The organism is Vibrio sp. 10N.222.55.A1, from assembly GCF_041473835.1.
In the GTDB taxonomy this organism is placed as follows: domain Bacteria; phylum Pseudomonadota; class Gammaproteobacteria; order Enterobacterales; family Vibrionaceae; genus Vibrio; species Vibrio crassostreae_C.
Genome location: NZ_JBFRSX010000037.1, coordinates 58,630 through 106,481, shown reverse-complemented (window position 1 = coordinate 106,481; position 47,852 = coordinate 58,630). Strand labels below are relative to the sequence as shown.

At 44.3% G+C, this 47,852-nt stretch carries 35 protein-coding genes, 1 other RNA gene, 1 pseudogene and 1 riboswitch (1 of these 38 running past the window's edge); of the genes and pseudogenes, 19 read left to right on the top strand and 18 right to left on the bottom strand.

All coding sequences use genetic code 11. From position 1 onward, the window contains the following. The 3 genes from AB4493_RS13015 to smpB all read right to left on the bottom strand — a co-directional run. On the bottom strand, window positions 1-798 hold a 798-nt coding region (locus AB4493_RS13015), incomplete at its 3' end, for a DUF6538 domain-containing protein (protein ID WP_372155115.1). 84 nt (window positions 799-882) lie between these two features. Beyond that, window positions 883-1,249: a transfer-messenger RNA gene (ssrA, locus tag AB4493_RS13010) on the bottom strand. A 66-nt stretch (window positions 1,250-1,315) separates the two neighbouring features. Then, complete coding sequence (gene smpB / locus AB4493_RS13005) at window positions 1,316-1,801, bottom strand: SsrA-binding protein SmpB (RefSeq protein WP_004735156.1); 486 nt, start codon at window positions 1,799-1,801, stop codon at window positions 1,316-1,318. Window positions 1,802-1,920: 119 nt separating this feature from the next. On the opposite strand from smpB, the gene AB4493_RS13000 reads away from it, so the two are divergent. Continuing rightward, on the top strand, window positions 1,921-2,349 hold the full coding sequence (locus AB4493_RS13000) for an SRPBCC family protein (protein ID WP_017106599.1): 429 nt from the start codon (window positions 1,921-1,923) through the stop codon (window positions 2,347-2,349). A gap of 3 nt (window positions 2,350-2,352) precedes the next feature. Then, window positions 2,353-2,661 (top strand): RnfH family protein, encoded by a 309-nt coding sequence (locus AB4493_RS12995; RefSeq protein ID WP_016796754.1) that lies wholly within the window; start codon window positions 2,353-2,355, stop codon window positions 2,659-2,661. 171 nt (window positions 2,662-2,832) lie between these two features. Here AB4493_RS12995 and bamE read toward each other — a convergent pair whose 3' ends face one another. The 3 genes from bamE to nadK form a co-directional block, all read right to left on the bottom strand. Further along, complete coding sequence (gene bamE / locus AB4493_RS12990; RefSeq protein WP_010438918.1) at window positions 2,833-3,192, bottom strand: outer membrane protein assembly factor BamE; 360 nt, start codon at window positions 3,190-3,192, stop codon at window positions 2,833-2,835. Between the two features lie 167 nt (window positions 3,193-3,359). Continuing rightward, window positions 3,360-5,024 carry a DNA repair protein RecN gene (gene recN / locus AB4493_RS12985; protein ID WP_017059862.1) on the bottom strand — a complete coding sequence of 555 codons (1,665 nt, stop codon included), beginning with the start codon at window positions 5,022-5,024 and terminating at the stop codon, window positions 3,360-3,362. Between the two features lie 292 nt (window positions 5,025-5,316). Then, window positions 5,317-6,201, bottom strand: coding sequence for an NAD(+) kinase (nadK, locus tag AB4493_RS12980; RefSeq protein ID WP_017066747.1), 885 nt, complete (start codon window positions 6,199-6,201; stop codon window positions 5,317-5,319). A 143-nt stretch (window positions 6,202-6,344) separates the two neighbouring features. Here nadK and grpE point away from each other — a divergent pair, with 143 nt between their 5' ends. The 4 genes from grpE to dnaJ all read left to right on the top strand — a co-directional run bounded on the left by grpE (window position 6,345) and on the right by dnaJ (window position 12,409). After that, on the top strand, window positions 6,345-6,926 hold the full coding sequence (gene grpE, locus AB4493_RS12975; protein ID WP_017069543.1) for a nucleotide exchange factor GrpE: 582 nt from the start codon (window positions 6,345-6,347) through the stop codon (window positions 6,924-6,926). 388 nt (window positions 6,927-7,314) lie between these two features. Next, the gene (locus AB4493_RS12970; RefSeq protein ID WP_102333754.1) at window positions 7,315-8,589 is read left to right on the top strand and encodes a dicarboxylate/amino acid:cation symporter; all 1,275 of its coding nucleotides are present in this window, start codon (window positions 7,315-7,317) and stop codon (window positions 8,587-8,589) included. A gap of 473 nt (window positions 8,590-9,062) precedes the next feature. After that, complete coding sequence (gene dnaK, locus AB4493_RS12965) at window positions 9,063-10,976, top strand: molecular chaperone DnaK (RefSeq protein WP_017059868.1); 1,914 nt, start codon at window positions 9,063-9,065, stop codon at window positions 10,974-10,976. Between the two features lie 284 nt (window positions 10,977-11,260). Beyond that, window positions 11,261-12,409 carry a molecular chaperone DnaJ gene (gene dnaJ / locus AB4493_RS12960; RefSeq protein ID WP_017059869.1) on the top strand — a complete coding sequence of 383 codons (1,149 nt, stop codon included), beginning with the start codon at window positions 11,261-11,263 and terminating at the stop codon, window positions 12,407-12,409. Between the two features lie 129 nt (window positions 12,410-12,538). On the opposite strand, the gene AB4493_RS12955 is transcribed toward dnaJ, so the two are convergent. Next, complete coding sequence (locus tag AB4493_RS12955; RefSeq protein WP_010438935.1) at window positions 12,539-12,970, bottom strand: type IV pilin protein; 432 nt, start codon at window positions 12,968-12,970, stop codon at window positions 12,539-12,541. A gap of 102 nt (window positions 12,971-13,072) precedes the next feature. Here AB4493_RS12955 and AB4493_RS12950 point away from each other — a divergent pair, with 102 nt between their 5' ends. The 7 genes from AB4493_RS12950 to tadA all read left to right on the top strand — a co-directional run bounded on the left by AB4493_RS12950 (window position 13,073) and on the right by tadA (window position 19,874). After that, window positions 13,073-13,573: a GspH/FimT family pseudopilin gene (locus AB4493_RS12950; RefSeq protein WP_102402141.1), complete on the top strand. Its 501-nt coding sequence runs from the start codon at window positions 13,073-13,075 to the stop codon at window positions 13,571-13,573. After that, window positions 13,551-14,153 carry a PilW family protein gene (locus tag AB4493_RS12945; protein ID WP_372155113.1) on the top strand — a complete coding sequence of 201 codons (603 nt, stop codon included), beginning with the start codon at window positions 13,551-13,553 and terminating at the stop codon, window positions 14,151-14,153. The genes AB4493_RS12950 and AB4493_RS12945 overlap by 23 nt, the downstream gene beginning before the upstream one ends. After that, the gene (locus AB4493_RS12940; protein WP_010438941.1) at window positions 14,150-15,445 is read left to right on the top strand and encodes a hypothetical protein; all 1,296 of its coding nucleotides are present in this window, start codon (window positions 14,150-14,152) and stop codon (window positions 15,443-15,445) included. The genes AB4493_RS12945 and AB4493_RS12940 overlap by 4 nt, the downstream gene beginning before the upstream one ends. Continuing rightward, window positions 15,435-15,845 carry a prepilin-type N-terminal cleavage/methylation domain-containing protein gene (locus AB4493_RS12935; RefSeq protein WP_102385574.1) on the top strand — a complete coding sequence of 137 codons (411 nt, stop codon included), beginning with the start codon at window positions 15,435-15,437 and terminating at the stop codon, window positions 15,843-15,845. The genes AB4493_RS12940 and AB4493_RS12935 overlap by 11 nt, the downstream gene beginning before the upstream one ends. Before the next feature lie 271 nt (window positions 15,846-16,116). Next, on the top strand, window positions 16,117-17,679 hold the full coding sequence (locus AB4493_RS12930) for an AbgT family transporter (RefSeq protein ID WP_372155111.1): 1,563 nt from the start codon (window positions 16,117-16,119) through the stop codon (window positions 17,677-17,679). 214 nt (window positions 17,680-17,893) lie between these two features. Continuing rightward, window positions 17,894-19,183, top strand: a complete 1,290-nt coding sequence (locus tag AB4493_RS12925) for a hemolysin family protein (RefSeq protein WP_017059876.1) — start codon at window positions 17,894-17,896, stop codon at window positions 19,181-19,183. An 85-nt stretch (window positions 19,184-19,268) separates the two neighbouring features. Continuing rightward, window positions 19,269-19,874, top strand: a complete 606-nt coding sequence (gene tadA, locus AB4493_RS12920) for a tRNA adenosine(34) deaminase TadA (protein WP_372155109.1) — start codon at window positions 19,269-19,271, stop codon at window positions 19,872-19,874. A gap of 61 nt (window positions 19,875-19,935) precedes the next feature. On the opposite strand, the gene AB4493_RS12915 is transcribed toward tadA, so the two are convergent. Both AB4493_RS12915 and mltF read right to left on the bottom strand, forming a co-directional pair. Beyond that, on the bottom strand, window positions 19,936-20,067 hold the full coding sequence (locus AB4493_RS12915; RefSeq protein WP_017059878.1) for a hypothetical protein: 132 nt from the start codon (window positions 20,065-20,067) through the stop codon (window positions 19,936-19,938). Window positions 20,068-20,383: 316 nt separating this feature from the next. Further along, window positions 20,384-21,952 carry a membrane-bound lytic murein transglycosylase MltF gene (gene mltF / locus AB4493_RS12910; protein WP_136978965.1) on the bottom strand — a complete coding sequence of 523 codons (1,569 nt, stop codon included), beginning with the start codon at window positions 21,950-21,952 and terminating at the stop codon, window positions 20,384-20,386. Between the two features lie 329 nt (window positions 21,953-22,281). Between mltF and purL the strand changes: the two genes are divergently transcribed. Beyond that, window positions 22,282-26,205 carry a phosphoribosylformylglycinamidine synthase gene (gene purL, locus AB4493_RS12905; RefSeq protein WP_372155108.1) on the top strand — a complete coding sequence of 1,308 codons (3,924 nt, stop codon included), beginning with the start codon at window positions 22,282-22,284 and terminating at the stop codon, window positions 26,203-26,205. A gap of 372 nt (window positions 26,206-26,577) precedes the next feature. Here the strand turns inward: purL and AB4493_RS12900 are convergent, their stop codons facing one another. The 9 genes and pseudogenes from AB4493_RS12900 to AB4493_RS12860 all read right to left on the bottom strand — a co-directional run bounded on the left by AB4493_RS12900 (window position 26,578) and on the right by AB4493_RS12860 (window position 37,562). After that, window positions 26,578-29,682, bottom strand: coding sequence for an efflux RND transporter permease subunit (locus AB4493_RS12900; RefSeq protein WP_372155106.1), 3,105 nt, complete (start codon window positions 29,680-29,682; stop codon window positions 26,578-26,580). Then, complete coding sequence (locus tag AB4493_RS12895) at window positions 29,679-31,001, bottom strand: efflux RND transporter periplasmic adaptor subunit (protein WP_032545691.1); 1,323 nt, start codon at window positions 30,999-31,001, stop codon at window positions 29,679-29,681. Before AB4493_RS12895 ends, AB4493_RS12900 begins: the two co-directional genes overlap by 4 nt. Before the next feature lie 124 nt (window positions 31,002-31,125). Further along, the gene (locus AB4493_RS12890; RefSeq protein ID WP_017059884.1) at window positions 31,126-31,476 is read right to left on the bottom strand and encodes an EF-hand domain-containing protein; all 351 of its coding nucleotides are present in this window, start codon (window positions 31,474-31,476) and stop codon (window positions 31,126-31,128) included. A gap of 516 nt (window positions 31,477-31,992) precedes the next feature. Beyond that, window positions 31,993-33,024 (bottom strand): 2,3,4,5-tetrahydropyridine-2,6-dicarboxylate N-succinyltransferase, encoded by a 1,032-nt coding sequence (gene dapD, locus AB4493_RS12885; protein ID WP_017059885.1) that lies wholly within the window; start codon window positions 33,022-33,024, stop codon window positions 31,993-31,995. Between the two features lie 258 nt (window positions 33,025-33,282). Further along, window positions 33,283-33,915: pseudogene (locus tag AB4493_RS12880) on the bottom strand (MarC family protein). Window positions 33,916-34,143: 228 nt separating this feature from the next. Next, window positions 34,144-35,133 carry a GGGtGRT protein gene (locus AB4493_RS12875; protein WP_372155104.1) on the bottom strand — a complete coding sequence of 330 codons (990 nt, stop codon included), beginning with the start codon at window positions 35,131-35,133 and terminating at the stop codon, window positions 34,144-34,146. A 23-nt stretch (window positions 35,134-35,156) separates the two neighbouring features. Then, window positions 35,157-35,849 (bottom strand): iron-sulfur cluster assembly scaffold protein, encoded by a 693-nt coding sequence (locus tag AB4493_RS12870; protein ID WP_372118061.1) that lies wholly within the window; start codon window positions 35,847-35,849, stop codon window positions 35,157-35,159. Between the two features lie 194 nt (window positions 35,850-36,043). Beyond that, a riboswitch (Fluoride riboswitch) is annotated at window positions 36,044-36,128 on the bottom strand. A gap of 155 nt (window positions 36,129-36,283) precedes the next feature. After that, window positions 36,284-36,577 carry a YebG family protein gene (locus tag AB4493_RS12865; protein WP_008223840.1) on the bottom strand — a complete coding sequence of 98 codons (294 nt, stop codon included), beginning with the start codon at window positions 36,575-36,577 and terminating at the stop codon, window positions 36,284-36,286. Window positions 36,578-36,665: 88 nt separating this feature from the next. After that, window positions 36,666-37,562 carry a LysR family transcriptional regulator gene (locus AB4493_RS12860; RefSeq protein ID WP_017059889.1) on the bottom strand — a complete coding sequence of 299 codons (897 nt, stop codon included), beginning with the start codon at window positions 37,560-37,562 and terminating at the stop codon, window positions 36,666-36,668. A gap of 208 nt (window positions 37,563-37,770) precedes the next feature. On the opposite strand from AB4493_RS12860, the gene AB4493_RS12855 reads away from it, so the two are divergent. The 5 genes from AB4493_RS12855 to recB form a co-directional block, all read left to right on the top strand. After that, window positions 37,771-38,727, top strand: a complete 957-nt coding sequence (locus AB4493_RS12855) for a TDT family transporter (RefSeq protein WP_372155117.1) — start codon at window positions 37,771-37,773, stop codon at window positions 38,725-38,727. A gap of 125 nt (window positions 38,728-38,852) precedes the next feature. Continuing rightward, a complete protein-coding gene (locus tag AB4493_RS12850; RefSeq protein WP_102394078.1) occupies window positions 38,853-40,715 on the top strand; it encodes an MrcB family domain-containing protein in 1,863 nt (620 codons plus the stop codon). A 26-nt stretch (window positions 40,716-40,741) separates the two neighbouring features. Continuing rightward, complete coding sequence (locus AB4493_RS12845) at window positions 40,742-43,087, top strand: DUF2357 domain-containing protein (RefSeq protein ID WP_102394079.1); 2,346 nt, start codon at window positions 40,742-40,744, stop codon at window positions 43,085-43,087. A gap of 205 nt (window positions 43,088-43,292) precedes the next feature. Then, window positions 43,293-46,769, top strand: a complete 3,477-nt coding sequence (gene recC / locus AB4493_RS12840; RefSeq protein WP_372155103.1) for an exodeoxyribonuclease V subunit gamma — start codon at window positions 43,293-43,295, stop codon at window positions 46,767-46,769. A 409-nt stretch (window positions 46,770-47,178) separates the two neighbouring features. Beyond that, window positions 47,179-47,852, top strand: the beginning of a protein-coding gene (gene recB / locus AB4493_RS12835) for an exodeoxyribonuclease V subunit beta (RefSeq protein ID WP_372155101.1). It continues 3,001 nt past the right edge of the window; 674 of the gene's 3,675 nt are visible here — the first part of the coding sequence; the start codon lies at window positions 47,179-47,181; its stop codon lies off the right edge, out of view.

Genomic DNA, 47,852 nt, shown 5'->3' with positions numbered 1-47,852 from the left:
CCGCGATGAACCTTTTTTATTTGTTGCTTCTAGAGTTGACGGGGTAACTATGAGTTTTCGCTCAGTAATGTACTGCTCTAGGAGTTGTTTGAATGTAGTTTTTGGTGAGGGTGAAGTGTTTTGTGATTTTGTCGGTTCTATAGTTATCTGACTGGAAGGCTTTAGCCTTTCTTTTTGGTTGTTTTCTTCATCAAGTATCTTATCTAGTTGTGAAATTCGATCATGACAATCATCGATGTTCATTTTAAGAATCGATATTCTAGCTTGCTGAGCTATCAAGAATATATTGGTTAACGCTTGTTTTGTTTGAAGGATAAGTAAGCTTGATTTAGAAAAGTCATACTCTATCCGGTTCAATTCCGCAGCGACTTGTTGCTCTATAGTACGTGACGTATCAAATATATCTTCAGACAGACTTACTAAGGTATTCAGTTCTTTCGAGGAATAGCTGTTTTGCAGTTTAAGGGCTTTGATATCATTCATTAGAGATGCTAAACGCTCTCTTGCATGTAATGACATTGGCTCTAAGGCGTTGTTAATCTTCATTTTAACAACTCTAGCATTAGCTTCGATTAGCTGATTTGCTACCCTATCGTTAAATGGTTTGGTACTTCTATTCATAATCCTTTGCCGAATATCCATTTCGAGTTTAAGCGACAGTAATGTGGCTTCTTTTTTGTCTGATGTTCTAAGTGAACGTTTTATTTCAGTGCGATTGTCAAAAAGTGACCGATATAAAAAAGGCACTTGGTATCGAAAATACCAAGTGCCTGTTTTAGATAGAGTTAAGTATTTCATTTTAGTACCATAAGCTAGTACAAACTGATTAAAACTTAACCTTTTTAGATGTAATTCATTGTATTATAACAATAAATCAATAATTGGTGGAGCTGGCGGGAGTTGAACCCGCGTCCAAAAATCATTCATCATTGGTACTACATGCTTAGTCGATCTTTAATTTCACCAGCAACCTGCGAACCGACACGCTAGTTAAAGGCTAACCTGAATTATAATTCGCGCTTTTCCTCTCAGGTGGGAGAAGCCACGCTAGCTAGTTTGGGTTTGATCTCTTATTGGTCCCCGTCTTACGAGCGGAAGCTAGGGTAAGAGAGCTCTGAGCAGGTTATTAAGCTGCTAGTGCGTAGTTTTCGTCGTTTGCGACTATTTTTTTGCGGCTTTTAACGTGGCCAACCGCCCCACGGCATGCACCTCAGACTTCAAAATTCCTGTCGAATCCTAAATCAGCCCCAAGTGTTATTTGCATAGTACCAGAAAAGCTTACCCTGTCTAGCACTGTGCGTTTAAGTGCTTAAAATTAACGCAAATTACTCTTCATAATTCGTGCTTTATCTCTCGCCCAATCTTTTTCTTTCATATCAGTACGTTTATCGTGCAGCTTTTTACCTTTCGCTACGCCAACTTTAATCTTCGCCCAAGAGCGAGACCAGTAGAGTGCGGTTGCGACAAGCGTCATGCCTTCACGGTTAATACGACCGATAAGGTTGTCGAGTTCTTTTCTCGACATTAATAGTTTACGGATACGTGTTGGGTTCGCCACGATATGAGTACTCGCTTGAGTTAGCGGAGTAATCGTCATACCACTGATGAATGCTTCGCCATCTCGGATGTATACGTAGCTTTCTGCGATATTGGTTTTGCCTTCACGTAGGGATTTTACTTCCCAGCCTTGTAGCTCAAGCCCCGCTTCTATCTCATCATCGATGAAATATTCGTGGCGAGCTTTCTTATTAAGCGCAATGGTATTACTACCGGCTTTTGATTTTGATTTATTCTTTGCCATAATGGCCTCATTATACGGAATGCGCCCTAGATGGGGAATCCTTTTTATTTGCGCTCTGGCCCAATACAATTAAAATTGCAGTTTGTGTTAATGTAACGCTGTCTTTAACAGGAGTCTATATGCCAAAGGTTACTCGTTCAGCATTAGTGTCGTTTAGTGCCGACCAGATGTTCAGCTTGGTCAATGATGTTGCTCGTTACCATGAGTTTTTGCCAGGGTGTTCTGGTTCGCGTGTGATCGAATCTTCAGATTCAACTATGGTGGCTTCGGTTGATGTCTCTAAAGCTGGTATCAGCAAAACATTTACCACATCGAACCGTTTAGCGGATGGTGCTGAGATTTTGATGGAGCTGGTGGACGGCCCGTTCAAAAAGCTGCAGGGTGGTTGGTACTTTACTCCGCTCGACGAGCAAGCTTGTAAGGTTGAACTTAAGCTAGAGTTTGAATTTTCTAGTCGAATGATTGAAATGGCATTTGGCAAGATTTTCAATGAACTGACAAGCAATATGGTCAGTGCTTTTACTCAACGAGCGAAACAGGTTTACTAAGCCATGACTATTGAATCAGATATGATCCACGTAGAAGTTGTGTTTGCGCTTCCACATGAGCAGCGTGTATTTACCTTAGTGGTAAATAAGAACGCGACCGTTGAAGAGATTATTGCGCAGTCTGGTGTTTTAGAGTTGTATCCAGAAATCGACTTGGCGAAAAATAAAGTTGGCGTATACAGCCGCAACGTTAAGTTAGATGCAACCGTTCGAGATAAAGATCGTATCGAAATTTATCGAGCACTGTTAGCCGATCCAAAAGAAATTCGCCGTAAGCGTGCTGAACAAGCGAAAGCGGCGGCTAAATCGTAATACCAAACAAATTTGAATGATAAAGAAGCTCGCATTAGCGAGCTTTTTTTCATCTGTTTGTTAGACAATACAGTCTACAGTCTCATTTGTTAGCAGATATTAAAAAGCCTGCTCATATGAGCAGGCTTTTGCGATTCTTGCTTTTGACTGGAAAGCTTTGTTAGTTGAAAGCTAGCGAAGGCTTTCGAAGAATTCATCACTGGCTTCAAAATCACCATTGATCGTCACTAAGGTGCCCGTTGCATCAAAGTTAACAACAAGATTTTTTTGAATCGAGTCTTCATGGCCTTTTGTGTGGTGGTAAATGTAGTACCACGTATCTGGGTAGCCATTTTCGATAAGCATAGGTGAGCCCATAACGTAACGAACTTGTGTTTTTGTCATGCCAAACTTGAGCTGATCGACAGCTTCCTGTTCAACATAGTTACCCTGATTGATGTCAATTCGATAAACCAACTTCTCTAATAGAGAGCAACCGGTCAACATTGTTAGTGCAAGTGGAACTGCAACTAACCACTTTTTAATTCGCATAGTTTGAGATCTTTCTTCGCTAAAATACTGCCTGATAATAAACAAGCTCCAGCAAGAAGTAAAAAGCTCCTTGCGCTTTGAGCTTGTTATGACTGGCAATTTTGAATTAAGTTGCAAAATTGCCAAGAATTTTCGGTAAATTATCAGAAAGTTGCTGAATATGTAACCTATGCTGCGATTAATAACTCTTTTGCATTGGCAAGCGTCGATTCGGTAATCTGGCTGCCACCAAGCAGTCGAGCAAGCTCTGAAACGCGTTGTTGCTCATCAAGCGTGTGCATTTGAGTCTCGGTTTTACCTGATTTCGTGTTCTTCGCTACAAAAAGTTGTTGGTGACCGCAACCGGCAACTTGAGGTAAGTGAGTCACGCACATAACTTGTGTCGATTCGCCCAGCTTACGTAGCATTTTTCCGACAACCGCAGCGGTTGGTCCACTGATACCCACATCGACTTCATCGAAAATCAGGCTTGGTGTATCCACTTTTTGCGCTGTGATCACCTGAATCGCTAATGAGATTCGTGATAACTCACCACCAGAGGCCACTTTCGCAATCGGCTGCATCGGTTGGCCTGGGTTGGTCGAAACAATGAAGGTCACGTTATCCATACCCAATGGAGAAGGGTGTGTGTTGGTGTTGTTCACTTCAATGGCAAACTGCGCTTTTTCCATGCTCAGTTCGTGCATGCTTTGCGTGATCAGCTTGTTGAGCTCTTTTGCGTAACGAGTTCGAGATTTATGAAGCTTCTCTGATTTAGCAACGAACGATTGGTATTGGTTTTCCACCTCGTTTGCCAGTTCTTCTAATTTTTCATCAGAGCAATCAAGCGCTTCAACTTGTTGTAGTAAGTCTTGATGGTGCTTATACAGCTCTTCAGGTAACACGTGGTGTTTACGAGACATCGACATCACTTTAGAGAAACGCTCTTCAACGTAAGCCATACGACCTGGATCGACATCAATGCTGTCTAGGTAGGTTCTTAATTCGTTGTTGGTCTCTTCGATCTGAATAATGGCTTCAGAAAGCAAGTTCGGTAACTCGGCCAATCTTTCATCTAGCTCAGCTAACTGAATTAAGGAGTTATTGGCCGATTGCAGAATACCAAGCGCATTAACTTCTTCGCCTTCATAAATAAGCTCGATAGCTTGCTGACAGGTTGTGGCCAGTTCTCCGCTATTGGAGAGGCGCTTATGCTCTTGTTCGAGGTCTTCATATTCTTCCTCCCCAATAGACAGCTCATTTAACTCTTTGATTTGGTATTCAAGAAGTTGTTTTTGAGCTTGGTTTTGCTGGCTATTCTCACGTAACTCTTTTAAGTGGTTATCCGCTTGTCGCCATGCTTGGTAAGCATTACGTGTCGATTTCAATAGGTTCAAGTGGCCTGCGTATTGATCAAGCATGGCCATTTGATAATCGCTTTTCATCAACTGGTGATGCGCGTGTTGACCATGGATGTTGATCAACAGTTGTCCAAGTGATTTCAATTGCGAAAGAGGGACAGGGCTACCGTTGATGAATGCACGAGAACGACCTTCTTTTGAGATGGTTCTGCGCAGGATGCACTCACTGCCATCAAGCAATTCGTTGTCTTCTAACCAGCGGGTTGCATGCAGATTGTTCTCAAGTAAAAAAGCGGCACTGACTTCGGTTTTTTCTTCACCTTGTCGAACCATTCCTGCATCGGATCTTCCCCCAAGACATAAGCCTAAAGCATCGATAGCGATAGATTTACCCGCACCAGTTTCCCCGGTGATTGTTGTCATGCCTTTAGATAGTTCTAGCTGTAAAGACTTAACAATAGCGAAATTATTAACACTTAAATGAGCCAGCATTTTTATTTACCTGTATAACTGAACAATACTGTATATAAGTTCAGTATATACTGTTTCTTTATACAGTAAAGTCGACAGGTGAAAATTTTTTGCGACCGTTATCAGAATTGAGGTTGTTCGTAGATCACTGAAACCGCTATAGATTCCCAACTCAGTCGTTCCTCCCTCTTGGGAGTGGAGGTATAAGGAACTGCAGAGAAGCTAGAGCCGACGGGCTTTTACTGGCAATAAAAAGGCTGACGAATGTCGTCAGCCTTTCAAATTTTCGGTTACCACTGGAGCGTTTATTCTTTTAGAACAGCTTACTCGACCAACCTAGTTTGTTACGTAGAACATGGTAGTAGTTGTAGTCTTTAGGATGGATCAACTTAAGTACATTCGGGCTTTGGTAAATGTGGATCTCATCACCAGGAGAAACAGGCAGTGAGATTTGACCATCGCAGCTCACCTCCTGAGTTCCACGGTTATCAGGCGATACGATAAGCTTAATACGACGCTTGCCATCCACCACTAATGGGCGGCTTGAAAGGGTATGCGGGAACATTGGCACGAGTGAGATAGCATTTAGGCTTGATGACAGGATAGGGCCGCCGCCGGAAAGCGAGTAGGCGGTAGAACCTGTCGGTGTTGAGACGATTAAGCCATCAGAGCGCTGTGAGAAGGCGAAGCTGTCATCGATATATACTTCGAACTCGATCATGTGAGCAACTTGGCCGGGGTGCAGTACAGCCTCATTAAGGGCTGCATTGTGGCTTTTTATCTGGCCGTGACGATGAATTTCCGTTTCAAGTAAGAAGCGCTCTTCTTCCATGAACTCGCCTTTGAGTACATCAGTAAGCGCACTCTGGAAGTTTTCAGGGTTGAGATCGGTTAGGAAACCAAGATTGCCTCGGTTAACACCAATCACTGAAATGTCGAAACGTGACAAGATTCTAGCGGCACCGAGCATATTTCCGTCACCACCGACCACAATAGCGAGATCGGCGCGTTTACCTAATTCAATCAGGCTAGAAAAATGTTCTTTTGGGATGTCGTCCAAAATAGTGGCGAGTCTGTCATCAACAAACACTTGATAACCCTCAGCACTTAACCACTGATAGAGCTCTCTATGAGTCTGAATTGCTTGCTGATCTCGAGGTTTACCGATAATGGCGATGACTTCAAATGGCTTTTTCATAACGTTTCCAAACGAATTAGGCTTGAATCAAAATTCTTCATCCCCATAATAAAGGCAAGTTGAACGTCTATGCGAGTGTTTTATATCAATTTGGGGCGCAAACACGCCTGTCACTTGCATTGAAAACGAATTCTGGAGATATCATGAGCAACGAAGAAAACAAAGTAACTGAAGCAGAGCTAGATCAGATCATCGCTGAAGCTGAGAAAGTTGAAGAAGCTGAACTGAATGAAGACGCTGCTGATGAGCAGGAAGCAAAAATCGCTCAACTGGAAGCTGCACTGCTTTCTAGCGAATCTAAAGTGAAAGAGCAGCAAGATTCTGTTCTTCGCGCGAAAGCTGAAGTTGAAAACATGCGTCGCCGTAGCGAACAAGAAATTGATAAAGCGCGTAAATTCGCTTTGAACAAGTTTGCTGAAGGTCTGCTTCCTGTAATCGACAACCTAGAGCGTGCAATGCAAGCGGCAGACGCTGAAAACGAAGTGGTTAAGCCACTGTATGAAGGTGTTGAGCTAACGCACAAAACGTTCGTAGACACAGTTGCTAAGTTTGGTCTCAAAGAGATCAACCCTGAAGGTGAAGCGTTCAACCCTGAATTCCACCAAGCGATGTCTATCCAAGAAAGCCCAGATCACGAATCGAACACGGTTATGTTTGTGATGCAAAAAGGCTACGAACTAAACGGTCGTGTGGTTCGCCCAGCGATGGTTATGGTTGCTAAGTAATGACGAATTACGTTGCCAAGTGATTGACTGGTGCATTGACTGAGTTAGTCGCAGCGACAAAATAAATCACTGGTTTGCGTAAAATAAAAAGAGAGGTATAGGCCTCTCTTTTTTTGTGCCTATAACTTGAGAGTCCACGTAAATAAGCATCAAAACCGCATTAAGAATGTCGTTCTTTTTATTTCATTCAGATCAGCGATTTAGAGTTTTGTGTTATGAAACTTGTTGTGATTGAGTAAATGTTTTGATGTCACATTTGTGATGTTTTTGTAAATAAATACTTTTAATTGTTATCTTTGTATGTAAAATCCACTGCCATATAGCGATTTTGGTCGCATATATAACTATAAAAGTACAAATTTCAAACACAACAAACTGGAGAAGAACGATGGATAAATCGCTCTCAAGTAAAATTTTTGTAGGCTTGTTCGCCGGTCTACTTATTGGTACTGCTATTCAGTACCTATTCAGCGGTATTGCTATTTTTGATACGTATCTACTTGGCGCTGCCGAAGGTGCTGGTGGTATGTTCGTATCACTTATCAAATTGCTTGTAGTTCCTCTTGTTTACGTATCTATTGTTTGCGGTATTGTTGAGCTAAAAGATATTCGTTCATTTGGTCGTCTTGGTGGTAAAACCTTTGGTCTTTACATTATTAACACCATCATCGCGATTTCAGCAGCGCTAACGATTGGTCTTATTTTCCAACCAGGTGCAGGTGCGAACCTTGCGGGTACGGTTTCTGAGACAATTGCGCTTACAACAACTGAAACACCAGACATCTTCTCTCTTGTTGTTAACATCGTTCCTAGCAACCCTGTAGAAGCGTTCGCAAGCGGCGACATGCTACAAATCATCTTCATGGCAATTTTGACAGGTCTTGCTATTCAAGCGCTTGATTCTCGTGGTGGCCCAGCTATCAAGACATTCAAGATGGCTAACGAAATCATGATGAAGCTTATCGGCCTAGTAATGAGCTTGGCGCCTTACGGTGTATTTGCTCTGATGATTCAACTGGGCGCAACACTGGATGCAAACACGTTAATGTCAGTTGCTGGCTATGTAGCGCTTGTTGTAGCGATGCTTGTGTTCTGGATCTTCTTCTTCTACCCAATGATGGTTGGTTCATTCACTGGTATTTCTCCAAAGCAGTTCCTACGTGCAACTCGTGAGCAAATCCTTTTCTCACTATCGACTGCAAGCTCGAACGCGACGATTCCAGTAACAATGCGTACTCTGACGGACAAACTAAACGTATCTAAGTCAGTGGCAGGTTTCGGTGTACCACTAGGTGCAACAATGAACATGTCTGGTGTATCTATCTACATCGCACTAGCAACTATGTTCGTAGCAAACGCATTCGGTCAGCCAATCAACACTGCTGATATCTTTACTCTAGGTCTAACTATCTTGCTACTTTCTATCGGTGCTGGTGGTGTTCCTGGTGGTGGTGTGGTTATGGTCGGTGTTCTATTGCACCAACTAGGTTTGCCACCAGAAGGTCTAGCGATTGTTGCTGCTGTTGACCGTATCTGTGACATGTTCTGTACTTCTTCTAACGTTGTTGGTGATACTGCGGTTAACACTATCGTAGCGAAATCTGAAAACGAAATCGGCGTTGAAGCTAACGAAGAAGCTGAGCTAAAGAAAGCAGAAGCATAATTCAGAGACTCTTTCCGCTATAGATTTAATCTGAGCTGAAACCCTGAGTAGATAAACGGAGCCCAAGTGGCTCCGTTTTTTATTGGGTGAGAAGGTCACTTTATCTACTTTTACTCAACAAACGATAGTGCGGCCTTAATTGTTGTGTGAGGGAGCCTCTTTGAGAGCCCGTTTACAGAAACAAGACTTTGCTACAAGAAAGGATAGTCGAGGGTGAATAAACCCAGTTATGGGACTTATATAGGCGGTAATGATATGTATTCGTGCCTAATCATTCCTTTTATTAAAATAAATGTAAAAAAATCCATTTTCACCCTTGAAAAGGCTTCGTGAGCCCTTATCTATGGTGCATACGAAAGCAAATTACATTTGCACTTAAATTTTGTGTATTAGGGTTGAATCCCTGATTACCGCCCCCCACATATGTGGGTATAGCAAAAAACTAATATAGATTATATTTCGGAGATAGCCTGATGGGTCGAATCATTGGTATTGATTTAGGTACTACTAACTCTTGTGTTGCTGTTTTAGACGGCGACAAACCACGCGTACTAGAAAATGCTGAAGGCGAACGCACAACAGCATCGGTAATCGCATACACTGACGGCGAGACGCTAGTTGGTCAACCTGCGAAACGTCAAGCCGTTACTAACCCTCAAAACACGCTATACGCAATTAAGCGTCTAATCGGTCGTCGTTTTGAAGATGAAGAAGTTCAACGCGATATCGAAATCATGCCTTTCAACATTGTTAAGGCTGACAACGGTGATGCATGGGTTGAAGCGCAAGGCCAAAAAATGGCTGCTCCTCAAGTATCTGCTGAAGTTCTTAAGAAAATGAAGAAAACAGCTGAAGACTTCCTAGGCGAAGAAGTAACTGGCGCAGTAGTAACTGTTCCTGCTTACTTCAACGATGCTCAACGTCAAGCAACGAAAGATGCTGGCCGTATCGCTGGTCTAGATGTTAAACGTATCATCAACGAACCAACTGCTGCTGCTCTAGCTTACGGCCTAGACAAGCAAGGTGGTGATCGCACTATCGCTGTATACGACCTTGGTGGTGGTACATTCGATATCTCTATCATCGAAATCGATGAAGTAGAAGGCGAGAAGACTTTCGAAGTTCTTTCAACTAACGGTGACACTCACCTTGGTGGTGAAGATTTCGATAACCGCATGATCAACTACCTAGTAGATGAGTTCAAGAAAGAGCAAGGTATCGACCTTAAAGCTGATCCACTAGCAATGCAGCGTGTTAAAGAAGCAGCAGAAAAAGCGAAAATCGAGCTTTCTTCTACTACTCAAACTGACGTAAACCTACCTTACGTTACTGCTGATGCGACTGGTCCTAAGCACATGAACATCAAAGTGACTCGTGCGAAGCTTGAGTCTCTAGTTGAAGACCTAGTTCAACGTTCTCTTGAGCCACTAAAAGTAGCTCTAGCAGATGCTGACCTATCTGTAGGCGAAATCACTGACGTTATCCTAGTTGGTGGTCAAACTCGTATGCCTATGGTTCAAGCTAAAGTAACTGAATTCTTCGGTAAAGAGCCACGTAAAGACGTGAACCCTGACGAAGCTGTTGCAATGGGTGCTGCTGTTCAAGGTGGTGTACTAGCTGGTGACGTTAAAGACGTTCTACTACTAGACGTTACTCCTCTATCTTTCGGTATCGAAACGATGGGCGGCGTGATGACTAAGCTTATCGAGAAAAACACAACTATCCCTACTAAAGCGGATCAAGTGTTCTCTACAGCTGAAGACAACCAAAACGCAGTAACTATCCACGTTCTTCAAGGTGAGCGTAAGCAAGCGACTTACAACAAGTCTCTTGGTCAGTTCAACCTAGAAGGTATCCAACCAGCACCACGTGGCATGCCACAAATCGAAGTAACATTCGACCTAGATGCTGATGGTATCCTGAACGTATCTGCTAAAGATAAAGCAACAGGTAAAGAGCAGAAGATCACTATCCAAGCATCAGGCGGCCTGTCTGAGGAAGAGATCGAAGCAATGGTACAAGAAGCAGAAGCTAACAAAGAAGCGGACAAAAAGTTCGAAGAGCTAGTAACTGCACGTAACCAAGCTGACCAAATGATTCACGGCACTAAGAAGCAAGTAGAAGAAGCTGGTGAAGCTCTACCTGCAGACGAGAAAGCTAAAATCGAAGCGGCTATCACTGCACTAGAAGAAGTTAAGTCTGGTAACGATAAAGAAGCTATCGACGCTAAAGTTCAAGAACTGATGCAAGCAGCTCAAAAGCTAATGGAAATTGCTCAACAGAAAGCTCAAGCTGAACAAGCTGGTGCTGACGCTGGTGAACAACCTAAGCAAGACGACGATGTTGTAGACGCTGAGTTTGAAGAAGTTAAAGAAGACAAAAAATAATTTCGTCGCAGAGTAGCCTGATTTCGTTATCGGAAGTGTCCACCTACTAACGTAGGCTCCGCGCTTCCACTTAGGACTCAAGCTATCTGCTTAGAAATTTGTCTCAAAGACTTATTATTGCGGGCGTCAGAGGTAACTCTCACGCCCGTAAATTTGTATTTAGACTTGTCGATCTAGATAATAGCTTTATTCGGCATTTCAGCCGGCAGAACTTTTATCTAGATTGATACACAGACTACTGAAGTGATCATTCGGTAGTAGCAATTATTTTGGTGACCTAGAACATGTCAAAACGTGATTTTTACGAAGTATTAGGCGTAAGCCGCGATGCATCAGAGCGCGATATTAAAAAAGCGTACAAACGCTTAGCGATGAAATTCCACCCGGACCGTAACCAGGGTGATGAGACCGCAGCAGATAAGTTTAAAGAAGTAAAAGTAGCGTACGAGATCCTAACCGATTCTCAAAAGAAAGCAGCTTACGACCAATACGGTCATGCAGCCTTTGAACAAGGTGGCATGGGCGGCGGCGGTGGTTTTGGCGGCGGTGGCCAAGGTGACTTCGGCGATATCTTCGGTGACGTATTTGGCGACATCTTCGGCGGCGGTCGTCGTGGTGGCGGTCAACAGCGTGCACAACGTGGTTCAGATCTACGTTACAACATGGAACTTTCTCTAGAAGAAGCGGTTCGTGGTGTTTCTAAAGAAATCGAAGTACCAACACTTGTAGAGTGTGATACTTGTGACGGCAGCGGCGCGAAAGCGGGTTCTTCTGCACAAACGTGTGGCACTTGTCATGGCCACGGCCAAGTACAAATGCGCCAAGGTTTCTTTGCGGTTCAACAGACTTGTCCTACTTGTAACGGTAAAGGCAAGATCATCAAAGACCCATGTAACTCATGTCATGGTCAAGGTCGCAAACAGAAGACGAAAACACTTAACGTTAAGATCCCTGCTGGTGTTGATACTGGCGATCGTATTCGTCTATCAGGCGAAGGCGAAGCGGGAGAGCAAGGCGCTCCAGCTGGCGATCTGTACGTACAAGTACACGTAAAAGAGCACAACATCTTCGAACGTGACGGCAACAACCTTTACTGCGAAGTACCAGTAAGCTTCTCTATGGCTGCTCTAGGCGGTGAAGTTGAAGTTCCAACACTGGATGGTCGTGTAAACCTTAAGGTACCAGAAGAGACACAAACGGGCCGTATGTTCCGTATGCGTGGCAAGGGCGTGAAAGGCGTTCGTGGTGGCGGTGTGGGTGATCTAATCGTTAAGCTAGTGGTTGAGACTCCAGTTAAGCTAAGCGCTCGCCAGAAAGAATTACTGCGTGAATTCGAAGAAACCTGTGGTGGTGAAGCGGCAAGCAAGCATAAGCCAAAGTCTGAAGGTTTCTTCAGCGGTGTTAAAAACTTCTTCGATGACCTTACTAAGTAATTAGATCGTGGTTTGAAAATTTTAAAGCCTGCCTATGTGCAGGCTTTTTTGATCTTCTCGTTTAGTTAAAAAATGCAGCTATGTATATGCCTAGTCATTCTTTACTCATACCAAGGATATTAACGTCTATTAGTTCCAGCAATTTACAGGGGATTCTTCACCTGAAGATTTGAGCGTCATTGTTTTGGGAGTGCCTAGGCAAGAGTCACCACTTTGCCCCTTAGTTGACTGTGCCGTGGCGGTTATTGTATATGCCATGCTGCTTGAACTTGCGACAGAAAATACATAGCGATCACTTGGTGATTCACATATAGCACAAGCCCCTCCTGAAATAATACTGCCCCAGTTATAGACACCGTTGTATGACTGCTCAAGTGTGAGTTGTATTTTTGCCATATCAGCTAATGCTGCTGTTCTATGCGATTTAATGACATGTTCGGTATAGCTTGGGTAGGCGATAGCGGTTAGCACTCCAATAATAGCCACTGCGACCAATAGTTCGATCAATGTCATCCCTTTGCAACTTAAGTTGTTGTTGTTGCATTTATTTTTTCGAATCATCACGAGTAGTTCCTTCTCTATATTCAGCCTATTTTTCTTCGGTGGTAGCATCCTTGCAAGATTAAATACGGTTACGTATCGGTTTACATAGGAATTTGGGAAATGTCTCGCGGGTTTACCTTCTTAGAGCTACTCATAACCATATCAGTGCTCTCTATATTATTGGCTGTTGCCGCTCCAAGTTTTAGTTCTGTCTCGGAAACAGTGAAGATGCAACGGTTAGCTACTGAGTTGAATGGTTTTATGATGCAGGCAAAATCTGAGGCAGTTATGAGAAATACTGATCTTTGGGCTCATTTCTTAATGAATGGTAATTCAAATGACACCGGTGATTGGAAAATTGAATTGACCGAATTCGATATTCCGAATACTGGTACGGCAATTCTTACACTGGAAGGTGCTTCATTTCGAAACGTAGATTTCACCGTTAACTACAGTTCTGAACAAATTAAATTTAGTGGAGTAAACGGTAAAGCTAAAGATGGCCATCTCTTATTTGATATGAACTCTAAGCCTTTAAAGCTTATAACATATCGTACTTCAGGAAGAATGAGAATTTGTGGTGTAGAAGGAGACTTTTATGGTTATCAGATCTGCACTTAGGAGGCAGCAGTTCGGTGCAACATTAGTCGAATTTATGATCTCTTCCATTTTTGGAATTGTCGTTATTGGAAGTGTGGGGTCGGTATTTATATCCGGACAAAACATCGCATCCGAGAGAAGTAAAGAATTATTACTATTACAACAAGTTTCAGGAGCTCTTCAATACTTTAAAGAAGATATCCAGCGTGCGGGCTACGATGGAGGGACAGGTGTATCTCTAAAATTATCAGGCTCCACCGATACTTTATATATTTCTCCTGATTCAAAAACGGTTGCATATGCTTACACTCATCAATCAGAGATTCGAAATGTCGCTTTTGTATTTGATTCAGGCTTGGTCAAGGTGTGTGATAGCCCCTCCAGTATCGTAAAAACAGTATCAGCGGCGATTAGTGGGTGCTCTTCTATCTTTGAGCCGAATCAAATTAGAGTCGTTGATTTTCATGCGAATCAGTCAAGTATTGAATCTCAAGGGGTTAGTTCAGGTATTACAACCATTATGATTTCTGCTGAATTAGTAGGAGATACGTCCGTTAATTATTCATCAAGTGTGATTGTAAAAAATAGGAATTGGCGATGAATAAAAATCAACAAGGTGCGGTTGTTTTACTTACAACAAGTGTATTACTAGTTACTGCGTTAATGTTGACTTTTGGTAGTTATCGCTCTGTTTTTTATCAAATAAAAAGATCTCAGAATGAAGTAGAAGCGCGCAAGCAACATTGGGAAGCAGAGGGAGGTCTAGAGTGTGGGTTTACATATATTGTTAATCAAAAATTGCAATCAATACCCAATAATTTAGCGACAGTTTGTAACTCGTATAGTTTTTCTTCCTTAAATGCTGACTTTACAAACCCTGAAATTTTGCTTTCTCAAGTTGGTCATAGCAGTGTTAATAAAAAAATAATCTTTTCATCTTCAGTTGGTTATGGAGCTATGAAGTCGACTTCTGATGTTATTTCTTTTGGCTCAGCACTTTTTTCACCACCAGACCCTGGTGAATTTGACTCGGCTGCTGAAGCTTATGAGTGTATCGGGGCAGTGGTTAAATATAGGTTTATTGCGACTGGTATTACCAATCATGGCGTAAGTAGTTCTATTGAATCTCCAGGAGCCGGGCATGATCCCACTAAGGATTGTAAGCCTTCTCATAAGACATCGACAGCTGTTAAATCAGGGATATGGGAGAACTCCTTTGGAGTGATAAGTTCTCATAATGTTGGGTTAGATATTCAGCGAGATGACACTATCGACCCTTTTAAAGATTTTTTCGGAGTCGATAAAAGTAAGTGGCAAGAGGTTCGTGATGATGTAGATAACGAATTTATTAAAGTTTCAATGCCTTCTAGTAGTGTTGATTGCTATAGCCAATTTTCTGATTCAATAGTGAATGGACAGCCCAATAAAGTTTGGATTGATGGCTCTTGCCAACTAGCGCCAGTTGATGTGACGAATATTGTAAATTTACAGGCTGCACACCCGGGAACCGATTTGTTTTTACTTGTTCATGACGGTGTTTTTGGGGTCACTGGTTCTGGCGATATTAGCGGTGTATTTTTTCATTTTAATAATACTTACTCTCCCACTCCTTCTCAATGGGACTCGATGACGGAAGTGAAACCTTTTGTAAATTCAGTATTTAGTGACCTAATTAATACTATGTATGGTTCTTCAAGTACTCTTACGCCATACCATGCAACTTATGCGCAAGCTGGCGCATTCAGTTTCACGGGGGGACAATTTTTTGATACAGAAGGGCAAATGGCGCTATTTAATAACTCTCTGAATTTTTCATTCAATTCAGATGTTATTGATGAGTTCGAATTTTCACCTAAGCCAAGATGGCAAAAAGGTTCATGGAATGATTTATAAGCAAAAAGGTTTTAGCCTAATTGAAGTACTCATTTCATTTTTATTGATCGGAGTCGGTTCGCTAGGGCTAATTAAGTTACAAACATATGTTGAGCAAAAGTCTGACTTTGCTATTCATAGTGTAGAAGCTTTGAATTTGGCTGAAAATAAGCTGGAATGGTTTAGAACTCGAGGCGCATCTGCCGCTTTATCGAGTATAACGCCTGCGGATTTTGCTACGGATATTGTTGATGGCATGGATCACTCGCATTTTAAATATCAACTTGATTGGACAGTGACGAACAGTTTATCCGGAGCGCTGAAGACCGTTCAGATAACAAGCTCATGGGAAGACCGGTTTGGTAATAATCAAGCGATCGAATTACATACCATGATTTCTAAATACAGCGAGTTCGATTGATTGGGTTTATAACTTCAATGTCGTGATAGTTTGCTCTTCTCGGACATTCTTTATGTGCCAGTTAAAACTCTGTATATGGAATGGTATGTTTTGTGTTTTTATATTGTTGCTGTTGTATGGTATTTTTGCAAAATATGTCTCCATTTATGGAAAATTAGGTGGAATCTTGTGCTTTTTAACAACGACTTTAATAGAATATGTGCTGTACCAATAGGCCGTGGTCAAAACTTATATTAGGCCTAAACAAAACAACATCACATATGGAGTTACAATGAGTAACCAAGCCGTAAAAAAAGCACCATCGACTGAGAAGATCAGTGGTATGGACCGCTTTCTAAACTTCATTGAACGCGCCGGCAACAAAATTCCAGATCCAGCAATCCTGTTCTTCTGGGCTCTAGTTATTGTATGGGTAGCATCTGCACTTTTATCGAATCTTTCATTCGACTTAATCAACCCTCAAACGGGTGCTGCTCTTGAAGTAAACAACCTACTAACTGGTGAAGCGCTTGCTAGCTTCCTAGCGAATATGGTTACCACGTTCACAGGCTTCGCACCTCTAGGCATCGTACTTGTTGCTATGCTAGGTGTTGGCGTTGCAGACTCTTCAGGCTTCATTACGACTGGCCTTAAGAAGATGCTTAACTTCACGCCAGCTAAGCTACTAACGCCGATGCTAATCTTGGTTGCTATCGTGTCTCACACAGCAGCTGATGCAGGTTACGTTCTAGTAATCCCTCTTGGCGGTATCATCTTCCACGCTGCGGGTCGTCACCCTCTAGCGGGTATTGCAGCAGCGTTTGCTGGTGTATCAGGTGGTTTCTCAGCGAACTTTATCCCTTCAGGTATTGATCCGCTACTAGCTGGTTTCACTCAAACAGCGGCAAACGTTCTTGACCCTGCATATGTGATCAACCCTCTAGCGAACATCTTCTTTACTGGTTTGTCTTCAATTCTAATTGTGGCAATTGGTTGGTACGTTACAGAGAAAATTATCGAGCCTCGTCTTGCTAATACGCCTGTAGATGAAGATGCAGAACAAGCACCTGATCTAGGTACGTTCACAGACATTGAATCTAAAGCATTCAAATTCGCTGGTTGGGCAATGGTTGCCGGTATTGGTCTGCTTATCGCGGCTCTAATGCCTGAAAACTCAGCACTTCGTTCACCTGAAGGCGAATTAACGGCGTTCTCAGCACCAGTAATGAAGTCTATCGTTCCTCTGATCTTCATCCTGTTTATTATTCCGGGTATCGTCTACGGCCGTGTAGCGGGTACATTCAAGAATAGTAATGATGTTATCAAAGCAATGTCTGAGACGATGGCAACGATGGGCGCATACATTGTAATGTCGTTCTTCTGTGCTCAGTTCCTATCTGCATTCGCTCAATCAAACATCGGTACTATGCTGGCACTTTACGGTGCTGAAGGCTTGAAAGCGATGGACCTTCCAGGTGAAGCAACGGTTGTTGGTATGATTCTACTAACGGCTGCAGTTAACCTTCTTGTTGGTTCTGCTTCAGCTAAGTGGGCACTGATTGGTCCTATCCTAGTTCCAATGCTAATGGTTGTGGGTATCTCTCCTGAGCTATCTCAAGCGGCTTACCGTGTAGGTGACTCAGTGTCTAACATCATCTCTCCACTAATGGTGTTCTTCCCACTGGTTGTTGTTTACTGTCAGCGCTACGTTAAGTCGACAGGTATCGGTACTCTAGCTTCTCTAATGATGCCATTCTCGATTGCGATGTTAATCGGTTGGTCTATCTTCTTGCTAGCTTACTGGGCTCTTGGTATCCCACTAGGTATCCAAGCACCTTACACTTACACAATGTAAGATTGAACTAAGCAAAACTAAGCTTTATTCATTGCTAAGCCCGCACCGAAATGTGCGGGCTTTTTTTCGCTATTTTTTCCGTTTTTTATATCCAAGGTTTTTATATCCAAAACTTTCTATATCCAAAACTTTTTATATTCAAAATAAAGGCACTCAGCTTATACTCCGGATTACGGCTAATTGTTGGCCGGTAAATTTAGGAAATCCAAGCCACATGAAAATTCTGCTTTTAGTAGGGTTAATTGTTTTAAATGGTCTGTTTGCCATGTCTGAGATTGCATTGGTAGCAGCAAAAAATAGTCGGCTGAAACGCTTAGCCGAAAAACACCGCTCCGCTCAGGTTGCTCTTGATCTCAAAGAAAACCCAACCCGCTTCCTCTCTACAATCCAAATCGGTATCACGGTAATCGGCCTACTCAGCGGGATTGTGGGTGAGGCGACGCTATCGGCTCCACTAGCCGTTCAACTTGAACTGTGGGGACTAGACCCAACACAAGCGAACATCTTGTCTACTGCGGTTGTGGTGGTAGGTATTACTTATTTCGCTATCGTTGTCGGTGAGTTGGTACCAAAGCGTTTTGCTCAGTCTCAAGCTGAAAACATTGCTGTGTTAGTCGCGCTGCCAATCTTCTGGTTATCTAAAATCGCGACGCCGTTTGTGTTTGCGTTGTCGGCTTCAACGGAAGGTATTCTTAAGTTGATGGGCCGAGGCGGTGAAGAAGATAGCGTTACCGAAGATGATATCCATGCACTTGTGAAAGAGGGCTCAGAATCGGGTGTGATTGAACGCGGCGAACAAGAGATGATTCGTAATATCTTGCAGCTTGATGATCGTCTTGTGAGCTCATTGATGACTCCGCGTCGAGACATCGACTTTCTGGATGTCGACCAACCCGTTGAGCAGATATTAAAGAAACTGCGTTCATCAAAACACAGTGTGTTTCCATTGTGCCAAGATCACCTCAATAAAGTGGTGGGTACAGTGTCAGCCAAAGCCTTGCTGAATCAGGCGGGCAATCTAAGCATTCAAGTGATCATGGGGCTGTCTCGCTCGCCGATCTATGTTCCAGAATCGATGAAAGCTCTGCGTCTACTTGGCTACTTTAAAGAGTCGGGCACCGAGATGGCATTCATTGTCGACGAGTATGGCGATGTTCAAGGTCTTGTGACTCATTACGATATTCTTGAGGCGATTGCTGGCGAGCTATCGAATAATCCGAACGATCTTTGGACCGAGCAAGTGGAAGACGGTTTGTTGGTGGATGGATTGATTCCTATCAGTGAACTGAAAAACCGTTTAGAGCTATCGGATTTTGAGGGCGAAAGCGAGAGCTTCCAAACGCTGAATGGCCTTGTGACATGGTTAATAGGGCGCTTACCGGATGCAGGCGAAGTTGTTCAATACCAGCAGTGGCAGTTTGAAATTATCTCTGTTGAGAATAACCGTATTGTGAGCATCAAAGCGACGCCAATAGCCGGTGACACAGAAGACGCTAATAGCTAACAGTTCGACCAACCAACAAGCGGCAATGGTTCATTGTCTCTTGTTGTCTTAACCTCTTTATTGTTCATTATCACGAAGATTAGGTATGCTTCACCGCATACCTATTTTCGTTTTTATCCTTTGTTTTCTGGAGTTCCCTTTGTCAGACCATCAATTCACCCTTCAAGATGAAATCTTCATGCGACGCGCCATTGAGGTAGCTAAGCAAGCAGAGAGCGAGGGAGAGGTTCCAGTGGGTGCGGTATTAGTGAAAGATGGGCAGATTATCTCTGAAGGATGGAACCGTTCGATTGGCAGCCACGATGCAACGGCACACGCAGAAATTGAAACCTTGCGTAAAGCCGGTCAAACCTTAGAAAACTATCGGCTACTCGATACCACTTTATATGTCACGCTAGAGCCTTGCCCAATGTGCGCAGGCGCGTTGCTACACAGCCGAGTAAAGCGCATTGTGTTTGGTGCTCCAGACTTAAAAGCGGGCGCTGCAGGTACAGTATTGAACTTGTTTGAAAGCCAAGCCTCATACCACTATGCCGACGTTGAACATGGTTTGTTAGAGGAAGAGTGCCGTGAGCAATTACAAGCGTTTTTCAAGCGTCGTAGAAAAGAGATAAAAGAGAAGCGAAAGCAAGAACGTCTGTTGGAAGAGCAGCGTTTAGAAGCAGAGATGAAGGCTGGCAATAAGAAATAGCAGCGTACTTTCGGCACTCTCTATCGCAAGAGTGCCAAGCAAACTGACTGAGTAACTACATTTACTCAGCAATCATCTGCATGAAAGCGCGATTGCGCCAAATGATCTTCTTCTTATTATTTGAAAGCATACGCTTACGACGGTTTGCAGCAACGGTCTTATCAAGGCGTTTCGATTTCAGTTTCTTCATCATTTCAATGATTTCCTATTTGTCGTCTGACTTTTTAGTTTGGACTAACGATTTAATTATAGTGTTATTCGTTTGTTTGGCCTGTCGCACGCTTGGCTTAAATAGAAGAGCAGTTCTAGTCTAAAGCCAGCATTGCAGTGCAACAGAGCATAATCTTGATTGTGGTGTGCCGTTATAAGGTTCGATTGTTACTGCAATATGACACTCTAGATCTCATCATCATTTTCTTGCCTGCTTCCCTTATCCCTTAGTGACGAAAGAAGAGTCGAAAAAAGACAATAAAAAAGAGCAATGCTAGATGGCATTGCTCTTTTGGGTTTTACTGTGAAGGCTCAGAACTGCTTACTGTCGACTGAGCTGCGCTGATACTCGATTCAGCACCTGAGGTTTCTAAAGGTGGGATCACCACCAAACCTTCAAGGGTCGCTTCTTGTTCTTTATTGCGCTTATTTACATGGCCAATAATGCTTTGGTAATAACGGCGAATGTTTTCAACGTAGTTTCTCGCTTCATCACCACGCGCATACCCATATCGAGTTTGGCTGTAGTACTTCTTCTGTCTTAACAGAGGCAATCTGTCTTTCACATCGCCCCAAGCATCAGGATCTCCTCCTTGTGCCTTCGTGAGGCGACGCGCGTCCATCATGTGCCCGTAACCGACATTGTATGAAGCAAGTGCAAACCAGATCTTTTCGTGTTGAGTGATTGAATCTGGTACTCGGTTCACGATACGACGCAGGTACTCAACACCGCCTTGTACCGACTGGTTCGGGTCGAGACGGTTGGTTACCCCAACACTCTTCGCGGTGGGCAGTGTCAACATCATCATGCCACGAACACCCGTTGGTGAGCGCGCAACAGGGTTCCAGTGTGATTCTTGGTAGGCCAAAGCGGCAATCAAGCGCCAATCAAATTCTTGAGAGTACCTTTGAAATAGCGGCGACCATTTTGGCAACTTGCTGTCCAGTGCGCGGATAAAGGCACGAGTATCAACGTAGTCAAAAGTGCCGATGTGGCCGATGTATTTCTCTTCTAGTGAAGCCAGTTCACCAGACTGTTTTAGGTTACCGAAGAACTCAATCAGCAAAGCATACAGGCTTTCATCTTCCGATCTATTTAGGTACCAAGAGATAGGTTGGTCTTCTGTCAGCTCAAATGCCAAGGCAACATCTGGGTACAAACGTTGCGCCAGTGATAGCTCGATAGAGTCGGCCACTGTGAATAAACGTTCGCCTGTTGATACTTCTTTTAGCAGGTCATTGATGTCTGCATTGCCAACCGCGTCATAGATGAAGTCATCGTGCGTTTTCTGCAGCAGTTTGAGTGTTGGTTCAAAGTGCGAGTCTTTCACCACAACCAAAGAGGGCGTCAGCGTCTCGCTTGATACCGCAGCTTCTGATTCAGCTTGTGCTTTTACAAACTCAGCCTGACGCTCATTCTCAAAATTGATCAATTGCTCAAGGTTTCTTGGGCGCCATTGGCCCTTTTTGTACACGACCTGTTGGCTTACATAGTAATAAGCAGGCGCGGCGCGGTAAGCGCGTGTCAGTTTGTTGTTTTGCGTTAAGCCGGTCGCGATAAGATCGATTTCGCCTTTCTGCAGTGCAGGGAACAAGCCAGACAAACGGTAAGCGGGTTTAACCTCAAGCTTTACACCAAGCTCCTGCGCAAATTCACGAGCTAATTCGTAATCCAAGCCAGCAGGACCATCAGGACCGATGTAATAAGAGAGTTGGTTATTTAGGGTGCCGACACGAAGAACGCCACGATCTCGTATCTGCTCAAGGACACTTTTAGGTTCAGATTCAATCTGGCATCCAGCCAACCCAAATAGGGCGATGGCGAGCAGAAGGAACTTAGACGAAAAGATGAGCGTAAATTTAGGCATCAAAATGAAATCTCGAAAAGTGGAAGCTCCTTTATACCAAACCCCGCAAGGCTGGCAAAGCAGGTTTAATTAAACAGTTGTAAAAGTGGTGATAAATGCAGCAAAAGTACCATTTACGCAGAAAGATAAAAAAAATCACGCAAACGGTTGCTTTTGGTGTTACGTCACAAAAAGAAATGCTTTATAATGCGCTCGCATTGAAGAGGTGGGATCGGCATAGGTTTTTAAACCTTCGGGAATAGCTTCGAAGAAAACAGTTAGGTTTTTCCTTTAACCCACTGAATTTATTCCAATACTACCTTAATCAACTGCATAAGAGACGTAAGCACATGAGAATTTTGCGTGGCTCCCCAGCTCTATCTGAGTTTCGTGTTAACAAGCTTTTAGAGCTTTGTCGTGAATTAAGCTTACCTGTAACAGGTATTTACGCTGAGTTTGCCCACTTTGCTGATCTAACGGCAGACCTAGATGAGTCTGAAGTTGAGAAGCTAGAAAAGCTACTGACTTACGGTCCAACGATTGAAGAGCATGAACCTGAAGGTTTACTGCTGCTTGCAACGCCACGCCCAGGCACTATCTCGCCTTGGTCTTCAAAATCAACAGATATCGCACACAACTGCGGACTGGCTAAAGTGTCACGTCTAGAGCGCGGTACTGCTTTCTACATTGAAACCTCTGCTGAACTTTCTGAACTTCAACTTGTTGAGCTGAAAGCAATCCTGCACGACCGTATGATGGAAGTGGTTTTCACTGACTTCGAATCAGCGGCGGCACTATTTACCGTTGCTGAGCCTGCTCCTTATGCGGAAGTTGACCTACTAACTGGTGGACGTAAAGCGCTTGAAAAAGCAAACGTTACCCTAGGTCTTGCACTTGCAGAAGATGAGATTGATTACCTTCTTGAAAGCTTCACTGAGAAGCTAGGTCGTAACCCGACGGACATCGAGCTAATGATGTTTGCACAAGCGAACTCAGAGCACTGTCGTCATAAGATCTTTAACGCTGATTGGACTATCGATGGCGTTAAGCAAGAAAAATCATTGTTCAAGATGATTAAGAACACCTTTGAAACGACACCAGAACATGTTCTGTCTGCTTATAAAGATAACGCAGCGGTAATGACAGGTTCTGAAGTTGGTCGTTTCTTCCCAGATCCAGAAACTCGCCAGTACAGCTACCACCAAGAAAAAACACACATCTTGATGAAAGTTGAAACGCACAACCACCCAACGGCAATCTCACCGTGGCCAGGCGCATCGACAGGTTCAGGCGGTGAAATCCGTGATGAAGGCGCAACCGGTATTGGTGGTAAGCCAAAAGCGGGTCTGGTTGCTTTCTCTGTATCTAACCTTAAGATCCCGAACTTCGTTCAACCTTGGGAAACTGACTTTGGTAAGCCAAGCCGTATCGTTACTGCATTGGATATCATGCTTGAAGGTCCTCTTGGTGGCGCGGCATTCAACAACGAATTTGGTCGTCCAAACCTACTTGGCTACTTCCGTACTTACGAAGAGAAAGTAAACTCTCACGCAGGTGAAGAAGTACGTGGTTACCACAAACCAATCATGCTGGCTGGTGGTCTTGGCAACATCCGTGATGAGCACGTTCAGAAGAAAGAGATCCCGGTAGGTGCAAGCCTAATCGTTCTTGGTGGTCCTGCGATGAACATCGGCCTTGGCGGCGGTGCGGCATCTTCAATGGATTCTGGTTCTTCTTCTGAAGATCTTGATTTCGCTTCTGTACAACGTGAAAACCCAGAGATGGAGCGTCGTTGTCAGGAAGTTATCGACCGTTGTTGGCAGCTTGGTGATGCGAACCCAATCGCATTTATCCACGATGTGGGCGCGGGCGGTATCTCGAATGCTCTTCCTGAGCTAGTCGACGATGGCGAGCGTGGCGGTATCTTTAATCTACGTGACGTGCCAAACGATGAGCCGGGCATGAGCCCACTTGAGATCTGGTGTAACGAATCTCAAGAGCGTTACGTAATGGCGGTTGCTGATAAAGACATGGCAACATTCGACGCGATTTGTAAGCGTGAACGTGCACCATATGCCGTGGTGGGTAAAGCAACAGAAGAACGTGAACTTAAACTAGAAGATTCACACTTCGACAACACGCCAATCGATATGCCTATGGACATCCTATTAGGTAAAACACCTAAGATGCACCGTGACGCGAAAACGCTAAAAGCGAACAACCCAGCGATTGACCGTTCTGGTATTGAACTAAACGAAGCGGTTGACCGTGTTCTTCGCTTGCCAACTGTCGCTGAGAAAACATTCCTTATCACCATCGGTGACCGCTCGGTAACAGGCCTTGTAGCTCGTGACCAAATGGTTGGCCCATGGCAGGTTCCTGTTGCTAACTGTGCGGTTACGGCAGCAAGCTACGATTCTTACCACGGTGAAGCGATGTCTCTTGGTGAGCGTACGCCAGTGGCACTACTAGACTTCGGCGCATCGGCTCGTCTAGCAGTAGGTGAAGCAATCACAAACATCGCTGCGACCAACATCGGCGATATCAAACACATTAAATTGTCAGCGAACTGGATGTCTCCAGCGGGTCACCCAGGTGAAGATGCCGGTCTTTACGAAGCGGTGAAAGCAGTGGGTGAAGAACTATGCCCGGCGCTGGGTCTAACTATCCCTGTGGGTAAAGACTCAATGTCGATGAAGACTAAGTGGGAAGAGAACGGCGAGCAGAAAGAAGTCACTTCTCCGCTATCTCTTGTAATCACTGCGTTTGCTCGTGTTGAAGATGTTCGTAAGACAATCACTCCTCAACTGCGCACCCCTGATAACCTTGAAGGACTAGGTAATACAAGCCTAGTTCTTATCGACCTAGGTAACGGTAAAAACCGTCTAGGTGCAACGGCACTGGCGCAAGTTTACAAGCAGCTTGGTGATAAACCAGCAGACGTAGACAACGCAGCGCAACTAAAAGGTTTCTACGAAGGCGTTCAAGAACTTGTAGCGAACGACCAAGTTGTGGCTTACCACGATAAAGGCGATGGTGGTCTATTCGTAACCCTAGCAGAAATGGCGTTCGCAGGTCACTGTGGTGTTAACGCTGATATTGCGGCGTTGGGCGAAGATACGCTTGCGGCACTATTCAATGAAGAACTGGGTGCGGTAATCCAAGTACGTAACGATGACCTAGACGCGGTTCTTTCTACTCTTGCAGAAAACGGCCTAGAAACATGTTCTCATGTGATTGGCTGCGTTGTTGGTGAAGGGGAAGCATCTGATGAGTTAGTGATTAAGTCAGGCGCAGACGTTGTAATCCAGCGTAACCGTACTGAACTACGTACTATCTGGGCTGAGACAACGCATAAGATGCAAGGTCTACGTGATAACCCAGTTTGTGCTGACCAAGAACACGAAGCGAAGAAAGACAACTCAGACCCTGGTCTAAACGTTAGCCTAAGCTTTGATGTAAACGAAGATATTGCAGCGCCTTATATTAACCTAGGTGCTAAACCTAAGATGGCAATTCTACGTGAGCAAGGTGTTAACTCTCACGTTGAAATGGCAGCAGCGTTTGACCGTGCAGGCTTCAAAGCGACTGATATTCACATGAGCGATATCCTAACGGGTCAAGCGGTTCTAGAAGAGTACAATGGCCTTGTGGCTTGTGGTGGCTTCTCTTACGGTGACGTACTAGGCGCTGGCGAAGGTTGGGCTAAATCAGTTCTATTTAACGACTCTACACGTGACCAATTTGAAAACTTCTTCAAGCGCGAAGATACTTTCTCTCTAGGTGTGTGTAACGGTTGTCAGATGTTGTCTAACCTACGTGACCTAATCCCAGGCGCTGAGTACTGGCCACGTTTCGTTCGCAACGAATCTGAGCGTTTTGAAGCACGTTTCAGTCTAGTTGAAGTTCAGAAGTCTGATTCTGTATTCTTCAATGGCATGGAAGGTTCTCGTATGCCAATCGCTGTTTCTCACGGTGAAGGCCGCGTAGAAGTACGTGATAACGACCACCTAAACGCGATTGAAAACTCAGGTACGGTTGCTCTACGTTACGTTGATAACAACGGTAACCAAACGCAGCAATACCCGAATAACCCGAATGGTTCGCCAAACGCTATCACAGGTTTAACAACGACTGACGGCCGCGTGACAATTATGATGCCTCACCCAGAGCGTGTATTCCGTACGGTTGCAAACTCTTGGTCTCCGGAAGGTTGGGGCGAGAATGGCGCTTGGATGCGTATGTTCCAAAACGCACGTAAGAACGTGGGTTAATTGAAAATGATTTAAACAGTGTTATCGGGACAATAACCACAAGCGCAGATCGAAAGGTCTGCGCTTTTTTTGGTGGTGAGTGTGGTGTAGGGATCACCGTATAGTGGATGTGTGTATAACAAACTTTTGGACAGAAATGAGTTTTGGAAAATCAAGCATTAGCAAATGACTAATAACTTCAGGTATGACAAATAACTAAACCTGATAGAAAAACTGCCACCAAAGAGCAAAAGACAAGACCTGACCCTATTGTTTTTTGTACGCAAAAAAACAGCAGTCAGTGATAGGGTTTAATCGCCAAATAAATTCTACGCAAACTACCATTTTCATGCCGGGCTAAATGACATGGTTCAGCATGCACTCCCAAGGGCCTCAAAGGGAAGATTGAGCACCTTCTGCCCATTTGGTCAGCTTTAAATCGTCCAAAATAAGCAGCACGCAAGGCACAACAATTGACGCTAGTAACGTAGCCGAGACTAAGCCAAACGCAATACTGGCAATTAACGGGATCAGAAATTGCGCTTGCGTACTGGTTTCGATTAACAGTGGAAGCAATCCTGCAAATGTGGTTAACGAGGTGATAAATATCGCTCTAAATCGGTCACATACCGCCTCTCGACAAGCGTCTATCAAGCGCTCGCCTTGGGCGATATTCTTCTTAATAAAATTGACCAACAGAATGTTATCGTTAACGACGATACCCGCTAAGGTAGCAAAGCCAACCAAGCTTGGAATAGTCAAATCGAACCCCATGCCCAAGTGCCCCCATACCACACCAATCCAGCCCATAGGGATTGCCAGCAGCACAGCAATCGGTTGAGTGTAGCTTTGTAACAGGAACACTAAAATAAGATAAATCCCCACCACGCCAAGAGCAAAGAAGGTCGCCAGCGAGGAGCCCGTATCTGAGCTTTCTTTATCCTGACCTTGCGAGGTGAAGGTGATGTCTGGGAATTTGTGTTGAGTTTGCGAGACAAATTCGCTATTGAACTGCAGCATGATTTCACGCGCATTGGCAACCCGCGTATCGATATTGCCTTGCACAACCACAGTGTTCATCCCATTAATGCGGTGAATTCGCGAGAAGGCTTGTTTTCTGTCAAACGTCGCAACACTTGATAATGGAACTAGGGTTCCATTGCCTGCCGTCACCATCAAGTTATTCAACTCATACAGGCTAGCTTGGTGCGTAAACTCATCCAGTCTCACACTAATATCCACCAGCTCGCCTTGTTGGAAAACCGTCAGATCAGTACTGCCTTTTACCGCGCTGCGCAGCGTTTGAGCAATGTTGGAAGCATTAACTCCCATCACGCCAGCTTCATCTTTAAGGTTAACGTGAAATTCGGTTCTGCCCTCACGCAGATCGGTGGAGAGGTTATAGACACCGTCAAATCCCTTCAACCATTTCACCAGCGAGCGGCTGACTTGATTGAGCTCTTGTAACGACTCACCCTGAACCCGAATATCAATGCCATTGCCAGCAATGCCCCGTTCTTTATCGGTAAACTTGAGTGAAACCACATCCGCCGTAGAGCCTACTTTTTGTTTCCAATCTTGGATCAGATCTTTAATGCTCTGCTGCCTAAATTGCGCTGGCAATAGATCGGCACTGACGGTTGCCATATGCGGCCCCGACTCATTAGCATCAGCATTTGAGTTGAACATGATCGTGGTGCTCGCGACCAAAGGTTTTGAGCTTGGGTATTTCTCTGCGTATTCTTGGTTGAGTTCATCAAGCGCGTTTGAAACCTTCTCCACCACCGCCTCTGTCTGGCTCAGTAAACTGCCTTGAGGGAGCAAGATACGCGCCTGCAGCACATCACTTTCCAAGGCAGGCATGGCTTTGAATTTCAGCCAACCTGACGAAATGGAAGCGGTTGAAATCATCACCACCATCACCAATATCCCTACTGAAAGATAAGGTGCATTCATCGCCTTGACACTCACTGGCACAAAGAATCTGTCTCTGATGTTTTCAAAACCGGCAATGAACTTGTCCCGTATAGGATTAGAGCGAGATTCAGTATGGCTATGTGCCAAATGAGACGGCAAGATCAAGAAAGCTTCTATCAGACTAACAAGCAAGGTAATCAATAACACGATGGGAATATAGCGTAGTACTTCGCCCATCTTGCCTGTGAGAAACATCAGCGGCCCTATCACCATGATGGTGGTAGCAAACGATGCAATCACACCTGGGAAGACTTGTTTGGTACCTTCAACTGCAGCGTCAAACGCGGGTAGCCCTTGTTGCCTCTTGGCAGCGATGTTTTCTGCAATGATCAACGAGTCGTCCATTAGCAGACCAATCGCGACAATCAGCCCGACCAGCGTCATCATATTCAGGGTATAACCGAGAAGTTGTATCGCAAAAATGGCGCCAAGGAATGAAACCGGCAGCCCCATGGTGACCCAAAAGCTAAAGCGAATATTAAAAAACGCCCACAACATCAAAAATGCCAGTGCTAATCCCTGTGCGCCATTGCTGGTGAGGATTCTCAGACGCTCAATAATATTGGTGCTGGAATCTTGGGTGATGGTTAAAGCGACGCCTTCAGGGGCTCTCGCCTGTTCTTTTTCAACGATGCTGACGATCGCATCTTTGACCGTTAAGGTATCTTGAAATTGCGTTTTGGACACCTGAAGCAAAGCGGCACGCTGACCATTGAACAGGATTTGATTTTCATCGCTAGTGAACTTCTGTTGAATAACGGCAACATCACCGAGGCGAACCTGAGTCCCCGTCTCACTGGATTTAATCACGATATTTTCGAAGTCTCTGACGTTGCTGCCTAAGTGGTCGAAGCGGACGCTGATCTCTTCCAAGTCATTACTAAATACGCCAGCAGGAGTGCTGATACTTTGCTGTTGTACTAGATTGGACAAGTCGGACACACTCAGGCCGTACTGCTGCAACTTCCACTGCGATACGCGAATTTCTATTTCTTGATCCGCAAAACCGCTCACGGTCACCTGAGCGATCAATGGGCTCTCTTTTAACTTGTGCTTAATTTGTTGGGCATAGAGATATAAGTCCCTATCTGACATATTGCCGGTAATCGCGACACTGGCCACCGTTGCCACTCGGTCCAGTTTCGACACCGTGATCTGCTCAACTCGATCCGGAAAATCACTGATGGCGTTAACCTGCTGTTGAATATCGCTGGTTAAAGTGTCAATGTCTTCATCATCGCCGATTTCCACATTGGCGATGACCAAACTCTCTCGGGCATCACAGCTTAACTCTTTAATTCCACTCAGCTTATCGAGAGAATCTTCCAACGGGTAACACACTTCTTCCATCATCTCAAAAGGTGACGCGCCCGGATAAACGATCCGAACCTCAATATTTTTGGTCGGCGTCAACGGAAAAGTGTCTTTCTGCAGTTTGGGCAAGGCAAAAGCCCCTAACAGCAGTACCGCCATCATCAGGACATTGGCGCCAGTGGTGTGCCGAGCAAAAAAAGCGATCATAATTTGCCCTCTTTCTGAATCGCGTTTAGGGCTTTAAATCCGCTCTGCGTATCCAACCAAAGGCCGATTTTCTCATCCGGTTGCGGTTGTAAAGCCATCCCCTCAACGGCGGGTGAAAGTTTACTTAGCACAACCACATCACCGAATTCCACGCCAGATTTGATCACCGCAACCTGCCCTTGGACGAAATCTATCCTGACAGGTTTGCTTTTCAGTTTACCTTCAGAGACAGTGTAAACTTTACCATCATGGATGGCGTTTATCGGTAGCAAGACTTGTTGCTCCATCATTGGTGCTTTAATCGTGACTTTAACGAAAGTCCCACGAATAAGTGGTGGCTTCTCCCCGGGAATGGCTTGCTGATAGGGCTGATTTACTTGTGCAACCAGGCTTTGGCTTTGAGTCTGAGCATCGATTTCACCGCCGGAGCGGCTGATCTCGGCAGGCCAAGTAATTACTTTATCGCCTGCTTGGAGCTCGACTGTCGCGCTCAAGTTGCTATGAACATCTTCGTCAAGCGAGTCAAAGCGATTGGAATTTCTTAGCGGACGCATTTTACCAAGCGGAAACTGCGCGCGAACCTCAACGGCATCGATGTCATCCGCTTTGAGCAGCAATTCCCCCTTGTTGACATACTCGGCGAGTCCAACCAAGGTTTCGACAATGCGAATATCAAATGGGGCTTTAATTACGGTTTGTTCGAGATCTCGGTTTGCAAGTGCTAGTTCCGTTTGCAAAACCTTTTGCTGCGCTTGATTAATTGCCAGTTGGTTTTTCTGTGTCTGGAGCTGTTGCTGGCTGCTGAGCAAGTCTTTGGTCGCGCGGTCTTTCTCTGTTTTGGAGATATGCCCGGTTTCACTCAATTTGATTGAGCGGGCATATTCTGACTGTTGTACCTCAAACTCTTTCTCTGCAATCTTGAGCGAATCGATAATGGTCTGATTCGTTAGCATTAGCACTTCAAGCTCAGCTTGCAAACGGGCAATAGTAAGTTGATAAGCGGTGGGGTCAATTCTAAGGAGTTCGCTGTCTTTGCGGATAATAGCGCCCGTTTTGTATTGCTCAGAAACCCACACAACCGCGCCGTCAAGTTCAGACTGTGCCTGCCAGTCTTGAACAGACTCGGTATGTCCATATCCGATGGCAGAAGGTTGGATATTTCGCGGCTCGACTTTCAACACCCGAACCACCTTTTTAGCAGCCGTATTACTCGCATTAGGCGGTTCAGCCTTCATCCCTGGTGCGATCACCAATAACGCGATGCCCAACAAAACAGGAGGAACAAACAGAGCCCTTTGTAACCAGCTATACCTAGTCATAGCGATTCCCTTACTATATATTAGCTTTTCCTTAAGCAAAAGGTAGCACACCAACATAAGCGGATTTGCTTCCTTGATCTCAAAATAAGTCAGGCCTCACAAATGGAGGCCTGATTGAATTGAGCTACTGATTGTTTTTGCCTTTGCCCATGGTATTTTTTGGGTTCACCATGCCTTGATGAGCATTAAACTCTTGTTGAGAGATAGCGCGATCCGCGTTGCTATCTAACGAAGCAAAACTGTGGCTTTGATTGATATTTTTCAACGTACGTCCCTCTTCTGCTCGCTGGGCAATACGTTCTGAGCGTGCTTGATTGAACTCGGCTTCGGTTATCTTGCCATCACCATCGAGATCAAACTGTGAAAATACTGGGCGTGACATATTGTTATTCATGCCTTTATTCATTCCACCAGCCATTGCTCCGAAGGCAATAACGATACCGAGTAACGCGATTATCGTGCTTTTGATTTTCATGACGTTTTCCTTCTCTTTGTTTTACTATTTAAGAATATACTAATGTAAGTAAGATAACGTCATGTGATGTAAAGGTATGTAAAGATGGCTAAGTAGATATCGATTTATGTTCTTATCGGTTTGTAAGCGCAGCGCAACAGAAATTATGAAACTTCTGCCGCTAGTACTCTGGTAAGAGTACAGGCATAGCTATGTCCAAATGGTTTTCAAATTATCCCAAACTTTCAGCCACCGAAACCGAAACCGAAAAGCCAATGATATAAAATCCCTAGTTTCGAAAAATATGGCGATTTTTAGACATTCAGAGTGTTTTCGAACTTTTGCCCAGCAGTTTGCCTTGCAAATATCCAACAGACAAGGGATTACTTTTAGTAGGGCAAATACATGTTAACATTCTGTTAACTCTGACTGGTGATGGGGCAATAATGATTCCCAGAACATACAAAAAAGCCGCTGGATTGAACCCCAGCGGCTTATTATTTTCTAGCATCTAGCATCTAGCATCTAGCGCTTAGATTAGTTGTTGCTGTGTAGTTCGCTGTTTAGCTCAACAGCAGACTTGTTCGCAAGACATTCAATTTGGCCAGTGATTGAGTTACGACGGAACAGAAGATCAGAAACGCCAGCTAGATCGCGAGCTTTAATGATCTCTACTTCGTTGCCTTCTTTATCTAACATGCGAACCTTAGTACCCGCAGTCACGTAAAGACCAGACTCAACCGTACAACGGTCGCCCATAGGGAAGCCAAGACCAGCGTTTGCGCCTAGTAGGCAGTTTTCGCCGATAGAGATAACCATCGTACCGCCACCAGACAGAGTACCCATGATAGAAGCGCCGCCGCCGATGTCTGAACCGTTACCTACAACAACACCCGCAGAGATACGACCTTCAACCATGCTCACGCCAGTTGTACCAGCATTGAAGTTGATGAAACCTTCGTGCATTACTGTTGTGCCTTCGCCTACGTGTGCGCCAAGACGAACACGAGAAGTGTCAGCGATACGAATACCTGTTGGTACTACGTAGTCCACCATTTTAGGGAACTTGTCTACGCAATCTACAGACAGAGCACGACCTGCAAGGCGAGCTTCGATTTGACGCTCAGCCAGCTCAGGTAGGTCGATAGGGCCTTCGTTTGTCCATGCGATGTTGTGCAGTAGACCGAAGATGCCGTCCAGTACCGTACCGTGTGGTTGTACTAGGCGGTTAGAGATAAGTTGTAGCTTTAGGAAGCCTTCAGCAACTGATGCTGGCTTCTCGTCAGTAGCAAGAACAACAAGAACAAGTGGCTGTTCAGACGCTGCCGCTTTTTCTGCGAAAGATGCGTTAGCTGCATCATCGTTTGCTGCGAATGCTTTCGCCAGTTCTGCGCTTTGTGCAGCAGAGATTTCGATAGCTTGGTTGCCTTCAGCGTAACCTGACACTTCAGCTACAGCTGCTACAAGAGCGTCGCTTGGGTTTAGAAGCGGGTTAGGGAAGAACGCTTCAATGATTTTATTGTCGCGATTTTTGGTTGCCGTACCGAAGGCTAGTGAAAAATAAGCCATGTTGAATCTCCATGTGTTGAGTCTTGATTTTGCTATTCCAAAACAACGGCTCGAATAACAAGCGCTGCCGTTAGCAAAGTTAATTTAATTGCGTTCATCATAAAGAGAGCGCCCTCGTTATGAAAGGGCGTATCGGGATAAAGTCTGTAAAATGATATTGCTTGTCTTTTGAGAGATAGTTTTCTGCAATGAGAAAACACTGCAGATCAACACAAATTGATTGGTGCGTTAATCAACATTCTCCTGTGAATCCCCTCTTTAGATAAACAGTGCCTTATAAGCTTGCTCAATCCCTTCAATCAACATCTGCATACCGATTACCGCGAGTATCAACCCCATCATTCGAGTAATCACGTTCAGTGCGCTTGGTCCAACGGCTTTAACGAAGCGCTCGCCAAATACAAACAATACGTAGGTTAAGGCGCATAGTAGGCCAAAGGCGACGATGGTTTCGTAGATGCCTTCGGTGCTGGCAAAGTTCATCGCGGTGGCAATGGTGCCCGGTCCGGCTAATATTGGCATTGCCAGTGGCGAGACGGCGATACTGAGCGCCGCATCTTGTTGAGCGTCTGAGTTGACCTTCTCTTTTGCTTTAGAGTGTGTTGAGTCACCTTGCAGCATATGAAAGCCAATCAAGAACACGAGGATCCCGCCGGTGATACGAAGCGCGTAAAGCGTGATACCAAAGAGGTCGAAGATGAGTTTACCCGAGACAGCAAAGGTGCTGACGATGATGAAGGCGATGAACACTGAGCGGAAAGCGATAGACTTGACCGTTTCCCTATCATTATCACCTGTTAATCAAAGAAAGATCGGTGTGTTGGCGATAGGGTTCATGATGGCAAAAAAGCCCATGAACACGGTAATGGTATGAATGATGAGCTCTTTCATATTATTCCTTTGAAAATATGTAGTTAAATACGACAGCAGAATGTATTTAATCTTAGATACAAATAATTATTAGAAATAGATAGTAGAGCAAGTGTGAATAAAAAACAGCCAGCATAAGGCTGGCTGTTTGGTTTTAGTGATAGGTGTAGAGTTTTAGTCGTCCGTTATTGCTTGATTCTCAACTAACAGACTCTACATAACAGGCAGATTGTGGGACTCACTTTGTCGTTATGCGTGTTGAGATTCACTCACTGCCACAGCCAATGCAACCGTCGATCCGACCATTGGGTTGTTGCCCATGCCGATGAAGCCCATCATCGCCACGTGAGCAGGAACTGAAGAGCTACCTGCGAACTGAGCGTCAGCGTGCATTCTGCCCATGGTATCTGTCATGCCGTAAGACGCTGGACCTGCGGCCACGTTATCTGGGTGCAATGTTCTACCTGTACCGCCGCCTGAAGCAACTGAGAAGTAAGGTAAACCTTGGCGAATACGTTCTGCTTTGTAGATACCTGCAACAGGGTGTTGGAAGCGAGTTGGGTTAGTTGAGTTACCCGTAATACTGACATCCACTTCTTCTCTGTGCATGATTGCCACGCCTTCACGTACATCATCAGCGCCGTAACACAAGATCTCTCCGCGAGGGCCTTGTGAGAAACGTCGACGTTCTGTTTCAACAAGTTCACCCGTTTGGTAATCGTATTGAGTGCGAACATAGGTAAAACCATTGATGCGAGAGATTAAGTAAGCCGCATCTTTACCTAGACCATTGAGTATTACCTTCAATGGGTTGTGACGTGATTTGTTGACGTTTAGCGCAATTTTAATCGCACCTTCTGCTGCAGCAAAAGACTCGTGACCCGCAAGGAAGGCGAAGCAGTGGCTCTCTTCATTGAGAAGACGAGCGGCTAGCGCGCCATGGCCGATCCCGACTTGGCGTTGTTCAGCAACACTGCCGGGTTTGGTGAATGCTTGGAGGCCTTCACCAATAATATTAGCGGCTTGTTCTGCGCTGGTGGCTTTACGAAATAGCGCCAGTGCTGAGCCAAGGATATAGGCATCGGCAGCGCTTTCAAAAGCGATAGGTTGAGTATCCATCACTAGCGCTTTTGGATCAACGTTGTGGGCTTTACAGTATTGGTCAGCTTGCTCTAAAGAGTCGAAGTTCATTTCTGCCAATACGCGAGTTACTGATTCATTAAATTGAGTGTTCATCATATCTTTCCTCTAAATTGGCAAAATTACTGTTGGCGTGGGTTAATGGTGGCAACGGCTTCATCGAAGCGGCCATAGGTCCCTGTCGCAAGGTCGGCCGCTTCATTCGCTGGCACGCCTTGGTTAATCGCCTTCATCATTTTTCCGAGGTTGAGATATTCGTAGCCAATCACTTCGCTGTGATCATCAAGTGCAAGTTTGGTTACGTAACCTTCTGCAAGCTCTAGGTAACGTACGCCTTTTGCAGCGGTTGAGTAACTGGTACCCACTTGGCTGCGCTGTGTTTGACCTAAGTCTTCTAATGCAGCGCCAATTTCTAGACCGCCTTCAGAGAAAGCTGATTGAGTTCGACCGTAAACAAACTGCAGGAAGATTTCACGCATGGCTACGTTAATAGCGTCACACACTAAGTCAGTATTTAGGGCTTCAAGAATGGTTCTTCCGGTGAGGATTTCGGCTGCCATCGCGGCTGATTGAGTCATGCCTGAACAACCAATCGTTTCGATTAGGGCTTCTTCGATGATGCCGTTTTTTACGTTCAGCGTTAGTTTTGCTGCACCTTGTTGTGGTGCACAAGTACCGACGCCATGGCTTAAGCCAGAAATAGCGATGACATCTTTTGGACTAACCATAGCGCCTTCAACTGGAATTGGTGCTGAAGTGTGTAGATCACCCCTTTGGATAGGGCACATTGATTGAATTTCTGAAGAGTAGTGCATAATGTTTTCTCACTATTAGAGTCATTGAAGACCTAGGGCGTTGAGAAAACAGGACGTGTTGGAAGAGGTGCGGCTAATTCACTACAGATCTTGAGTATCGATAATCCAAAGGTGTCATGGAACTTGGTCTTAATAGACTAAGTCCATTTCAAAATGGAGGAATAGCGATACGTCCAACAGTATTACCTGTTTTCGATTCTGTAGGAGTCATTAGCACTGTTCGGAAAGAACGGGCGGTTGAAGCAAAAGCTTAGGTGGAACCCCATCACCTGATGGCTATAGATTAGATCTTCCTCACACTTTCATGCAAGCGAATGTTTAGAGCGATTTCGACTATAAACAAGCTTCATTATATTTCGATAAGTATAAAAAAACGCCAATAACGAACTCTGATTAGAGGCGTCATTGACGTTTTTTAGAAAGGTATCAGCTAGTTAAGCTGCATCTTCTTCTGCGTCTTCAACAGCTTCAAGCTTCTTAGCTTTTTTCGGAGCTGGCTTACGCTTAGCACCTAATGCGTAAAGAACTTCTTCTTTGTTCTTCGCTAGGTACATTGCAAGTTCTTCTTGCTTGCCTTCATCTTCAACTAAATCGCTTTTGCCTAACAGTTCAAAAAGCTCATCAGCCATATCCAGCATTTTGTCGTATGCGTCAGCTTCGGCTTTAGAGGTAAAAGTCATTTTCTCTTCTCCGTTGCGTTCCACCACGTACTTGACGATAACAGCCATGGTTAATCCTCTAAGTTTGATAAATTTTACTGGCTTTTTATACAGTTTCTGATGTTAAAAGTCCAGTTGGAGCCCGTACTATGCGGCCTCAATCTTGATGTGCCGCCCAGTCTTCACAATAACTCATGAAAGATTTCAGCAGTGGGCTCTGGTATTTGTCCTTGTGTACCAGCATCCAGAATCGGCGTTTCATATCGAGTGGCACATTAAGCGCTTTTACTCGGCCTGAATCGATCGCTCGCTGAGCAGCTAAACGAGACAAACAGGCAAAGCCAAGACCGGCAGAAACAGAGTTGATGATTGCTTCTGTGGTGTTGAGTTCAAAAGATTCATACCAATGTTCGATGCGCGGTGCGACGGCACGAAGGAAAAACTCGCGAGTCCCTGAGCCTGATTCACGTAAAATCCAATGGCTGTCTTCTAAATCGCTTAAAATCACTTTTTCTTTGGCAACGAGAGGATGTTGATTACTAACAATAATGCACATTTCATCGCTGCTAAACTGACTCGAAATGAGTTCAGGGTGTAATGTTTTTCCTTCAATTAGCGCGATATCAAGTTCATAATCCACCAACTTTTGGCAGATCAGTGCACTGTTTGAAATGAACAAGCTTTGATCCTGATGTTGAGTTCGTTCGCGAAAGCCTGACAAAATAAACGGTGCGACCTGATTACCAATCGTGTCACTCGCGCCGACCTTTAGATTGCCACTTAAAGGCTGATCATCACGGAACAAAACATCAATACCAGCAGCACGATGTAATATTTCATCCGCCAATGGAAGTAACTTATGTCCCTCTTGGTTGAGAATTAATCGGTTGTTGACCCGGTCAAATAGAGAGTGGCCGAGTTGTTTCTCCATTTCGCCTAGTGCCATGCTGACCGCAGCTTTAGACAGAAACAGAGCCTCAGAGGCAGCAGTCAATGTCGAGTGCTGAGTAATAGTGACGAACACTTTGAGCTGTTTTATTGAAATATTAGCCATCAGATTCCTAGTTTTACTCTGCTGGTGAAAATGGATTCTGTTCAGTATTGATGAACACTTGTTATATATAATTGGATATTGTTTAACGAAGCGCAAGCGTATTATGGCTTCAACAAGCTGATGAGTTCACAAGTTTAGTGAATTAGGTTTAAGAGAGGCTGACATGATTCAACGTATTAAATATAGATTAACAGGAGCTCCAACACCCATGGCAGGGTTAGCACTCGCAATTGCAAGCTTAGGCTGGTGTTGGGATGGTGTTCTAGTCGCACAAGGTATCTTACACACACCGGGTTTGGTGCAGTGGATCAGTGCTGGCATTGCGGCGGTATTACTTCTTGTTTTAGCTGTGAAATTTTTGATTCATGGTCACCTATTGCGTGAAGATCTTGCTCACCCTGTTGTCGGCAGTGTGGTACCAACATTTGCAATGGGGTGCATGGTGGTGTCAGCGTCTTTGGCGCCAATCTCTCAATTCTTACAAGAAGCTATGTGGTTGGCTTCTGTGGCTTTGCATGTTGTGTTTCTAATGAGCTTTTTGTACCACAGAGCTAAAAACTTTGAGATTCACCACATGGTGCCAAGCTGGTTTGTGCCACCGATCGGTATTATCGTCGCTGACGTCTCTTTCTCAGGTAATCCAGTTTTAGAGCCAGTAGCTAACGCGACTTTGGTATTCGGCTTATTGGTTTACGCAGTAATGCTACCAATCATGGTTTACCGTTTGATCTTCTCTCACGAAGTGCCAGATGCAGCAAAACCAACCATTGCGATTATGGCGGCACCAGCAAGTCTATCTTTAGCAGGCTACCTAACGGTGACGGCAAATCCTTCGCCAGTGATCATTGGGTTACTCTTTGGCATTGCAGTGTTGATGACGTTTATTATTTACATCGCGTTTTTCAAACTACTTCGTCTGCCATTCAGCCCTGGTTATGCGGCGTTTACATTCCCTATCGTGATTGGTGCGACGGCACTGTTTAAATTGGCGGCTTGGATGGAAAGTGTCGACATTGCAAGCCAATACATAACTCAAGTCCATGCTCTTGCAGTACTGGAACTGGTGGTCGCAACATTGGTGGTGAGCTATGTTGTGATCAGGTATTTAGCTTTCTATCGACCTGTCAAAACCATACTGTTTTCAATGCGTTTGTCGATGAAATAGACGATTAGTCTACTTTGTTTTTAATATCAATTAGATGGTTTGAAAAGTATAATTCAAAGAGTGTACATGAATTAATAGCTAAGATTTAATCGATAAGCTTCGAGTTGTCAAATGAAGGTGAATTTATGAAGTTAAGGGCTCTATTATCAGAAATAGCAAGTAACTGGGTGCAAGCAAAGACAGAGCCATTTTCTAGTCACCCTATTGCTAAGTTACTAAGGAAAGATCTAACTTCATGTTTAAAGGCTGAATTGGATCTTGATGAACGATTTCTGATGAAAGCGAGCGCCGGAGCCGGTAATTGGGCCGATGTCGCTTGGTTATCCATCCTCGACTCAAAAATTACAACTTCAACACAATCAGGTGTATATCCTGTTTATTTGTTTCGCTCAGATGGTTCTGGGGTTTACTTGTCGTTAGGTTTCGGAACCACAGAGTTAAAAAGCAAATATGGGACAACCTTAGCGAAGCAAAAAGCAAAAGAGATGCGAGATAGAATACGTACCTCAAACCAACAGCTTATGCAATGGGATCAGACAGTTGAGTTACGATCGAATACTACATTGGGTCAGTCTTATGAGTGGGCTTCTGCCGGTGCTAAGTTTTATCCGACAGACCAGATGCCAGATAATGATGCTTTAATATCTGACATCAAAGAGCTTTTAGAACTATATGCAGGTATTAATACACGTAATGAGCCTGTAGAACCTACAGTTTTCGTAGAGCGGCAATGCTTATCTAAACCATTCCTTCTTTTAGCCGGTATTTCAGGAACGGGTAAGACTCGCTTTGTTCGTAAACAAGTAGAAGCGACAGGTTCATTGAATGAAACCTATTGCCTTACTTCCGTGCGTCCTGATTGGCATGAACCAAGCGACTTGTTGGGGTATGTCTCGCGCTTATCAAAAGATGGTCAAGCGGAATACATCACCACTGATGTGTTGCAGTTCATCGCAAAAGCTTGGCGTGGAATCTTTGATAGTGGTTTAAGTGTTCAGGTTCACTCTAATGAACAGCGTGGAGAACGTTTGGTGGTCACTGGTGGTAGTCAAACTCAACAAAAAGTACGATCTTATTGGCTCTGTTTGGATGAAATGAATCTTGCTCCAGTCGAGCAATACTTTGCAGATTATTTATCAGTACTAGAGACAAGAAGTTGGAGTTGGGACAACGACCAATTTACCTATTCTAGCGATCCATTGCTGAAGCCATTAGCGTTAGGGTTAGCTGATGAGAACGGTGATACAGATGAAGTTTACGATAGAAAGCTGCGTTCAAGCTTAGGCTTTGATGATGATAAATATGATGAACTATGGCAGTTGTTCTGTCAGTACGGTCTGGGGATTCCATTTAACTTGATTGTAGCCGGAACGGTTAATATGGATGAAACGACTCATGGTTTCTCTCGAAAAGTCATTGATCGTGCATTGAGTATCGATTTTGGAGAATTTTTTCCTAATGACATAGATGAATTTTTTGAAGCGAAGAAACAACCATTAACCTTAGGTTATCCAATATATAGCCAAGCTAAGCTGGATCTGTTCTCTCAAGTTGAGGCTGATTCTACTGCTGAGAAAACGAAAGAGTTCTTTTTATCAGTAAATGCCGTATTAAAAGGTACCGCATTTGAATTGGCTTACCGCGCATTTAACGAGCTTTGCTTATCAGTCATTAGTTTTTCTCCTAAGGATGAAGATGAATTAGCGGCTGTTTTTGATGACTTTTTAATGTGTAAGATATTACCTCGTGTTGAAGGTGATGAAGATAAGTTGACGACGGAAGATGGCGGTGCACTATTAGAAAAGTTAGTAGAAGTTCTATCAAATCAAAGCACCTTAAAAGCTATTTGGGATGGTGAACGTGCAGATTTATTGCGTCAGAATATTGAAGATAAAGACACACCAATCAAGGTAAGCTGCCGCTCAAAGATTAAGCTTGAGTATATGCAGTCGAAGTTGCAGTCAGGCTTCACCTCATTTTGGCCATAATAATGGTGATAGGGTAGCAGTAAGAAATGGTGAAGAAAAAGCGTGTGACTATCAAAGCTAAACATGATGATTTTACGGTTTATGTTACATGTGATGATATTGATAGCCCTTTAAGTAAACTAGAGCACACTTACAGACAGCGTGATCAGATATTGCCTTCTGGTGATATTGTATTGATTAGTGTGGGGGGAGTAGCGGCTACATTTGATGATGAGGGTGCATCGTCTATCGCTACCCCTTTCTTTTTTGAAAATCGCCAGTATTGGTTTGATATTGAGTTTGAAAGGTCAGTAATTAAGAATACTGCAACAGTTAATCATAAGCATCGTCTAATCGAAGAAGCTTTTCATCTAACCCGAAATGGTGATGGGCTACAAGCTGCTATTAATTTTGGTAATGATGTCGGTAACTGCAGTTTTAATATTGAGTATCAAGTGGGAGATAAGCTTTGTAGTGCTGAAGTTAGCTTTAATATCTTTGCTACAAAGATGGTGATGGATCAAGACCTTCCTTTGATTAATCGTACCATTGATGATATTTATCCTCTTTGGCGCTATAGCTTAAGTAGCAAAACAAATCAGGGTGTGAGTCAATCACAGCGCAGTACTGAAAAGTTTGAACTGTTTTGGCTTGCTCAGTTTCAGCGTTTGGTTGAAGACCTGCAAAGTGGTGTAAAGCAAGTCATTAACTCCCCTCATAATCGACTGCAATCTTTTTCTAAGTATCAAAAGTTAGATCGGGTTAATAAACGATTGAACCCAAAGCAGGCGGAAAAATCTCAACATTTAATCCAAAGCGGAGTGGCGAACCCAAGACTCCCTATTAGCTTTAAAAAACTGCATATTGATACGCCTGAAAATCGTTTTATTAAAATGGTTATTAATAAAGTCGCTAATAATTTACATCATTTAATTTCTACTATTACCCGCACAGAAAAATCTCAATTGTCAGGCTCTTTTATTCAAAAGGTGCAAACGTGGCAGCATACGTTTAACAAAATGTGCAAGCATCAGCTTTGGCGTGAAGTTGGTACCTTCAAAGGGCAAGGTGGTGAGTCGAAGGTATTACAACAGGGCACTGGCTATGCAAAAGCTTATAAAGCATGGCAGCAGTTAAAATATTATTTAAATAATACTAAAAATCAGACGGATATGTCGGTTAAATCGGTCGCTGAGTTATACGAAATTTGGTGTTTTGTTGAAGTTATGGCTGTTATTAAAAGCCTTGGTTTTAAAGAGATAAAGCGAGAGTTAGCTAAGTTAAAACAAGTGCAGTTTGAAAAGCAATTTAGTAAAGATGGAATGGCTGCTGCATTTGAGTTTTCTCGTGATGATGGAGTGATTATCAAGTTAGCTCATGAACCGACCTTTTCACCTAAAGGAGAGAAAGAGCGCACTTGGACAGCAAATCAACGGCCTGATATCGTGCTGCAGGTTACACTAGAAAATCAAGAGTCCTTTCTCATTTTGTTTGATGCTAAATACCGAATCGATAACTATCAAATCAAAGCTCATAACAAGGGATTTGATGCTGTACCTGAAGATGCAATTAACCAGATGCACCGCTACCGTGATGCAATTATTCATCAGCAAAAATTAGAAAATGAAAACCCGATTAAGAGTCGACCAGTAATGGGCGCTTTTGCTTTATATCCAGGTTTTTGTGATCAAGTGAATACTCATAACCCTTACCAAGATGCTATCGAGCAAATTGGCATTGGTGCGTTTGCTCTGCTACCAAGTGTTAACAATCAATTGGGTCATAACTTGTGGCTGAAAAACTACTTACAGCAAAAATTAGGAGCGAGTATTACAAGTCGCTCTAGGTTAAGTAACGACTACTATTTCATCGAAGATTCAGCTCGTATTGCACCTTATGGAAGCTGTAGTGCTCGTTATCAAGATCTGACGATGGTAGCTCCATTAAATGAAATCGGTCGTGATGATAGTTACTTGAATCTAGCTCGGAGTGGCAAGCTTAAGGGGTATCATACACAGCTATTAGCGACCAACCGCCAAAATGTGCACCGTAACATTGTTCGTGAAGTTCGTTATTTATTGATCACTGTTCGTAATAAGGTGACTGATAATAGTCAATTTTCAAAGTATCTATATCGTGTGGCTAATGTGAAGTTGCTACCACGAAGTAAAATAAGCCAACAGTTTACGGGTAAAGATAGTCAACAAGATGGCCTATACTGGTTTTTTGAGTTTACTGATGAGCCTATCATATTGAATACGCCAATAGAGAAGTCTTACCAAGAACACTTTAGGTTCAAGTTAACTAAAGCTGAATTATTGCATCAATTGCATCATTGGGATGACATAAAGGGCGATTATCAGCTTTATGCTGACCTAGACAAAACGTGGTAATTGACAATTACAGCTACTGATATTGGGTTTCTGTGCTTAAATAAAATCCAACTTAGCGGCATAACGGTAAGCAGTTAACAGGATTTAGCTTGAGCTACCAATAGATAGTAAGTTTTTGGCATTTCATAAGCTTATATTCCTAATCCAAACACGGCACTTATGCTAATCTGGCTTTATATTGTGGCAAGATTAGCGTGAGTGCACTTTGTTTACTGTTTACCATTCCAATAAAGTTGATACTTTAAAAATTCTTCTCGTTCACTTAATCAAAAGTGACCCTTTAGCCAATCCTTTCGAAAAAGAGCAGATCTTGGTTCAGAGCCCGGGTATGTCTCAATGGCTTAAGATGGAACTCGCCAAAGAGTTTGGTGTAGCAGCAAATATCGATTTTCCTCTTCCAGCGACCTTCATTTGGGATATGTTTACCCAAGTGCTTCCTGATGTACCGAAACGCAGTGCTTTTAACAAAGAAGCGATGACGTGGAAGCTGATGAGTTTGCTACCCGCGAAACTTGACCACCCTGATTTCTTACCCCTACAGCGCTATCTTGAAAACGACGAAGACGGCTCTAAGTTGTATCAATTAGCCGAGAAAATTGCCGATATCTTCGATGGCTACTTGGTGTATCGACCTGAGTGGATGGCAATGTGGGAAGCAGGAGAGCCTGTTACAGAATTAATTGATGATGAGGGACAGCAAGAGCACCCTTGGCAGCCGATTTTGTGGAAGGCACTCTACGATCAAACGCTCTCTCAAGGCCAATCGAAATATCACCGTGGTAACTTGTATCACGACTTCATTGAAGCGTTAGCTAATCAACAAGGCCAGTTACAACACCTGCCGAAACGTCTGTTTGTGTTTGGTATTTCGTCACTGCCTCCTCGCTACATGGATGCCTTGAAAGCGCTTGGCGAGCAGATTGATGTCCACCTGATGTTTACCAACCCTTGCCAACATTACTGGGGCGATATTCGTGACCGTAAATACTTGGCGAGAGTGGAAGCGCAGCGTCGTAAGCAGTTTGCTTTGGTTGATGGTTTACCTCAGCTAGAAGGCGAAGTCTCACCATTAAAAGATGGCATTGAAGCCAATATTGAAGACGAACTGCATACCAGCCAAGCGGTCGGTAATAGCTTACTTGCGTCTATGGGTAAACTGGGCAGAGATAACCTGTTCTTGCTGTCTCAATCAGACAGCGAAGAGCATGAGTTCTTTATTGATGTCGAGAGAGACAGCCTGCTGCATCAACTGCAAGCCGATATTCTTGAGTTAGAAGAGCACCAAGACGATCACATCTTAGACTCCAGCAACCATAAACAAGTGGTTGAGCTGGGCGATCGTTCGTTGACGGTACACGCTTGTCACAGCCCAATGCGCGAGGTTGAAGTTCTTCATGATCAGTTGTTAGCAATGTTTGACGCAGACCCAACATTAAAGCCACGCGATATCATTGTGATGGTGGCAGACATCAATGCTTACAGCCCTGCTATTCAGGCGGTATTTGGTAATGCTCCGGGTGAGCGTTATATCCCTTACTCGATCTCGGATAGAACCGCAGATCAAGAGAGCCCAATCCTGACCGCGTTCATGCAGTTGGTCGCGCTACCGAACACGCGTTGTCTAGCTTCTGAACTTCTAGAGTTATTAGAAATCCCAGCGATGATGGCACGCTTCGGTATTGATGAATTTCAATTTGAACAAGCTAAGCAGTGGGTTGAAGAAGCAGGTATCCGTTGGGGCGTCGATTCTTCTACGGCAACAGAGTTTGATTTGCCTGCCACCGAGCAAAATACTTGGCTATTTGGTATCCAGCGTATGTTACTGGGTTATGCGATGTCGGATTCCGCAGGTTTGTTTGAAACTGAACACTCTCCAATTGCTGCTTATAACGAAGTTCAGGGTATTAACGCCGAACTTGCTGGTAAGTTAGCGCACTTTATTGATCGTATTGCCCATTACCGTCAACGCCTTGCCAAGACGCAATCCATCGATATGTGGCGTGAAACCTTGCTGCAAATGATTGATGACTTCTTTGCCGTTGAACTAGAAGGCGAGGTGGTGCTTAAGTCGATTCGCGATGCACTTTCTCAACTCAATGAACAGCTTGATGATGCCTTGTACGAACAAGAGCTATCGCCAAGCATTATCTATCAGTACTTGAATAATAAACTGTCGGGTGCGCGTATCAGTCAGCGTTTCTTAGCGGGGCAAGTTAACTTCTGTACCTTGATGCCGATGCGTTCTATCCCTTTCAAAACCGTTTGTTTGTTAGGTATGAATGATGGTGTTTACCCTCCCTCTAATCCTGTCGAGAGCTTTAATTTGTTAGAAGGCAGGGCTCGTCCCGGAGACCGATCTAGGAGAGAAGATAGTCGTTACTTATTCTTAGAGGCGATGCTGTCAGCGCAAGAATGTTTATACATCAGCTATGTCGGTCGTTCGATTCAAGATAATACTGAGCGAGTGCCTTCGGTATTGGTTTCTGAGTTGATTGAGTACTGCCAGCAGAACTACTGCCTAAGTGACGATCAAGCGCTACCAAGTGATGATTCTGGTATCAAGCTGACTCAAGCGATCAGCTTTGAGCACACCATGACGCCGTTCAGCCCGGCAGCCTTTACACAAGGTGATGCAAGTCATGTATTGAGCTACGCCAAAGAGTGGCTTCCTGCGGCCAACCGTTCTGGTGAACGTAGTGGTGAATTCAATCGTGCTTTGGACGACTATTTGCTTGGCGCGACTTACCCATTGGAGCTCGATCTGGTTGAGCTACAGCGTTTCTGGCGCTTGCCAGTCCAATACTTCTTTAATCGTCGCCTAAAGGTAGTGTTTGAGCCACCGCTTCCGGTAATGGAAGACGACGAGCCGTTCGTGCTTAATGGCTTAGAAAGCTTCCAGCTTAAAGATGCGCTGCTGCAGGTACTGTTGGATCACCCAGAAGGAGCAGATGAAGCGGTTCGCTTGTTTGTTTCTGAGCAAAAAGCCCAAGGTCGATTACCGGTTGGTGCTTTTGGTGATATCGAATTTGAAACCAACCGTGTTCAAGCAGAAGACTTAGCCAAAGAGATTCGATTCGTGAGCGGCTCGCCACAGCAAGATCTTGAGGTAAATATTAAATTTGACGTGCTAGGTGAAGGAAAACCGGTTCGTTTGATGGGCTGGCTTACTCAAAACTATCAATCGGGTTTGGTGCGTTTTCGTAGTGGCAAAATACGCTCTCAAGATTACTTGGCCGCGTGGATCGATCACTTGTGTTGCACAGTGATGGGCCACGGCAAAACGACTCATATTATTGGCTATGACAGAAAAGAAGGCGTGGTTCACCAAACGCTACAGCCTATTGGCGATGCGCAGCAGGCGAAGAGTTTGTTGGCGGAGTTAGTACGACTGTTTTATCAAGGTATGACTGCACCACTGCCTTACTTCCCGAAAACCGCATTGGCCGGCGTTGAAGCGGGCTTTAGCCGTGGTAAATGGGTCGATGATGAAGAGAAGTCACTTAAGAAAATGGCCGATACTTTTAATGACAGCTTCGCTTTCACTGGCGAGGGTCGAGATACCTACATCTCGCGTATTTGGCCTAAATGGGACGATGAGCTGGCTGCTGAGTCGCGAATGTATTCGACGCTTGTGTTACAGGCGGCAAGGTTGGCGGCTGCCGATCTGGAAGATCAGGAGTAAGTGGCTGTGATCGACAAGATCAATCGCGGGTTCGCTGAATTAATGAAAGACAAAAGAGAGTCGCTGGTAAGCGTTTGGTACGCTTGCTTTCAAGATGAAGGGAATCAAGGTGAATAGAAGCAAGGTACAGGAAATAAAGTGGCCGCCAGTAAATCATTATTAGTGTAGGGCGTTCGCTGTACGGCCACAGGTCAGAGGGACCATTATTCTGTGGTTCAAAGTAACGCCGTAAAGTACAAAACTCGTACGTGCTCCTGAACTCGTGGGCGCATAGTAGCGAGGCGATCCGAATTGATCCGTGAGAGAGATCGCACTAACTATTAACAAATTAGCGTAGGACGTAAATTGAATGACGTTTTCCACGCTAGGTCACATTTGTAACAACACATTTATCAGAAGGCAGTAAGGCATGACGACCACAAGCAGTGTTCAGGTAATCGCTCCACAGACACTCGATACCATGACGTTTCCACTTCATGGCGCGCGTTTAATTGAAGCATCAGCGGGTACAGGTAAAACATTTACCATCGCTGGCTTGTACTTACGCCTACTGCTCGGGCATGGCACGGCCGCTCCACAAGGTGATCTGACTGAAGCCACTCGACACCATGAGCCGCTAACCGTAGACCAAATTCTGGTGGTGACCTTTACTGAAGCAGCTACGGCTGAGCTGCGAGATCGTATTCGTGCTCGTATTCATGATGCACGCATTGCGTTTGCACGTGGGCAAAGTGACGACCCAGTGATTGCGCCTTTGTTACAAGCCATCGATGATCATGCTGGCGCGGCTAAAACTCTGCTTAACGCTGAAAGACAAATGGATGAGGCTGCGGTATACACCATTCACGGTTTCTGTCAGCGAATGTTGACTCAAAATGCTTTTGAGTCTGGAAGCCGCTTTGATAACGAATTTGTGACCGATGAAAGCCACCTAAAAGCACAAGTAGTTGCTGACTATTGGCGTAAACAGTTTTACCCGCTGCCCATTCAACTGGCTGGTGAGGTTCGTAATATCTGGGGTTCACCGGCTGCATTATTAGCAGACGTAAATCGTTATCTGACAGGATCTCCGCTGAAATTGAC

What these genes read in the sequence shown, in the direction of transcription:
- smpB (WP_004735156.1), bottom strand. Translation starts at nt 1,801, where the DNA reads ATGGCAAAGAATAAATCAAAATCAAAAGCCGGTAGTAATACCATTGCG.
- AB4493_RS13000 (WP_017106599.1), top strand. Translation starts at nt 1,921, where the DNA reads ATGCCAAAGGTTACTCGTTCAGCATTAGTGTCGTTTAGTGCCGACCAG.
- AB4493_RS12995 (WP_016796754.1), top strand. Translation starts at nt 2,353, where the DNA reads ATGACTATTGAATCAGATATGATCCACGTAGAAGTTGTGTTTGCGCTT.
- bamE (WP_010438918.1), bottom strand. Translation starts at nt 3,192, where the DNA reads ATGCGAATTAAAAAGTGGTTAGTTGCAGTTCCACTTGCACTAACAATG.
- recN (WP_017059862.1), bottom strand. Translation starts at nt 5,024, where the DNA reads ATGCTGGCTCATTTAAGTGTTAATAATTTCGCTATTGTTAAGTCTTTA.
- nadK (WP_017066747.1), bottom strand. Translation starts at nt 6,201, where the DNA reads ATGAAAAAGCCATTTGAAGTCATCGCCATTATCGGTAAACCTCGAGAT.
- grpE (WP_017069543.1), top strand. Translation starts at nt 6,345, where the DNA reads ATGAGCAACGAAGAAAACAAAGTAACTGAAGCAGAGCTAGATCAGATC.
- AB4493_RS12970 (WP_102333754.1), top strand. Translation starts at nt 7,315, where the DNA reads ATGGATAAATCGCTCTCAAGTAAAATTTTTGTAGGCTTGTTCGCCGGT.
- dnaK (WP_017059868.1), top strand. Translation starts at nt 9,063, where the DNA reads ATGGGTCGAATCATTGGTATTGATTTAGGTACTACTAACTCTTGTGTT.
- dnaJ (WP_017059869.1), top strand. Translation starts at nt 11,261, where the DNA reads ATGTCAAAACGTGATTTTTACGAAGTATTAGGCGTAAGCCGCGATGCA.
- AB4493_RS12955 (WP_010438935.1), bottom strand. Translation starts at nt 12,970, where the DNA reads ATGATTCGAAAAAATAAATGCAACAACAACAACTTAAGTTGCAAAGGG.
- AB4493_RS12950 (WP_102402141.1), top strand. Translation starts at nt 13,073, where the DNA reads ATGTCTCGCGGGTTTACCTTCTTAGAGCTACTCATAACCATATCAGTG.
- AB4493_RS12945 (WP_372155113.1), top strand. Translation starts at nt 13,551, where the DNA reads ATGGTTATCAGATCTGCACTTAGGAGGCAGCAGTTCGGTGCAACATTA.
- AB4493_RS12940 (WP_010438941.1), top strand. Translation starts at nt 14,150, where the DNA reads ATGAATAAAAATCAACAAGGTGCGGTTGTTTTACTTACAACAAGTGTA.
- AB4493_RS12935 (WP_102385574.1), top strand. Translation starts at nt 15,435, where the DNA reads ATGATTTATAAGCAAAAAGGTTTTAGCCTAATTGAAGTACTCATTTCA.
- AB4493_RS12930 (WP_372155111.1), top strand. Translation starts at nt 16,117, where the DNA reads ATGAGTAACCAAGCCGTAAAAAAAGCACCATCGACTGAGAAGATCAGT.
- AB4493_RS12925 (WP_017059876.1), top strand. Translation starts at nt 17,894, where the DNA reads ATGAAAATTCTGCTTTTAGTAGGGTTAATTGTTTTAAATGGTCTGTTT.
- tadA (WP_372155109.1), top strand. Translation starts at nt 19,269, where the DNA reads ATGCTTCACCGCATACCTATTTTCGTTTTTATCCTTTGTTTTCTGGAG.
- AB4493_RS12915 (WP_017059878.1), bottom strand. Translation starts at nt 20,067, where the DNA reads ATGATGAAGAAACTGAAATCGAAACGCCTTGATAAGACCGTTGCTGCA.
- mltF (WP_136978965.1), bottom strand. Translation starts at nt 21,952, where the DNA reads ATGCCTAAATTTACGCTCATCTTTTCGTCTAAGTTCCTTCTGCTCGCC.
- purL (WP_372155108.1), top strand. Translation starts at nt 22,282, where the DNA reads ATGAGAATTTTGCGTGGCTCCCCAGCTCTATCTGAGTTTCGTGTTAAC.
- AB4493_RS12900 (WP_372155106.1), bottom strand. Translation starts at nt 29,682, where the DNA reads ATGATCGCTTTTTTTGCTCGGCACACCACTGGCGCCAATGTCCTGATG.
- AB4493_RS12895 (WP_032545691.1), bottom strand. Translation starts at nt 31,001, where the DNA reads ATGACTAGGTATAGCTGGTTACAAAGGGCTCTGTTTGTTCCTCCTGTT.
- AB4493_RS12890 (WP_017059884.1), bottom strand. Translation starts at nt 31,476, where the DNA reads ATGAAAATCAAAAGCACGATAATCGCGTTACTCGGTATCGTTATTGCC.
- dapD (WP_017059885.1), bottom strand. Translation starts at nt 33,024, where the DNA reads ATGGCTTATTTTTCACTAGCCTTCGGTACGGCAACCAAAAATCGCGAC.
- AB4493_RS12875 (WP_372155104.1), bottom strand. Translation starts at nt 35,133, where the DNA reads ATGATGAACACTCAATTTAATGAATCAGTAACTCGCGTATTGGCAGAA.
- AB4493_RS12870 (WP_372118061.1), bottom strand. Translation starts at nt 35,849, where the DNA reads ATGCACTACTCTTCAGAAATTCAATCAATGTGCCCTATCCAAAGGGGT.
- AB4493_RS12865 (WP_008223840.1), bottom strand. Translation starts at nt 36,577, where the DNA reads ATGGCTGTTATCGTCAAGTACGTGGTGGAACGCAACGGAGAAGAGAAA.
- AB4493_RS12860 (WP_017059889.1), bottom strand. Translation starts at nt 37,562, where the DNA reads ATGGCTAATATTTCAATAAAACAGCTCAAAGTGTTCGTCACTATTACT.
- AB4493_RS12855 (WP_372155117.1), top strand. Translation starts at nt 37,771, where the DNA reads ATGGCAGGGTTAGCACTCGCAATTGCAAGCTTAGGCTGGTGTTGGGAT.
- AB4493_RS12850 (WP_102394078.1), top strand. Translation starts at nt 38,853, where the DNA reads ATGAAGTTAAGGGCTCTATTATCAGAAATAGCAAGTAACTGGGTGCAA.
- AB4493_RS12845 (WP_102394079.1), top strand. Translation starts at nt 40,742, where the DNA reads ATGGTGAAGAAAAAGCGTGTGACTATCAAAGCTAAACATGATGATTTT.